Below are 56,948 nucleotides of genomic sequence, written 5' to 3'. Positions count from 1 at the left end.
GTGACCGGCAGCATCGCCACCGGCGGCGCATTGGCGCTGGAGACGACCCGCGGCGACATCGTGCTGGGCGGCGCGACGCTGACCGTGGGCGGCGGGCTGGCGCTGACGGCGGGCAGCGGCGTCTCCGCCGGCGGCGATATCACCATCACCGGCGGCAGCATCGGCGTCACCGGCGCCGCGGTGCTGACCGCGACGCGGGACGGCACCCCGGCCAATCCCGGCGACATCACCCTGAACGGCACAGCCATCACCGCCGGCGCGGCGCTGACCCTGGCGGCCGGCGGCGGCATCGGTGCCGGCAGCAGCACCCTGGCGGCGACCGGCGCCTTCGCCGCGACGGCGGCCACCGGCGGCATCGGCTTCACCGGCACCACCGCCGGCGGCGGCACGGCGACCCTGGCGGCGGCGACGGGGCTGACGGTGACCGGCGGCGGGCTGGCCGCGCAGGGCGGGGCGCTGCTGGCCGGCACCGCCACCGGCGATCTCGCGCTCGACGGCGCCGGCGTGACGGCGGCCGGCAGCCTGGGGCTGACGGCAAGCACCGGCCGTATCACGCAGCGGCGCGGCAGCACGACGGGCGGCGGCGACGTCACCCTGTCCGGCGGCAGCGGCATCGCCGTCACCAGCGATGGCGGCGCCGCGCCCATCCTCCGCTCCACCGGCGGTGCCCTGGCGGCGACCAGCGCCAGCGGCGACATCGGCCTGGCCGGCGCGACCCTTTCCGCCGCGACCGGCCTGGGGCTGACGGCCGGCGCCGGGGCGATCACCATCGCCACCTCCACCCTGGCCGCCGGCACCGGCGCGGCGCTCGCGGCCGGCACCGGCATCGCCGCCAGCGGCAGCAGCCTCGCCACCGGCAGCGGCGCGATGAGCCTCACTGCGACCGGCGGCGGCATCACCCTGGCCGGCACCACCCTGGCCGCCGCCACCAGCCAGGCGCTGCAGGCCGGCGGTGGCATCACCCTGACCGATAGCCTGCTCACCGCCGGCGGATCGCAGGCTCTGACCGCGGGCGGCATGCTCGCCGCCACCGGCTCCGGCCTCACCGCGGCGGGCAACCAGGCCTTCGCCGCCGGCACCGGCCTGACGCTCACCGGCACCACCGCCAGCACCCAGGGCAGCCTCGCCGCCACCACCAGCCTCGGCGCCGCGGCGCTGACCGATGCCACCCTGGCGGCGGCCGGCACCCTGTCCCTGACGGCGGCGGCGGGGGCGGTGACGCAGACCCGCGGCAGCATCACCGGCGGCGGCGAGACGCGCCTGCGCGGCGCCACCGGCATCACCGTCACCGATGCCGGCAGCGGCACCGCGCCCATCCTCCGCAGCAGCGGCGGCAGCCTCGGCCTTCTCACGGAGGCCGGCAACGTGGTGCTGGCCAATGCCCGGCTCACGGCGGCCAGCGGTCTCGGGATCGCCGCCGGCGGCGGCATCGGCGCGACCGGCAGCAGCCTCGCCACCGCCGGCGGGACGCTCGGCCTCGCCGCCGCGACGGGCGACCTCATCCTGCTGCGCAGCAGCCTGGCGAGCAGCGCCGGCGACCTCGACCTGACCGCCGGCAGCGCCGGCAACCTGACCACGACGGGCCTCGCCGCCGCATCCCCCGGCGGCCGGGTCCGCGTCGTCTCTGGCGGCCCGCTGACGCTCCGTGCCTTGAGCGTCAGCGCCGACGTGGCGGATTTCGAGGCGGGCCGGCTCTTCCCCGCCGATCCCGCCGCCTATGGCCAGACCCGCGGCAGCGGCCTGCTGCTGAACGACGGCATCACCGCCAGCATCGGCACCAAGCTGCTCTTCGCCGGGCCGGGCGGGATCACCGACCTCGGCCTGACGCTGGTGCTGCCGCGCGCCAGCGCCCTGCCGGCGGTGATCTACGATACGCGGCTGAACCCGGCCGCCAATCCGCTGGGCCAGGTGCGGCCGGATATCGCCGGCCTGCCGGCCAACCAGCAGGCGACGCAGGTCCGCAGCGCCCCCGGCGCGCTCTCGCCCGGCGCCTTCGGCCTGCCGGACCAGGCCACCGCGGCCGGCGCCGCGGCGATCAATATCAACGCCGGCCGATCCGCCGTCTTCCTGTTGGTCGATGGCGGCGCGGTCCAGGGCAATATCGTCGCCGGCCGGCTCGGCGTGCATGGCGCCGGCGGGGGCATGTCGCTCTTCGGCACGCTCGACGGGTCGACCGGCGCCCAGGCCGCCCGCTTCGCCGACATCACCCGGCCGATCGCGGCGAACGCGCTGCAGCGCTACCGGATCAACGGCTGCGTCATCAGCTCGGTGAACTGCGTGGTGCCGCCCTCGATCCAGATCATCCCGCCGCGGCCCAGCGACCGGGCGCCCTTCAGGATCGAGAACAACCGGATCAATACCTCCGAGGTGCTGATCCCGAATATCGCCGAGGAGGACGACGACGAATGATGGCCCGCCCCATGCCCCGTCTTCTCCTGGCCGCCCTGCTGCTCGCCGCCGCCGGCTGCACCCGCCCGCCCGAGAGCGCCTATGTCTCCGCCGCCAGCAGCACCGGCCCGGGCGACCCGGCCGGCAAGGATGCCAAGGGGGAGGATTGCCTCGCCCAGCCCGGCGCCGCCCTGCCGGCCGACCTGCCGGTGGCCCGGACCCGGGACGTCTATTGCGGTGGATGGTCGCAGCCGGCCGCCCGCGTCCTGCAATTGCGCGGCGCCACCTCCGCCGCCCAGCTCGATGCCCTGGCCCAGGGCGGGCTCTGGCGCACCTGGCTCGACCAGCGCGTCACCTGCGCGGCGCCGCAGGCGACCACGCTGGCCGGCGGCGTCCAGGCCCGGCTGCTGGCCTGCACCCGCAAGAACGGCGGCTGGCCGCATGTCGCGATGGTCGCCGCCGGGCCGGACGGGCCGGTCGTCGCCGATGGCGTCGCCACCGCGACGCCGGTCATGGAACGCCTCGCCGCCGGCCTCGCCGCCGGCGCCGGCGCCGGCCAGGCCCGCTCCGCCGCGCTCGAGATCGCGGTCCGCCGCATGGCCGCCGAGGCCTTCAGCGCCAATGACGTCGGCCGCTACGAGGAGCTGATGAACGTCGGCCGCGAGCTGAACCAGGCGGAGAATTTCGCCGCCGCCGAGGATGCCTACCGCGCCGCGCTCGCCCTGCAGGAACGCGTGCTCGGCCGCGGCAACCCGGATACCGCCGCGGCGCTGGTGCATCTCGCGCTCAACCTCTCGAACCAGGGCCGCGCCCAGGAAGCCGAGGCGCTGTTCATCCGGGCCGAGCCGCTGGCCGCCCGCGCCGCGGATCCGGTCGCCGGTGCCCGGCTGGCGCATTACCGTGGCCTCGCCGCCTTCCGCGACGGGCGGGAGGCGGATGGCAATGCCCTGCTGCGCGATGCCGAGGCGCGCTACGCGGCGCTGGTGCCGCGCAGCATGCTCGAGGGCAACGAGGGCGGCACGGCGCTGGTCAACGACCCCGCCACCGTCTCCGCCATGCTCGGCCTGTCGGAGGTCCGCCGCTACCTCGCCCGTGCCCTGGCCCGGGGCGAGGGCCGCGGGGAGGCGCCGGCGATGATCGCCGAAAGCCGCCGGCTGCTGCGCCAGACCGGGCTCGAATCCGGCCTGCTGGTCGCCCGGTCCCTCCGCACCGAGGCCGGCGCCTCGGTCTCGCTCGGCCGCGACGATGCCGCGGCGCGCCAGCTCGAGGCCGCGGCCCGCCGCTTCGCCATCGCCGCCCCGGGGGAACGGCCCGAGGCCGTCACCCTCTTCCTCAACGGCGCCCGGCGGCTGGCCAATGGCCGCCGCGCCGATGCGCTGGTCGCCTTCCGCGCCGGCGCCGCCATCCTCCGCGCCCGGCAGATCGCGCTGCCGATCAACCTCGTGCTGCCCTACCTCGATGCGCTGGAGGCCGAGGCCCAGGCCAATGCCGGCACGGCGCCGGCGCTGCGCAAGGAGGCCTTCGCCGCCGCTCAGCTCGCCCAGCGCAGCAACACCGTCCGCTTCGTGCAGCAGGCCAGCGCCCGCATCGGCGCCGCCGCCGGCGATGCCAAGGTCGCCGAGGCGGTGCGCCGGCTGCAGGATGCCGACCAGGCGCTGCGGGCGCTGTTCGCCGAGCGCGATGCCGGGCCGGTGCCCGGCCTCGATGCCCGCATCGCCGCCGCCCAGCAGGCGCGGGCGGAGGCCGAGAGCACCGTCGCCGCCGCCGCCCCGGGCTATCGCCAGCTCCTGCTCAGCGCCGTCGATGCCGATGCGGTCGCCGCCGCGCTGGGGCCGCAGGAGGCGCTGGTGACCATGCTGCTCGGCCGTGACCATGGCTGGGTGCTGATGGTCCGCGGCGGCCTGGTCCATGCCGCCCGCACCGAGCTGGGCGAGGTCGAGGCGGCGCGGCTGGTGAATGCGCTGCGCGCCGGCGTGGTGGATGCCGGCGGCCGGCCCGGCCCCTTCAACCCGGCGCCCGCCCAGGCGCTCTATGCCGCGCTGCTGGCGCCGCTCGCCGGGCCGCTGGAGGGTGCCGCGACGCTGGTCGTCGTCCCCGACGGACCGCTGCTCGGCATCCCCTTCGGCCTGCTGCTGACCGGCCCGGCCGATGCCGAGGCGCTGGGCGCCGCGCCCTGGCTGATCCGCCGCCATGCGGTCGTGCATGTGCCCTCGCCGCAGACCTTCGTCACCCTGCGCGGCGCCGGCCTCGGCTCCCGGGCGCCGCTGGCCTATGCCGGCTTCGGCGATTTCGTCCCGCCCAGCCCGGCGCAGCTGCTGCGCAGCTTCCCCGTGGACCGCTGCGCCGCCGATGCCCGCCTGGCGGCCGGGCTGGTGCGGCTGCCCGGCACCCGGATCGAGGTGCAGGAAGCCCAGCGCCTGACCGGCGCCCGGCCGCAGGACGTCCGGCTCGGCGCCGACTTCACCGCCGCCGGGATGCGGGGCGCCGATCTCGGCCAGCGCCGCATCCTCCACCTTGCCACCCATGCGCTGCTGCCGGGCGAGCTCTCCTGCCTGCAGGAGCCCTCGATCGTCGTCTCCGCCCAGGCCGGGGCGGCGGATGCGACGTCGTCCTTCGTCAAGGCCAGCGACCTGCTGGGCTACAAGCTGGATGCCGACCTCGTCATCCTCTCGGCCTGCAATACCGGCGGCCCGGGCGGGGCCGGCGGCGGCGAGGCGCTGTCCGGCCTGGCCCGCGCCTTCTTCTATGCCGGGGCGCGCGGGCTGATGGTGACGCATTGGGCGGTGGACGACAGCGCCGCGGCGCTGACGGTCGCGGACTCGCTCCGCCGGCAGCAGGGCGGCGCCTCCTCCGCCGCCGCGCTGCGCGGGGCCCAGCTGCTGCTGCTGGACGAGGCGGGCAAGCGCCTGCCCGATGCCTTCGCGCATCCCTTCTACTGGGCCCCCTTCGCGCTGATCGGCGATGGCCGGCGTGCTGCGCCGGCCACCACCGCGGCGCTATCGACCCCAGTGGTGCAAAGCGAAGGGGCGCAATCCGCCTCCAGGCTGTAGGATGCGGCGGATGCCTCCGGCCGCTGCCGGCCCGGGGCGCGGCTGGGGAGTTCCGGGGTTGCTGCGCGGATGATTCCGAACGAGATCGCCGGGAAATACGAACTCCGGGGCACCCTGGGCAGCGGCGCCATGGGCACCGTCTATGATTGCCTGGACCGCAACATCGAACGCCGCGTCGCCATCAAGGTGGTGAAGCTGCCCCCCGCCGGCGACCCGGAAGGGGAGGAGGCGCATGGCCGCTTCCGGCGGGAGGCCCAGGCCGCCGGCCGGCTCTCCCACCCCAACATCGTCGGCGTCTACGACTACGGCGAGAATGCCGAGACCGCCTGGATCGTCATGGAGCTGGTCGAGGGCGGCTCCCTGAAGGACCGGCTGGACCGCAAGGAACGCTTCCCCGTCGCCGAGATCGTCCGGATCATGGACCAGGTCTGCGCCGCGCTGGCCTATTCGCACGGCCGCGGCGTGGTCCACCGCGACATCAAGCCGGGCAACATCATGCTCGGCACGGATGGCCCCGGGGGAAGCATCGTGAAGATGGCCGACTTCGGCATCGCCCGGCTCGAGAATTCCTCGATGACCCAGGTCGGCACCGTCATGGGCACGCCGAGCTACATGGCGCCCGAGCAGCTCCGCGGCGAGACGGTGGATGCCCGTGCCGATATCTGGGCCGCAGGGGTGATGCTGTATCAGCTCCTCACCGGCGAGAAGCCCTTCGAGGGCGGCTTCTCCGCGGTGATGCACAAGGCGCTGCATACCGAACCCTCGCCGCCCTCGCAGCTCTCGGTCACCGCGCCGCGCGCCTTCGATGCGGTCATCGCCAAGGCGCTGGCGAAGCGGCCGGAGGATCGCTACGCGACCGCCGGGGCCTTCGCCGAGGCGATCCGCGCCGCCGCCACCGCCCCCGCGGCGGAACCCGGCGGCTTCGCCGGCGCCGGCAGGCTGCCCGGCCTCGATAGCGACGCGACCATGGTCGGCGGCATCGCACCCGCCCTGCCGCCGCGCCCGGCGGCCCCGCCCGCCCCACCCGCCAAGGGCGGCGCCCCGGTCGGGCTGATCGCCGGCGGTGTCGGCGCCCTGGCGGTGGCCGGCCTCGCGGCCTTCCTGCTGCTCGGCGGCGACGACAAGCCCGGCGAGCCGCAGCGGCTGGAGCAATTGCGCCAAGCCGCCGAGCGGGAGGCGACCGAGCGCCAGCGCGCCGCCGAGGCCGAGCCGGCCGGCACCAGCCAGCAGGAGGCCGAGCAGCGTGCGCAGGCGGAGGCCGCCCGCGCCGCCGGGGCGGAGCAGGCTCGGCTCGCCGCAGAGCAGCGTGCCCGCGACGAGGCGGCCCGGGCCGAGGCCGCCGGCCGCCAGCCGCAGACCGATGCGACCCGCCAGCAGGCCGAGCAGCGGGCGCGGGAGGAAGCCGCCCGGCTGGAGGCCGCCCGCGCCGAGGCCGACCGCACCCGCCGCCAGGCGGAGCAGGCCCGCGCCGAGGCCGACCAGCGCGCCCGCGACCAGGCCGCCGCCCAGCAGGCACAGGCCGCCGCCGCCGCCCAGGCCGAGCTGGAGCACCGCACCCGGGAGGAGGAGGCCCGCCGCGCCGAGGCCGCCCGCCAGCAGCAGGCCGCCGAGGAGTCCCGCCGCCGCGCCGAGCAGCTCCGCGCCGATCTCGCCGCGACCGGCGCCGCCCTGGCCGCCATGCCCTGCAGCCTGATCGCCTGGAGCGCGACCGCCACCACCCTGACCGCCTCCGGCGTCGTCCGCCGCGCCGACGAGCCGGCGCTGCGCCAGCAGCTCGCGGCGCGCGGCCTGCCGCCGGAGGCGCTGCGCCTCACCCTGCGGAATTTCGACGGGCCCTATTGCCCGGCGCTCGAGCTGGTGCGGCCGCTGGTCGCCGCGCCGGAGGCGGCGCCGCTGGCGGGCATCCTCGGCACCCTGCCGCTGGCCAAGGGAGAGCTGCTGCGGATGGACGTCACCGCGCCGCCCTGGCCGACCCAGCTCAGCGTCAGCTACCTCATGCAGTCGGGGGAGGTGGCGCATCTCGTCCCCTCCCGCGCCGAGGCGGCGAATGCGCAGATCCGCCTGGGCGAGCCGGCCGGCGGCTTCACCGGCTGGGAGGTGGACGAGCCCTTCGGCACCGACCTCGTGCTGGTCTTCGCCGCGGACCGGCCGATCTTCGCCCAGCGCCGCCCGGTGGTGGAGAAATCCGACGACTGGCTGAAGGCCCTGGCCATCGCGATGCGGGCGGCCCAGGGCCAGGGGGCGCGGATCGCGGTCCGCGCCCTGGTGGTGGAGACGGTGCCCAGGCGCTAGGCCAGAGGCTCAGGGCCAAGGCTCAGGGCCCAGGGTCAGGGCGGGGGCAGCCCGTCCCGCAGCAAGCCGCGCAGCCGCTCCACCGCCGGCTCCGTCATCCCGACCATGGCCGGGGCGAAGAAGCGCGGATCCGGCGTGAACAGCAGATAGGCCATGGTCTCGTTGGCCATCAGGTCGTCGTTGGTCGCGTCATAGCCCTCCCGCGCCAGGAAGGCGCGGAAGGCGGCGCGCTCGGCCTCGGCGAAGCGGTCCTGCCAGATGGCATGCACATGCGCGGCGAAGCCGGGGATGGTGAAGTAATGCCCATGGCCGATCTCGTGCCGCAGCACCGTCGCCCGCATCGCCCGGTCCATCTGCGGCCCCGGCCCGGCGATGGAGACCAGCGCCAGCGGCCCCGGCCCGGCCTCGGCCACCGCCAGGGCCAGCTGGTCGCGGACCCAGAGCTCGGCCTCGTTCAGCCCGACCCGGTCGCGCTCCGCCAGGGCGAAGAAGCGGGCGAGGTCGCCGGCGCGGTAGTCGTGCCCGAGGAACCAAGTGGCCGGGGTATCGCCGCTGCGGGCGATCACCGCCGCCAGCTCCGCCGCCGCCAGCAGCCGGTCCCGCGGCAGGCCCGCCTTCTCGATCAGCGCCGCCGCCCGGTTGAGCGCGGCGCCCTGCTGATCGAGGTCGGGGAAGACCAGCACGAAGACCCGCGGATTCTCCGCCAGCCGGCGCAGCAGCGGCAGGTCCGGCAGCAGCGCCGCCAGCTCCGCCTCCGCCACCAGGGCGACGGCGGGGCGGGGCGGCGGCATCACCACCGCCGGAGAGGGGGCCGGGGATTGGGCCGGCGGCGTGCTGCCCGAGAGAACCCAGGCCCAGCCGCCGATCCCGGCAAGGGTCACCGCCAGCGCGGCGGCGGCCCAAGGGCGAGCCCAGGGACTGGGGCGCCGTGGCGGGGGCTGGGCGGCGGGCGGCGCGATCCGCAGCGTATCGTCGTCCGCCAGACCCATGGCGCCACCCCCATGGTTCGGTTCAGTTGCCGATATTGACCACCTGCACCCGCCGGTTCCGGGCCTCGGAGACCTGCGGCGGCGTCGGCACCAGCAGCTGGGAGGAGCCGAAGCCGACCGCGACCAGCTTGGCCGGCTCCACCCCATAGACCCGGGCCAGGTGCTCCCGCACCGCGGCGGCGCGGCGCTCGGACAGCGCCTGGTTCACCGCGGCATCGCCGACGGAATCGGTATGGCCCTCGATCCGGAAGCGATAGGGCGCCAGCTCCGGGGAGGCCAGGGCGCGGCCGAGCGGCGCCAGGGCGCGCTCGGCCTCCGGTGTGAGCATGGCGGAGCCGCTGGCGAAGGTGACGGTGATGGAGACCGAGGGCGCATCCGCCGTGGTCTCCCGCGCCTGCGGCGCCGGGCGGGGTGCCGGCGGGCGGTTGGCGGCGTTCTGCGCCGGGCTCGGCGCGGCGGCGGGCGGCGGCGGCGTCGGCATGGCCGCCGGGGCGGCCGGGCTGCTCCAGACCGGCGCGGGGGCGGCGGGGGCGGCCGGGGCCGGCGCTTCCCCCGGGATCCGCAGGCCGCGGGTGCCCGAGCTGGCCGAGGGCTTCAGCCGGTCGATCAGGGATTGCGCGGCCATGTCGCTCTGTGCCCGCGCCGCCTGCGGCAGTGCGCCCAGGAGGATGAGGCCCGCGGCGCCGGCGAGCAGGGTGAGGCGAAGCATCGAGCAGCCTCCTTGGGGGGGATGGTTCATCAGCGGAAGGGACCGGACCTGGGGCAGGGAAGGGAAGGGGACGGGATCAGCCACCGAGGTTCACGACCTGGACCCGGCGGTTGCGCGCTTCCGCGGTATCGTCCGGCGTCGGCACCAGAAGCTGGCTCTCGCCGAGGCCGACCGCCTCGAGCCGGTCGGCGCCGACCCCGTAGCGGCCGGTCAGGTAGTCCCGCACCGTCATGGCGCGGCGTTCCGACAGGCTCCGGTTCAGCTCGGCGCTGCCGACGGTATCGGTATGGCCCTCGATGCGGAACCGATAGGGCGTGAGCTGCTGGGAGCTCAGGGCCTGGCCCAGCGCATCCAGGCTGCGGGCCGCCGCCGGCGTCAGCTCGGCCGAGCCGGTGGCGAAGCGGACGCTGATCGAGGCGGCGCTGACCCCGGCCGGGGCGGTGGTGGCGGCCAGGCGCGATGGCGGCGCGGCCGGCGGGCCGGCCGGCGTGGCGCCGGGCTGTTCGCTCGGCATGCGGATGCCGCGGGTCTGCGGCTGCAGCTGCTGGATCAGGTCGCGCGTGGACGGACTTTCGGCCTGGCTCCGCTGCGCCATCGCTGCGGCAGGCTCCAGCACGAGCAAAGTTCCGGCGACCAGCATGGACCAGGACCGCGTCAGCATCAGGCAACCTCCACGCAACGGCGGTATCTTAGCGCATCCAAACCATGTCGCACATGGCACTCAATGCAATGCACGTAAGGGTTGCTGTCCGAAGGGCGCGGATTTCCGCCATTCCCTAACGGTTCGTGGCGATCACCGTATTGTGACAAGGGATGCATCGAATTGGGCCTCCCCGCCGTCCCGTCGGCGCGGCTTCGGCGCCGTCAGCCAGCTGGACCAGCCAAGCCTGCCCCGGCCCAGCGCCAGCGGCGGAATCGATGCCGCGGCAAGCACCGGATTGATGGCGAAGCCGGTATCCAGCCCAGCGAAGAGCCGTGCCAGGGCGAGGATGCGGCCATGCCGCGGGGTGCCGGGCAGCAGCGCCTCGAAGCCCGGCAGGTCCACCGGGCCCAGCCGGATGGTGAAGCGCGCCTGGCTGTCCCAGGTCTCCGCCCCGGCGACGGCGCCCTGGCCCAGCACCGCATGCTGCCCGGTGGCGCCGCGGCCGCGGCCGCCGCCGGCCAGCCGCGTCTGCTCGGTCTTCGGCAGCCGCAGCCAGCCGCCGGCGAATTCCTCGATCCGCACCGCGACCCCGGTCTCCTCCTCCAGCATCGCCTGGAGCCGGGCGGCGGAGCGGCTGCGGGAGGCGAGGTTGCCGGCGTGGAACAGCAGCGTCTCCAGCGGCACCCCCAGCCGCCCGGCCTGGTGCGGCGTCGCCAGCCCGGTCACCGCCGCCAGCGCATGCTCGGCCGGCGCCGGCGCCCGGGTGGGCCGGTACTTCTCCCCCGCCTTCACGAACAGCCCGGTGAAGCGGGAGGCATTGAGGTCGAGGAAGCGGTGCAGCGCCTCGGAGCGCTTGCGCTGCTCGGTCCCGACCAGGGCGGTGTAGTGCCGCGGCAGCACGCCGCCGGCGCCGACCAGGCCGAAGGTGGGGGTCGCCAGATGCAGGCTGCCGGGGCGCAGCGCGCCGACCTCGCCCAGCGGATAGCCGAGCCGCAGCACGCTGCGGTAGTGCAGCGCCATCACCTCGCCGCCCGGCGCCAGCAGATGCGCCGCCTGGTCCAGGGTGAAGCGCGTCGCCTCCCGCAGCAGCCGGTCGCGCGGCGCCGCATCCACCGGCCGGATCGGCGGCGGCAGGCTCATGACCCCGCCCTCACAGCAGCGTCCGGGTGCCGCTGCGGGCCGGCCACTGCGCCACCAACCCGCCGCGGCCGCGCAGCGCGACGGCGGTGCGGACGAAGGCATTGACCGAGACCTGCAGCGACAGGAAGCGCTCCAGCACGGCCGCCATCAGGTAGAGCCCACCGCCCTGCCAGCGCTGGGCATCGAAGGTCAGCGTCACGTCCAGGCCGCGCACCAGCGCCCCGGGCCGGCCGCCCGGCAGCCGGGCGACACCCGGCTTCGCATCCACCGCCAGCAGCGCCGAGAGGGCGGAGCGGCTTTCCGCGCTGTCCCGCAGGTCGTGCAGCCGCAGCATCTCGCGCAGCGCCAGCGCGCCCGCCTCGCCGCCCGAGACCGAGAGGTGGTTCAGCGCCAGATGCGAGATCAGCTTCCAGGCGCCGCGTTCCCGCAGGCTCGGCCGCAGGGTCGGGGTCGGCGGCGAGATCGCCTCGGCATGGGCGACGGGCGACCCGCCGGCGGCGATCCGCAGCAAGGGCTGGCCGCCGCCGAAGGGCAGCATGGAGGGCAGGTCGCGGTTGCAGCAGAGCGCCTCCACCGTCAGCACGCCATCCGCCGGGCGGGCCGGGTCGAAGGCGGCATCGCGGAGCGTCAGCAGCGTCTCGGTCCCGCCGAGGGCGGGCGGCGCGGCGCGGCGGCCGGCGATGAAATGCGCCTCCGCCGTCTCACCCTCGGCATCCGCCCGGCCCAGCCGGTGGAAGGGCAGCACGAAGCGCCGCGTGCCATCGGCCCGGCTTTCCCGCACCTGCTCCACCGCATAGACCTCGAGCGCGGTCGGCCGCCGCGCATCCGGCACCACCAGCCATTCGGACTGGGTGCCATCGAGGGCGATCGGCTCGCAGCGCTGCGGAAAGAGGTTCACCGCCGGGGTGCAGCCGAGCGCGAAATTATCGGCGCCGAGGGTCCGCTCCAGCTCCGGCATGGAGCGGCTGAGGTAGATGAAGACCTCCATCCGCTCGCCGCGCTGCACCAGGCTGCGGCTGTCGAGGCCATCGAGGTCGAGGTAGAGGAATTTCTCCGGGAAGGCGAAGAACTCGGTCAGCAGCCGATGCCCGGCGAAGGCCCGGCGCGGCCAGGGCAGTGCCGCCTCCTCCGCCTCGAAGCCGCCCGGCTGCAGCGCGCCGGCGCCGAGGATCACCGGCTTCGGATCCGCCGGCCCATCGGCAAGCGCGATCGACAGCGTCGCGGTGCAGAGCAGCTCATGCAGCTGCGCCGCCGCCGGGCCGATGCCGCGGAGGTGCAGCCGCAGCCGGTCGAGCCCCAGCCCGGCGATCGGCAGGTCCGGCGCCGTGGTCCGCAGCGTCAGCCGCAGGCAGGCGACCGCCCCGGCGGCGCGCGGATTGGCCGGCGCGGTCAGCGGCAGCCCGCCGAGCCGCGCCTGCTCGATCACCAACGGCCAGAGCGTCACGTCGTGGCAGGTACGGAAGCGGACCGGCTCGCCGCGCACCGGCTCGGTCTCCACCGGCAGGCCGCGCGGGACCTTCACCACCGCCTGGCTGGCCGCCGGCGCCGCCAGCCGCAGCGTCGTCATCGAGGGCACCGGCGCCAGCAGATGCGGCGAGAGCATCTCCAGCAGCGCGTCGCTGATCTCCGGCAGCTCGTCGTCCAGCCGGTGCTGCACCCGGGCGGCGAGGAAGGCGACGCCCTCCAGCAGCCGGGCGACGAAGGGGTCGTCCACCGTCTCCGCCGAGAGCCGCAGCCGTCCCGCGACCTTGGGGAAGGCCTCGGCGAATTCGCCGGCATCCTTGCGGATCGCCGCCAGTTCCCGGTTGAAATAGGGCAGCAGGGCCTCGGACACCTCAGCTCTCCCGCACGGCGACGTCGAGGGTGACGGGGCGCAGATGCGTCTCGAAGGTGATCTGCTCGGGCAGCGGGTCGCTGCGCAGCACCGCCTCGACGCGCAGCCGCAGGGTGCGGTCCATCAGCTCGCCCTTGTCCTTGGGCGGCTTGGCGAGGCTGACCCGCACGTTCATCAGCCGCGGCTCGAAGCGGCGGACCGCGGCCTCCACCTCGGCGGCCAGCGCCTCGCGCCGCTCGTCCTCGGTGAAGCTGCCCGCGGTCGGGTCGGGGATGCCATAGCCCAGGGGGGAGGTCGGCAGCGCCGCCAGCCCGGCCGGCAGCGGCACCCGGCGCCGCCGCGCATTCAGCAGGGTCTCGAGGTCCCGCCGCACCGCCTGGCGCAGCGTCTCGACGGCGTATTGCACCGTGACGGGCGGGTCCACCGGGGCGGCCGGATCGGCATCCAGCAGCCGGTCCAGCAACGGCAGGCGGATGCGCCCGCTGTTGCGTCCGGTATCGCTCATGCGAAGCTGAGGCTGCCCGCGGCGGCCAGCGGCAGGGCTTCCTCGCCGGCCAGCAGCAGCCGCTGGCCGAGGCCGCGCACCGGGCCCTCGCCGGCATCCGGCCAATCCGTCTCCCGCCCCAGCTTGAGGGAGGCGGGGGTCTTCGGATCGGTCCAGAGATAGACGGCGGGGATGAAGACCAGGCCTTCGGTGCCGTCCTTCAGGGTGAGGTTGGTGCGGCGCCAGAAAAGGTCGCGCGGCCGCCGGGCGGCCTCGAAGCTCAGGCTCTGCAGCCGCTCGACCGGCACCCACATGTAGTCGCCGCCCGCAGTCAGCACCTCGAAATGCGGGCTGAAGAGGTCGTCGGCATCGCGCAGGTCGTCGAACTCCAGCACGGTGCCGTCCGGCGCGCGGGCCTGGCCGGGGGCGCGGGGCCGCAGCTCCTCGGCCTCCGCCGCCGCCGCCGCGGCGCCGGCGGCATCGCCGAGCCGCAGCAGGGTTACCGCCCGCATCGCCGCGGTCTGCGCCGGCGTCGCCTCGTCGCCCTGGAATTTCGGCACGCGGCCTTCGCCGAAGACCTGCCGCCGCACCACCTCGGCCCGCAGCAGCCGGCGGAATTCCAGCACGGCGGGGGAAGGCTCGTCCTCGATGACGCTGTCGAGCGTCCGGTCGGCCCGCTCGACCTCCCCGGCAAAGAGCAGCATCTCCGTCAGCAGCCAGCGGGCGCCGGCATCGCGCGGCGCCGCTTTCACGCCCGCGGTCGCCGCGGCGATGGCGGCGGTCAGGTCCCCCGCCTGGAATGCGTCACCGATGTTGCTCATGCTGCGGCCCTCGGCGCGGAGAGATCGGTGACCAGCCGGAAGGCAGCGCCCACCTCGTCCAGCTGGAAATGCGGTTGCATCAGGATGGTGCAGCCGAAGACGCCGGGCTGCCCCGGCTTCTCCCGCACCTCGACCTTGGCGGCGCGCAGCGGCTGGCGGGCGCCGCTCTCGCCGACCGCCCCGCTATTCGCGCTGGTGTACTGCATCAGCCAGGTCTGGAGCTTGCGCTCGACATCCTGCGGCGTCTTGAAGCTGCCGACCATGTCGCGGCCCAGCATCTTCACGCAATGGGCGAAGCGGCTGACGCAGAGCACGGCGTTGAACTGGGCGGAAAGCCGCTGGTTGGCATTGGCGCCCTCGCCGGTCATGCGCGGCGGGCGATGCAGGCTGGGGGCGGCGGCGAAGGCGGCCTCGGCCAGGCCTTCCAGCCCGATCATCGGCATCAGCCCGGCTTCCACCACCTGGCGTTCCTGGTCGTCGGTCAGCGAGACCTCGATCGGCGGCCGCCCCGGCGCGCCGGGCGGGTCGCTGGCGAAGCGTTCATGCGGCAGCCCGTCCACCACCCCGCCGGCCGCGGCATGGCCGACCATGGCGCCGCGGATATCGGCCGGCCAGCCATAGGTGGTGAAGGCGCGGAGGGTGACGGCGGCCAGCGGATAGACCGCGCTCATCCAGGCCCGCGCCCCGGGCTGGCCATGGTCCGGCCGGTAGCGGAAGCGGTCCGCCCGGGCGCCGTTGTCCGGCCAGGGCGGCCGGGCCAGGGCGCGCGGCAGCAGCACCGCCAGGAAGCGGGTATCCTCGCGTTCCTGCAGGTTGCGCCAGCGCCGCCGCTCGGCGCCGCGCATCGGCTCGGTCGGGTCGATCGCCGGCCCCAGCTCCTGCCAGCTGTCGAGGCCGAACAGGGCGGGATGCGCGGCGACGACGGTGGGCGAGAAGGCGGCGGCGGCGATGCCGGCCAGCGCATCCAGCCCGGCTACGTCATCGGTGCTGCTGCCGGGGCCGGGGAAGGGCCGCAACTCCCAATCGCCGCAGAGCAGACCATAGGGCTCGCCGCCGGGGGTGCCGAATTCCTCCTCGTAGATCTTCTTGAACAGCTGGCTCTGGTCGAATTCGATGGCCCGCTCGAAGTCGCGGCAGGCCTCGGCCCAGCGCAGGCTCAGCAGCTTCACCTTGCAGCGGTTGCCGGCGGGCAGCCGCCCGGCCAGCCAGTGCAGCCCCCGCCAGGAGCCTTCGAGCCGCCGCAGCCGGTCCTGTCGCAGCACCGCATCCAGTTGCTCGGAAACGATGCGGTCGATGGTGGCGAGGTCGCGGTCCACCGCTTCCTCCAGCCGCTGAACCGCCTCCGCGCGGCCGCGCGCCGTGCCGTCATGCGTCAGCAGCGCCTCGATCGCGGCATCGCCGAACCACATCCGCAGCGCGGTATTGCCGCGTTCCACCAGGAAGCTGGCGAGCATATCCGCCGCCATCGCCCCGGCGCGGCCAAGGAAGCGGCCGGAGAGCGCCGCCACCCGCAACGGCGGCGGTGCCTCAGGCGCTTCGCCCGAACCAGCGGCCGCCGAGGCCGGCGGCGTTCCGTCCATCACCGGCGCACTCCCTGCGGCATGACGGTCCTCAGGCCGGACCCGTCAGCCCGGACCCATCAGGCCTTCTGCGGAATCCGCGCGACCATCCGCATGGAGGTGGTCAGCTCCTCCATCTGCAGCCAGGGCTGCAGATGCGCGACCGCGTTGTAGGACCCCGGACGGCCCGGGATCTCCACCACCTCGATCTTGGCGCTGCGCAGCGGATAGCGCGCCTTGGTCTCGGCGCCGGCGCTGGAATTGCCGTTCACGTAATTGGCGATCCAGCGGTTCAGCCAGGCCTGGCAATCGGAAGCCTCCATGAAGGAGCCGATCTTGTCGCGCGCCATTACCTTCAGGAAGTGGGCGAAGCGGCTGGTCGCCATCAGGTAGGGCAGGCGGGCGGAGATGGCGGCATTCGCCGTCGCTTCCGGCCGATCGTACTTCTTTGGCTTCTGCGTCGATTGCGCGCCGAAGAAGACCGCGTAGTCGGTGTTGCGGTAGTGGCAGAGCGGCAGGAAGCCGAGCGAGGACAGCTCCGCCTCGCGCCGGTCGGTGATACCGATCTCGGTCGGGCACTTGGCGTCCATGTCGCCGTCGTCCGAGGTGAAGACGTGGTTCGGCAGGTTCTGCACCTTGCCGCCGCCCTCTGCGCCGCGGATGGCGACGCAGAAGCTGGACTGCGCGAAGCTGTCCGTCATCCGCTGCGCCATGACATAGGCGGCGTTCATCCAGCAGTAGTCGTTGTGGTCCATCGACTTGGCATTGCCGGCCTCGTCGAAGGGCGCTTCCTCGTAGCCGAAATCCTCGACCGGGACGGTGCCGGCGCCATAGGGCAGCCGGGCGATGACCCGCGGCATGACCAGGGTGACGAAGCGGCTGTCCTCGGTGTCGCGGTAGGAGCGCCACTTGGTGTATTCCGCCGTCTCGAAGATCTTCGTCAGGTCGCGCGGCTTCGACAGCTCGCGCCAGTCGGTCATGCCGAACATGCCGGCGCCGACGCCGGAGATGAAGGGCGCGAAGGCGCTGGCCGCCACGTTGGAGGCGAGGCGCAGCGTCTCGATGTCGTCCGGGTGGTTGGTCCATTCGTAGTCGCCGACCAGCGCGCCATAGGGCTCGCCGCCCGGGGTGCCGAACTCGTTCTCATACACCTTCTTGAAGAGCTGGCTCTGGTCGAACTCGACCGCCCGCTGCAGGTCGCGCGAGAGGTCGCGCTTGCTGCACTGGAGCATCCGCAGCTTCAGCGAGGAGCCGGTCTCCGAATTCTGCACCAGGTAGTGCAGCCCGCGCCAGGAGCCCTCGAGCTTCAGGAAGCGCTCGTTGTGCATCACCGCGTTGAGCTGGGCGCTGACCTTGGCATCCAGCGCGGCGATCGCCCGCTCGAAGGTCTGGGTCAGGTTGCGGCTATAGGTGACGGTGCCCTTCAGGGCTTCCTCGGTCAGCGCCTTGATCAGGTCCTGGGCGCGGTCGCGCTCGGTCTGCTTGGTGGCGCCCAGCACCTGGTCGAGCAGGCCGAGGCCGGCGTCTTCCGTCGTCGTCGTGGCGGCCGAGGCCGCCGACTGCGTCCCGCTCATCGCTCAGCCCCCTTGCTTGTCGAGGCCGAGCTGCGACGACAGCGCCGCCAGCTTGTCCTTGTCCTGCAACACCTCCTCGAGCAGCCCCTCGAGCTCCTCCGAGCGGTCCACCTTGCTCATCAGGTCGCGCAGCTTGGCGCGGGTATCGAGCATCGCCTTCAGCGCCGGGACCTGCTCGGCCACCTTGGCCGGCTCGAAATCCTCGATCGAGCGGAACTTCAGGTTCACCGCCATCTGGCTGCCGTCGCCGGCCAGGGTATTGTCGACCCGGATGTTCAGGCCGGGCTGGATGCGGGCCATCACGTCGTTGAAATTGTCGCGATCGATCTGCACGAATTTCCGTTCGGCGAGCGGCTTCAGCGGCTCGGTCGGGTCGCCAGCGAAATCACCCATGACGCCGACGACGAAGGGCAGCTCCCGCTCGATCGCAGCGCCCTCGGTCTCCACCTCATAAGTGATGTGCACACGAGGCTTCCGGACCCGAGCAAGCTTCTGGTGAACGCTGCCGCTCATCCCTGTTCTCCCAACACGCGCGTGTAACGGTTGCCGCCGCCGGGATACGATACGCGCCCGAGCGAAAACCCGTCAATGAAAGCCTGTCGTCGCCCCTGCCAGGGCAGGCCGGCCATGGCGGCCGGGCGCTCTCAGCTGCCGGTGATGCGGATCCCCAGCATGGTCAGCATCGCCTGGCGGGCGCCGTTGTCCGGCAGCACCTCGGCCAGCAGGTCCGGCAGCGGCATGCGCGCCCGGCGCACCGCGTCGTCCAGCGTATAGGGCAGGGGCGAATGCGGCTCGGTCTTGCGGAAGTAGTCGGCCAGCTCTTCCAGCTGGCGGATCGCATCCTCGCGCGTCCGCAAGGCCCGCGGCGCCGCCACCGCGCCCGCCACAGCCGGTCCGTCCTCCGCCACCGCCAGCACCTCCTCCGCCTCGGCCGGCGCCAGCGCCGCCGCATCCTCGTGCACCGGGCCGATCAGCCGGGTGGCGATCTCCTGCATCCAGTCCAGCGCCTCGGCCACCCGCCGGGTATTGGGCGCGAGGTCGCCGAAGCGGGTGTCCATCTGCGCCCCGAGCGCGTCCCAGACGCGGCGCGCCCGCATCGCCAGCTGGGCATTGCGCCGCAGGAAGGCGGCATCGATGCGCGCCTCGTTCTCGAGCGCCTTCATCTCGGGCACGCCGGCGTCGTAGCGCGCCTTGCGCCGCTTCTTGTTGTCGCCCTCGTTCGGGATCGCCTCGGTATCCTCGGCGATCTTCCAGAGATGCAGCCCGACGTTGCGGCCGTCCGACCGGCGGAACAGCGCCAGCCGCCGCAGCGGCTGCATCAGCGTGCCGTCGACGCCGTCGCCGGAGAGGCCGCCGAGCGGCGCGGCGCGGATATCCATCCCGTCCTCGTCCGGCTGCGGGAAGCCGGGGTCCCAGTACTTCTCCAGCAGCCCGCACAGCAGCTCGGCGCCGCCGACCAGCCCGGCCAGCCCGTCCAGCCGCACCAGCGCTTCCAGCAGCCAGGCGGCGATCTCGAAATCCTTGGTCTTCTCGCCGAGGCATTGCAGCCCGAGCCGCTTCACCTCGCGCCAGCCCTGCGGCACCGCCGGATCGGCCTCGCCCGAGGTCTCCAGCGCCCGTTCCTCGGCCCGCGCCTCGGCCCGCGCATCGCGCAGCTTCTGGTAGGGCGAGGTCGGCGAGTAGTCGGTTCGCAGATCCACGCCGACGCCGCCATCCCCGTCGAGCGGCGCGAGCAATGTCTCAAGATCCAGCAATGATTCCGACATGCCGCCCCGTTCGCTCCCAGCCCTGCCGCATCCGGCCCGGATGCTATCATGCTGGACACCTCTCGCCCAACCCGTTTACCGTCCGAACCGGTTTCAAGCCAAGACTCAGGCGATTAACGGGAGCTTAACGGCGCATGGTGGCCATCGACCTGAAGTCCCTTGTCGGGAGGATGGGCTCGCTCTGTCGCCGGCAGCTCGAAGCGGCCGCCGGGCTGACCTTGTCGCGCTCCCACTACAACGTCGAGATCGAGCACCTGCTCCTCAAGCTGGTGGAGACGCAGGGCTCGGACGTGAATGTCCTGCTGCGCAAGCAGGGCATCGACAGCGGCCGGGTGATCGCCGAGATCACCCGCGCGCTCGACAAGCTCCGCACCGGCAATGCCCGCGCGCCTTCGCTCTCCCCGGACATCGTCACCTGGCTGCGCGAGGCCTGGCTGCTCGCCTCGCTCGAGGGCGGCACCGGCAAGATCCGCTCGGGCCATATGCTCGCGGCGCTGCTGGCCGATGAGACGCTGTCGCGCTCGGTGAAGGATGCGGCGCCGAGCCTGCTGTCGCTGCCGGCCGATGCGCTGCGCCGCGGCGGGCTCGATGCCCTGACCGAGGGCAGCACCGAGGCCGAGGAAGCCGGCGCGCCGCTGCCGGGCGATGCCGCGGCCGGCGTCGCCGCCGCGCCCGGGGAGGCGCCGCGCGGCGGCGGCCCGCTCGACCAGTTCTGCACCGACCTGACGGCCCAGGCCAAGGCCGGCAAGATCGACCCGATCCTCGGCCGCGACGGCGAGATCCGCCAGGTCATCGATATCCTGACGCGGCGCCGGCAGAACAACCCGATCCTCACCGGCGAGCCCGGCGTCGGCAAGACGGCGGTGGCGGAAGGCTTGGCGCTGCGCATCGCCGCCGGCGACGTGCCGGAAGCGCTGCGTAAGGTGAAGCTGATGTCGCTCGACCTCGGCCTGCTGCAGGCCGGCGCCGGCGTGAAGGGCGAGTTCGAGAATCGTCTCAAAGGTGTCATCGATGCGGTGAAGGCCTCGCCCACGCCGATCGTCATGTTCATCGACGAGGCGCATACGCTGATCGGCGCCGGCGGCGCGGCCGGGCAGAACGACGCCGCCAACCTGCTGAAGCCGGCGCTCGCCCGCGGCGAGCTGCGCTGCCTCGCCGCCACCACCTGGGCCGAATACAAGAAGTACTTCGAGAAGGACGCGGCGCTGACCCGGCGCTTCCAGGTCGTGGCCGTCGGCGAGCCCTCCGTCGCGCTGGCCCAGGCGATGCTGCGCGGCCTGGTCGGCACGCTCGAGAAGCACCACGGCGTCCGCATCCTGGACGAGGCGGTGGAACAGGCCTGCATCCTCTCCGCCCGCTACATCCCGGCGCGGCAATTGCCGGACAAGGGCGTCTCGCTGCTCGATACCGCCTGCGCCCGCGTCTCGATGAGCCAGGCGGCGATCCCGGCGCCGCTCGAGGATCGCCAGCGCCGGCTCGACCTCATCGCCACCGAGCTCGGCGCCATCGCGCGCGAGACCGCGGCCGGCGCCGACCACCTCTCGCGCCGCACTGCGCTCGAGGACGAGCGCACGGCGCTGCAGACCGAGCTCGCCGCGCTTGAGTCCCGCTGGGCGGAGGAGAAGGGCCTCGTCGCCCGCATCCGCGAGCTGCGCGAGACGATCGAGGCCTCGCTGCTGCCGGATGCGGCCGCGGTGGATGCGGGCACGCTGCAGGCCGAGCTCACCGGCACCACCACCGCGCTGCGCAGCCTGCAGGGCGAGGAGCCGCTGGTGCATCCCGTGGTCGATGGCCAGGCCGTCGCCGAGGTGGTCGCCACCTGGACCGGCATCCCGGTCGGCCGCATGGTATCCGACGAGATCAAGACCATCCTCAACCTCAAGGACAAGTTGGAGGAACGCGTCGTCGGCCAGCCGCATGCGCTGGAGGCGATCGCCCAGGCGATCCGCACCAACCGCGCCGGGCTGACCGACCCGCGCAAGCCGGTCGGCGTCTTCATGATGGTCGGCACCAGCGGCGTCGGGAAGACCGAGACGGCGCTCGCCGTCGCCGATCTGCTCTATGGCGGCGAGCAGAACCTGACGACCATCAACATGAGCGAGTTCAAGGAGGAGCATAAGGTCTCGCTCCTCATGGGCTCGCCGCCCGGCTATGTCGGCTATGGCGAAGGCGGCGTGCTGACCGAGGCGGTGCGGCGGCGTCCCTACAGCGTCGTGCTGCTGGACGAGATGGAGAAGGCCCATCCCGGCGTGCAGGACGTGTTCTATCAGGTCTTCGACAAGGGCAACATGAAGGACGGGGAAGGGCGGGACATCGACTTCCGCAACACCGTCATCATCATGACCTCGAATGCCGGCACCGATACCATCGCGAAATTGTGTGCCGACCCGGACCTCATGCCGGAGCCGGAAGCGCTGACCGAAGCGCTGCGGCCGGACCTGCTGAAGGTCTTCAAACCGGCCTTTCTCGGCCGCTGCAACATCGTCACCTATTATCCGCTGGCCGACGACATCATGACCTTGATTGTCGGATTGCAGCTGAATCGGATCGCCCGGCGCGTGAAATCGGCCTACGGCGTGCAGTTCCTGGTTGATGACAGCGTTCCGGCGGCAATCGTCGCCCGCTGCAAGGAAGTCGAAAGCGGTGCCCGGAATATCGAGAACATCCTCAACCGCACGATGCTGCCCGAACTCTCGGCGCAGATCCTGGCCCGGCTGGCCGAAGGCGGCGAGGTCGGGCAGGTGCAGGTTGGCATGGGCGAAGGTGGCACGTTCCGCTACAATATCGGCTAGGGGACGGCATCGGGTCGTCACCGGGATGCCGGGCAGGCAGAGGGAGTAAGGCAATGGCAATTCTCGTGAAATATCCTGACGTGAAGGGCGAGTCCAAGCTCGAGGGCTTCGACGAGTACTTCGAGGTCAGCAGCTTCCAGTTCGGCGTCGGCCGTGGCATCGGCTCGGCCCGCGGCACCTCCACGCGGGAAAGCGGCATCGCCTCGGTCAGCGAAGTCGTCGTCACCAAGCAGAGCGACGGCACCACCATCAAGCTGTTCGAGGAAGCCCTGCACGGCGAGCTCGACAACGTCGTCGACATCAAGTTCACCCGCACCGCCAAGGACAAGCCGACGGTCTATTTCAGCGTCGAGCTGACCGGCTGCGGCGTCTCCGGCTTCTCCATGTCCTCGGGCGGCGACCGGCCGACCGAATCCCTCACCCTGAACTTCGACAAGGTGAAGCTCGGCTACAGCCCGGTCGGCGACGACCTGACCGGCGACAACACCTACTACACCTGGGACCTTTCCAAGGGCACCGGTTCGTAAGCTTCCCGCCTCACCGGCAAGGGGCCGGGGCGGCGCGCAGGCGTCCCCCGGCGTCCCGGCCGCCCCAGCATCCCAAGGCAGGCCCGCATGGCGATCTTCATGCTCTACGAAGGCATCACCGGCGAGCATGCCGTCGCGGAGCAATCCGGCTTCATCAAGCTGGACTCCACCGGCTGGGGCATGGTGCGCGGCAATTCCTCGGTACCGCCCGCCCTGCGCTCCCGCAACGAGCCCTCCATCACAGAGGTCACCTGCACCAAGGCGACCGATGGCAGCAGCATCGCCCTGCTGATCGAGGGGCTGACCGGCCGCTTCGACCGCACCGTCACCATCAACTTCATGCGCCAGGGCACCGGCACGGTGCTCACCTACCTCAGCTACAAGCTGTTTGATTGCGGCATCAGCAGCTTCCACCAGAACGGCCCCGGGGATGGCGCGCCGATGGAAAGCTTCTCGCTGAATTTCACCGCCATCGAGGTGACCCACACGGTCTTCCAGGACGACTTCACCGGCGTCCCCTCGAACGTCTTCTACAGCATCCCGGACGCGCAGTAGCGCCGCGGCATCACCCCGCCGCGCGCACCAGCATCACCCCGCCACGCGCACCAGCACGACGCTCACGTTGTCCCGCGCGCCGCGCGCCACCGCGGCCTCCACCACCACCGCCGCGCCGGCGCCCTGCCGCAGCATCTCCCCCAACTCCGCCTCCGGCAGCGCCTTGAACAGCCCGTCGCTGCAGAGCAGCAGCGCATCGCCCGGCACGATCCGGCCGCTGACCTTGTCCAGCACCAGCTCGCCGGATGCGCCCACCGCGCGCAGGATGACATTGGCCTGCGGATGCGCCTCCGCCTCCGCCTCCGTCAGCGTGCCCTGGTCCACCATCTCCTGCACCAGGGAATGGTCCCTGGTCACCCGCTGCAGGATGCCGCCGCGCAGCAGATAGGCCCGGCTGTCACCGGCCCAGAGGCAGGCGAAATGCCCGTGCCGCGCCATCAGCATCACCACCGTCGTGGCGATGATGCGCTCGGGCCCCAGCGCCGCCGCCTGTGCCTGCAGATCGGCATGCACGCTGGTCAGCCGCAGCCGCGCCTGGGCCAGGATCTCGGCCGCCGATAGCCCGGGCGGAATCGCCTCCAGCGCCGCCGCCACCGCCTGGCTGGCGACATCCCCGGCGCCATGCCCGCCGGCGCCATCCGCCACGGCCCAGAGCCCGAGGTCGGGCCGATGCACCAGGCTGTCCTCGTTCCGCTTTCGCACCGCGCCGGGGTGGGTGGCGGCATCGGAGGCAAGGCCGGGCTCGATCGAGGGGGTCATGCCGGGGCATCCAGCAGCAGGGCGAATTCGGCAGGCGCCGGCAGCGCGGCCAGCGGCCAGACCAGGCCGGGCAGCGCCCGGGACCCGGCCGTCCACCAGCCCGGCGCCGGCGCCTCGCCGGGGTCGCCCGGCGGCGGCACGGGCAGCAGCCCGGCCAGGGCATCGGCATCCAGCCCGCTGTCCTGGGCGGCGCGCAGGGCGCCTTCCATGGCGGCGAACCAGGCGGCGGGCCAGAGCCCTTCCACCGCGCCCGGCAGGGTCGCGGCGACGGTCAGGGCGAAGCGCCGGCCGACGGCATCGGCCGAAGGCGCCAGGACGCCGGCCACCGGGTCCGGACCGCAGGCGCCCGCGGGCAGGGCGAAGCGCCAAGCCGGTGCCGCGTCCCAGGCGGCCTCCCAGGCCTCGCCCAGGCTCGCCTGCGCCGCGGCGATCCCGGCCTGCAGCCAGCCGTCCCAGGGCTCGCAGAAGCTCAGCGGCAGGCCCCGGCGGATGAAGTCGCCATGCGCCGGGAGCTTGCCGTAGAGCCCGACCAGTGGGCCAGGAGTTAGGGGGCCAGGAGTTAGGGGGCCAGCGCCGGGCATCGGAACTCCTGCAGCTCGCGCAGCCCGAAGGGATGGATGGTGCTGCCGGTCCGCAGCTCGAAGACCATGGACCGGTCGCCCTGGGTGACGGTGGCCCGCAGCCGGTCGCCCTGGCCGGTGGATTGCAGGGTCGCCTGCCGCCCGGTCACCAGCTTGAAGGCGGACCAGCCGCCGTCGAAGGCCAGCGGCCCGGCCGAGGACGCCGGCTCAAAGTTGAGCGTCAGGTTGCCCCGGGTCGGCCAGGCCAGCGGGATGGGGCGCCCCGGCCCGCCCCGCGCCAGCTCGTGCCGGGTCCCCTCGACCTCGAGGATGGCGCCCTGGGCATTCGGGTCGAAGCCCTGCGGCACCAACTCGAAGCGCAGGCCGCCCATCATCGCGCCGCCGGGGAAGAAGGCGTCGCGGATGGCCTGGGCCCGCTCGAACTGCAGCACGTCGCCCTGCGCCACCGGCGGCGCGAGGCCCGCCGTCGCCACCAGCCGCCAGGGCCGCTGGGTCGTATCGACATAGGGCTTCACCCATTGGGCGAAGAACAGGTCCAGCGCCCCGCCCGGGCCGAACAGCCGGGCGAAGTCATCGACCGGCATGTCCGGCACGGCGTCGCGGCGGAAGGGGAAGGGGATGCCGCGCGGGTCGGCGAAGACCCGGCAGATCGGCCCCAGCGCCTGGCCGCCCGCTGCGGCGATCGCCGCCTTGGCGCCGCCGCTGCGCTGCGCCGCGGTGGATTGCCCGAGGGCGGTCAGCCAGCGGGCCAGCGGCTGCGGCTGCCGCGCCGCCTCCGCCAGCAACCGCTGCCCGGGGTCGAGCCCGGCGGTCGGCGCCGGCACCACCGTCCCGGGCGGGGAGGAGGCCAGCCGCGCCACCTGCACGTACAACTCGTTGACGATGGCCAGCACCGCATCCAGCGGCGTACCGGCGGCGGTCCGCAGCGCCCGGAAGCGCTCCTCCACCAGCTGCGCCACCGGCTCGGCTCCGGTCGGCGCGGCGGCGGCGCCTTGCGCGGCCTGCACCCGCTGCGCCTCGGCGCCACGGCCCGGGGCGGTCCACCCATCGGGCGGCGTGCCGACCGAAAGCTGCCGCGCCACCCCCCGCAGCAGGTCGCGGATCGGCGAGGTCGGGGCGCCGAGCACGTTCAGCCCCTCGGCGGCATCGCCCAGGTTGCGGAAGGGCGGCAGCACCAGGTCGTCCAGCAGGGTCTGCCAGGCACGCGCGTAATCCTCGGCATAGAGGCCGAGCACCGCCGCCTCCAGCCGCACCGGGTCCTCGGCCCCGGCGGCCTGCGCCTCCGGCCCCAGCACCCAGGATTCGGCCGCGGCGCCGCGCACCGCATCGCCCAGCGCCGGCAGCAGCGTCCGGTACAGCCCGTCGATGGTAAACAGCCCCGGCACGCCCTCGGTCAGCGGCTTGCCGGAGGCGCGGGTGAAGTAGCGCTGCCCCGCCGGCCCGGCGGCATCGGCCGGTGACCAGGCCCGCAGCGGCTGGCCCAGCGGCCGCAGCCGCGAATAGACCCGCTCCGCCATCGGCAGGCGGGAGAAGACGCGGCGGGCACCATCGACCAGCGCGCCATCCAGCGGATAGGTGGCGAAATCCGCCCGCGCCAGCAGGGCATCCAGATGCCCCAGCAGCGCATCCCGCTGCGGCGCACCGGTGGCGCCGGGGAAGGCGCGCTGCCAATCCGCCAGCAGCCATTCCCGCACCAGCGGCGCATCCAGCGGCCCCTGCTTGCCGAGCATCAGGTAGACCCGCGTCGCCTCGTACAGGTAGTCGGGCCGCTGGAAATTGGTGCGGATCTGCGCTTCCAGCCCGGCCAGCAGCCGCGGCAGCAGCACCCGGTCCAGCACCCGGCGATAGGCCGCCTCGGCCCCGGTCGCCAGCTCGGCCTCCTGGGAAAGCCCCAGCCCGCCACCCTCGGTCCGCGCCGCCGCCGGCAGCGGCCGCGCCGCATCGAGGTAGGGCAGCACCCCGCCGAGCGAGGCATCCAGCACCGGGTCGAAGCGCACCGGCCGGCCGGCACCCTCGGCCCTGGCCAGCGCCTCCTCCAGCGCGGAGGCCCGGCGCTGCTCGCCCTGATAGGCGACGAAGCCCCAGGCCATCCCGCCCAGCGTCACCACCAGCGCCAGCGACCAGGCGCCGATGGCGACCAGCCGCCGCCGCCGCTCCGCCCCGCGGTCGCGCGCCGCCAGCCGGGCCTCGTTGAAGACCACGTCGCGCAGCAGCCGGCCGAGGAAGAAGCTCCGTCCCTTCTGCCCCATCACCCCGGCCGGGCGGCGCGGATCGAGCCCGAAGGCCCGGCTCAGCGCGCCGGTCAGCCGGTCGATCGGCGTGCCTTCCTGCGTGCCGGAGGCGAGATAGACGCCCCGCAGCATCGGCGCCGGGTCCAGCCGCGTGCCGCCGAAGGCCGCCGTCACGAAGGCGCCGACCGGTTCGGCCAGGGAGGCGACCTGCCCGGGGAAGCCCATGATCGCGGCGCGCTGGGAGGGCCCGCGCTCGGCCTGCAGCCGCTCCAGCAGCCGGTCCTGCAGCCGCCCGAGCAGCAGGGTGAATTCCCCGGCGAACTTCCCCGCCACGCCCTCCGGCCCGGCCTCGACCGGGAAGGTCATGCCCCAGACCTGGCTGCGGGCCTCGCGGTCGAGGTCGTCGAAGAATTCGGTGAAGCCAGCGAGCAGATCGGCCTTGCTGATCAGCAGATAGACCGGCAGCCGCTGGCCCAGCTTCTCCTCCAGCTCCTTGATGCGGCGGCGGACGGCGCGGGCATGGTCGGCGCGGCCCTGCGCATCCAGCCGGCTCAGCATGTCGACGCCGAAGCAGACCAGCACGCCGTTCAGCGGCTGCCGCGGCCGGTTGCGCCGGAGCATGGCGAGGAAGCGGTCCCAGCCCGCCTTGTCGGCTGTCGCGTCGCTGTCCTGCGTGGTGTAGCGCCCGGCGGTGTCGATCAGCACCGCGCGGTCGGTCAGCCACCAGTCGCAGTTGCGGGTGCCGCCGACGCCGGCGACCTTCCCGCCATCCGCCAGGGGAAATTCCAGCCCCGATTGCGCGATGGCCGTGGTCTTGCCGCTGCCCGGCGGGCCGATGAAGACGTACCAGGGCTGCTCGTACAGGTAGCCGCCCTTGCCCCCCGTCGCCTGCTTGAGCTGGGAGAGCGCCGTCGTCAGCTTCTCCCGCAGCGCCGCCTCCTCCTCGGCGCTGGCCTGCGCCGCGGGATCGGGTGCTGCGGCTTCCGCCATCAGCGCGCCGTCCCGCTTCGCCCGCCGCAGCCCGGCGACGACGACGACGACGAGGAAGACCACCACCGGCAGGACGGCGAGCCCGAGGCGCGGGATCAGCGTTTCGAAAGGATAGACGCCGCCGGCGCCGATCAGCGGCCCATAGGTCCAGAACAGCACCGCCAGGGCGAGGGCCGCGACCAGCCCGGCCATGCCGGGGACCGAGCGCAGCACGGTGATCAGGGCCGACATCAGCGCGTGGCCCCCATGGTGGCGATGACGACCTCGATGCGGCGGTTCTCCTCCCGCCCCTCCGCCGTCGTATTCGCGGTGACGGGCTCGCTCTCGCCGCGGCCCTCGAAGCTGAAGCGGCCGGGGTTGCCGCCGGTCGCCCGGGCGATCACCTCCTGCGCCGCCTGGGCGCGGGCCGCCGACAGGTGGAAGTTGGACGGGAAGCGCGCCGTCCGGATCGGCTGGTTGTCGCTATGGCCGAGGATCTGCACCGCGCCCGGCTCATCCCGCAGCGCCTCGCCGATGCGGGTCAGCAGCGGGATGAAGCGCGCATCGAGGCTGGCGCTGCCGGAGGCGAAGATGCCGCGGTTGCGGATGCGGACGATGACCCGGTTCGGGTCCGACAGCACCGTCACCAGCCCCTGCTGGATCTCGGGCGCCAGGAATTGCCTGAGCCGCATGGTCAGGTCGGGCCGGCTCGGCGCCACGGCCGGGGGTGGCGGCGGGGCCGGCGGCACCGGCGGGGCCGAGCGCTGGATGGTCGGCAGCGCCCCCGGCGGCAGCGCCGCCAGCCGGGCGAACAGATCCTCCGACCGGCCGGACAGGCTGCTCGCCAGCCCGGCATAGCCGATGCCCAGCACCGCGACGCAGAGCGCCGCGGCGACCCAGGCCGGCACGCTGCGCCCGCTGCGGCGATGCGGCGCATCGACGCCGCGCCAATGCGGCGACAGCTCCCGCTCATAGGCGCCGCGCAGCTGCACCAGCAGCTGGTAGAGTCCCTCGCGGATCCGGTCCAGCTCCGCCGCGCCGCGCGGCGACAGCCGGTAGCGCCCCTGCAGGCCGAGCGCGAGGCAGAGGTAGGAGACTTCCAGCGCTTGGCGGTAGCGCCCCGGGTCCTTCTGCATGCCGGACAGCATGTCGAAGAAGCGGTCGCCCGCCTTGACCTCCTGGTGGAAGGTCGAGACCAGCGAATGCGCGCCCCAGCCGCTGGCCTGGCCCCAGGGCGTCGCCATGGCGACATCGTCGATGGCGGCACAAAGCCCGTAATGTGCGGCGCGGATCTCGTCCGGCGTCACCTCGGCGGCGCGCGCCTCGGCCTCGAAGCCGCGCAGGGCGCGGATGGCGCGCTCGCGCAGCTCCTCCGGGTTCGGCACCTGCACGGCCGCGACGAGGCGCGCGAGCAGGTCGAGCAGCGGCGCCGCGGCAGCGGCCAGCGGCCCCATCCCGACCTTGGGCAGCGCCTCCGCCTCGCCGGCCATGCGCGGCGCCGGGCCGAAGCCCGGTGCCTGAGGGGCGAAACCAGGTTGCACGAAGCTGGGCGGCGGCACCGCGGGGGCCGCCGCCGGCATCGGCGTGGCGGCGCGGGAAGGCCCGCGCACCACCGTGCGGTCGCTGTCGTCCGGCTCGGAGAAGGGATTGTCGCTCATGCGAGGATGGCCCACAGCTCCATGCGGAGATTCGGGAATTCACCGGAGACGTGGATCGCGAAGCCGCCCGAGGTCTGCATCTGCTGCCAATGCGGGCTGCCGCGATCCAGCTCGAAATAGGTCGCCCCGGCGTGGAAGGGGATCTGCCGCGGCGCGACCGGCAGGGGCCGCACCGCGATGCCCGGCAGCGCCACGTTCACCAGCTCCCGGATCTGCTCGACCGCGCCGATCTTGACCTGGTTCGGGAACAGCCGGCGCAGATGCTCGGATGGCATGTCGGCCTGCACGGACAGCACGAAGGACCCGGCGCGCAGCCAGTTGCGGTCGGTGATCGGGCCGATCCGCACCCCATGCCGCGCATCGCGCAGCGGGATGGACACCGCATTCTGGTCGATGTCGGCCGAGAGCGCCCGGCGCAGGTCGGCGATCACCGGGGCGAAGCTGCGCTGCAGATCCTCGTGCCGGTAGCCGGGATAGGTGCTGCCGCGCCGGCTCGGGTCGGTGAAGGTCGCCAGCTCGCCGGCGACCTGCACCAGCGTCGCGTAGAAGGCTTCCGGGTGGACGTTGCCGGCATCCGCCCAATGCGCCAGCAGCGGCTGCCAGCGGTTCAGCGCCTGCAGCAGCAGGAATTGGGAGACATCGGCGACGCCCCGCGTCCCCGGCTGCGCCAGCCGCCCGGCCAGCGCCTCCGCCCGCTGCCCGATCATGCCGACCAGCTCGGCGACCAGGTTCGCCAGCGGCGGCGCGGCGGAGATGCGGAGGCAGGTCGGGATGTAGCGCTCGTCCACCACCACGCGGCGGTCGGCCTGGACCTCCACGATGCGGGCGATGCCGATGCAGGTGAAGCCGGCGCGCTCCTCGGTCTCCAGCATGAAGCGCAGCCGCGGCCGGCCGACCTGCAGCTCGGCCGGCAGGGTGCTGTCGGAATGGGTGTCGAAGGCCTCGAAGCTGCGGAGGCCGTAGCGCGCGCCGCCGCTGTCGGGGCCCTCGACGAAGGCGACCTCCGGGCTGCCGGGCTGGCGGATCGGCGCCGCCAGATAGACCACGGCATTGCGGGTGCCCTCGGTCAGGTCGAGCGGCATGGGCTGGTCCGCCTGGCCGGGAATGGCGAAGGGCGTGCCGTCCTCCAGCACGCCGGCGGCGGCGGCGAGGGCGAATTTCCCCGCCCCCAGCAGGTCCCGGTCGAGCGACAGCTCGGTCACGCCCCAGGGGTGCGGCCGCAGCGGCGCCGTGCGTGCCTGGAGCAGATGCTCGAGGTAGCGGTCCTGCTGCTGGAAGTGCTGGGCCCGGAGGAACATGCCCTCCTGCCAGACCACCTTGTCGTACCAGCTCATTTATTCCCCCAACGGCGCGACCGGCCGTGTGCTTGCCGCCCGTTACCCCTTGCGGGACGCTTCCTCGTAGGCACGCGCGAAGGCCTTGCCGAAGGCGCTGTCGAAATCATCCTCGAACTGGTCGAGCAGCTGGCCATGCAGCGCGCGATAGGCCTCCCACAGCCGCTTCTCCCGCGCGCCGAGGAAGCCGCCGCCCTTGTCCGCCGCCTCGACGCCGGCGGGCGCCAGCTTCTCGAGCAGCGCCCGCGCCGCCGCCTGGGTCGCCGCCAGCGACGCCACCTGATGCGCGTTGAGATCGGCGACGGTCTCGGCGACGGCGGCGAGGCCCGACCTGCCGCCGAGCAGCGCGGCCATCGCCGCGTCGTCGGTCGCCGCGAATTTCAGCGGGTTGTTGCCGGCGGCGCGCAGCATGGTCTGCTCGATGCGGAATTCCCGCTTCACGTCGGCCCGGGCGATCAGCAGCGCGCGGATGCCGGCGACGGCGGCGCGCAGGCTGGCCCCGGCGGCGACCAGCGCCGTGGCGGGGTCGACCCCGGCGAGCGCGGTGGCCGGCAGCCCGGCACCCTGCAGCAGCAGCGCCAGCGCCGCCTCCGCCGGGGGTGCGGCGGCCGCGGCCGGGTCCGGGGCGGGTGGCGGCGCCACGGCCGGCGGCGGCACGGCGACGGGGATGGCGTAGCTCGGCACCCCTTCCTCGGCGAAAGGATCACGGATCTCGGCCTGCGGGGCGGGCGCCGGCGCCCGGTCCGGCTCGAGGAAGGCCGCCGGCGGGGCCGGCGGCGGTGCCGCGATTACCGGCGGCGGCGGCGGCGCGACGACGACCGGCGGCGGCTCCACCGGCGCCGGCGGCCTGGCCCCGGGCGGCGACAGGTCGAAGTCCAGGTCCCAGTCGTCCGGCAGCGGCGCCGCCGTCCGCACCGGCCGCGGCGGGGAGAAGGCATCGGACGCCGCCGGCCGATGGTCCGGCATCGGCGGCTCGTCGCCGAAGGGGTCGAAGTCATCCGGCAGCGCCACCCCGCCGCCCGGCAGCGGCGGCGTGGCGAAGCCGGGGGAGGGGCCCTGGCCGGGCGGCGGCGCGAAGGGATCGGCGAAGGGATCCGGCACCGCCCGCCCCATGCCGGCCGCCGGTGCGCCGCCCCAGGCCGGGGCCTGCTGCACACCGAAGCCGACGCCGAAGCCTGCGCCGGCGGCACCGATCCGCACCTCGATCTCGTAGCTGCCGAGCCGCAGCCGGTCGCCATCCGCCAGCGGCGAGACCAGATCGCGGCCGATCGGCGCCGATGCATGATTCAGGAAGGTGCCGTTGGTCGAGAGGTCGCGCACCTGCCAGAAGCCGCCGCGATACTCCAGCGCGCAATGCTTCTTCGACAGCACCCGCTCCGGGTCCTGCAGCTGCCATTCGCAGTCGAGGCCGCGCCCGAGCGTCAGGTCGCCGCCCGCGGATGTCCGGCTTTCCGGCACCGCCGCATCCGGGCAGCGCAGCACGTTGAGCGTCAGTTCCATCCGCTCAGCCCACCATCACCGTCGGGTTGCCCATGATGACGCTGCCGCCATGCGCCGTCATGCTGCCGATATGCGCCGCCGGCATGCCGCTGATCAGCACGGTGAAGGCACCGGTGACGATGACGTCGGGCGGCCCGACGCAGGTGCACATGTCGCCGACCCGCGCCGCCGGCAGCCCGCCGATCAGCACCGTCGGCGCCCCCGGCGGCAGCACCGGGCCGCCGACATGCGGGACGATCCCGGTCACCATCGGGCAGACATGCATGCTGGTGACGGTCGCCGCGGGAAAGGGCATCAGCGCGCCTCGGGCTTGCGGGTCATGCCGTCGTTTCCGGCGCCACGCGGCCGGCGCCGCCGAACCCGATGTCCCGCCCGCTGGCGAGGAAGCGGCCGAGCCGCGTCGCATGGGTATTCACCTCCGCCCGCACGGCGGCCAGCACCACCGCGCCGGAGACGGCGACGCCGGTCAGGTGCTCGGGCGGCGGCACCACCGGCTGGCCTTCCGGCCCCATGCTGCCGCCGGACCAGAAGGCGCCGACCGCGGCCCAGGCCTCGGTGCTGCGGAATTTGGCGGCCTCGGCGGCGGTCATGGCGGCGCGGCGATGCGCTTCCTCCGGCCGCCGCACCCAGGTCTCGGCGGCGGTCAGCGCCGCCAGGTCGTCCGCCGTCTGCGCGGTATCGGGCGGCGCGCCGCGGGCGCACATGCAGGCCCACCACACGGCTTCCCGCTTCGGCAGCGCATGCGCCACCACGCGGCAGGCCTCGATCAGCTTGCCGGCGGCCTCCAGCCTGGCGATCGCCTCCTCGGCGGTCGCCGCGCCCGCGACCAGTCCGGCGCAATCGTCGTCCAGCTCCAGCCGCGGCAGCAGCGGCGGCAGCGCGACGGCCAGCTTGGAGCGTAGGCCGGGCTGCGACTGGCTCATCTCAACCGCCGATCATGGTGATGGCACCACCGAACTTGGCCAGGCCCTGGCCGGTATGCTGCTTGATGGCGCCCTTGTTCTCGTGCAGCAGCTTGGCATCGGTGGTGATCTTCAGGCCGGAGATGGTCACGCCCTCGGGCATCACCTCCACCGAGGAGGTGGGGCCACCCTTCAGCACCACGCCCTGCATGCCCTCGATCGTCACCTTGCCCACCGCCGCCTTGATCGAGATGTTGCCGAGGCTGACCTCGATCGTCATGTTGCCCATGCTGACGGTCAGCTTGTCGTTGCCCATCTTCACGGTGGTTTCCCGATTCCCCTGGGAGACCTCCAGCGTATCATTGCCCATGCCGATGGTGGTGAGGCGATTGCCCTGCGTCACCTTCAGGGTCTCGTCGCCCTTGATGGTCGTGGTGCGCTTGCCGTCGGACAGGTCCGGGCTCTCGCCCGTCACCTCGCGGACCTCGTTGCCCTTGACCTTGCTGGACAGCAGGTTCTTCACCAGGACGACCATGTCCTTCTCGGCCTGGAGATAGAGCTGCTCCTCGCCCTTCTTGTCGTCGAAGCCCATGATATTGGCATTGGTCCGGGCGCCGCCCTTGGTGGAGCGGCTGCGGATGCCGGTGCGGGTGATATGCGCCGGCAGCTCCCAGGGCGGCATCGCGCCGTCGTTGTGCAGGCTGCCCAGCACCACCGGCTTGTCGAGGTCGCCGTCGAGGAAGCCGACCAGCACCTCGTCGCCGATCCGCGGCAGGAACCAGGCACCGCCCCACTTGCCCGCCCAGGGCTGCGCGACGCGCACGTAGCAGGAGGAATTCTGGTCCCGCTTGCCGGCCCGGTCCCAGAGGAAATGCACCTTCACCCGGCCGTACCGGTCGCAATGCTGCTCCTCGCCGGACGGGCCGGTGATGAGGGCGCTCTGCAGCGCCGGCATCGCCGGGCGCGGCCGCGGCGCCGCATTGCGCCAGCTGCGCTCGGCCGGGATGGCGACGAAGCTGTTCGCGTAGCTGGAGGCGCCGTCGCCGGCCAGCTGCGCCTCGTCGAGGGCCTCGTGCCGCACCGCGGTCAGCAGCCAGGTGGCGACGCTGCCCTCCAGCCCTTCCTTCACCTTCAGGCGGCCGCCGGCGAACAGCGCGGCGATCTGGGTATCGCCCTGGCCGGTATCGGCCAGCACCTCGTCCTGCTCCATGCCCCGCTCGGCCGGCCTGGCATCGGGCTGCATGGTCTGCCCCGCCCCCCAGCGGAAGACCTCCCAATCGGAGGGATTGGCCGTCGTCGTCAGCTTGGTCGGCGCCGTCGCCTGCAGCAGCGCCTGCGGCTTCAGCATGTCGAAGTCATGCGCCACATGGGTGCCGGGCTGCAGGCTGCCGTAGACCTTCCAGTTCACCACGGCATCGGCGCTGTTGCGGTCCGGCCGCACCACCGCGGGGTCGCCGGGCACCAGCGGGAAGTCGGCGTTCTCGCCGGTCACCGCCAGGGTATGGTCGGCGCTGGTATGCTCGAAGTAGTAGCCGCCGCCGATCTCATCCAGCAGCCGGCTGGCGAATTCGAAGTCGGATTCGTGGAACTGCACGCAATAGGGCCGCGGCGTGGCGGGCAGGGTGCCGAAGCGCACCGGCGCCACCGCGCTTTCCTGGAACAGCTTGGTCAGGATGTCCTGCGTCGACTGGTCCTGGAAGATGCGGCAATCCACCGTCCGCGTCAGGTTCCAGAGCAGCGGCACCGCCTCCAGCCGATAGGTCGTCAGCTCCCGCTCCGCCCCGCCGACGCGGGCGAAGCCGCGCACCATGCCGTTGAAATGCCGCTCCGGCTGGTCCGGCAGGGCGACCGTGCAGGTGATGGACTTGCCGAGCAGGTCCTTCGGCATCAGGTCGGTGCGGGCGGACAGCACCTCGGCCTCGAGGCTGAAGGGCCGGCCGATCGCCTCGGTCACCACCAGCCGGCGCAGGACCAGGGTATCCTCGCCCAGCGGCGAGGTGATCCGCAGGAGCCGTCCAGACTGCTTGATCTCCGGCGACCCTGCCATTCTCTCCCCTCCGGCCCGTTCCGCCATCATACAGTCCCGCCACCCTCGGTGGAATAGTGGCGGCGATGGTGGCCGGCCGTTCGGTCGCGACGACGTGACCGCGGGGCCGGTGGTCAGAAGGCGGCGTGCAGCCGCAGCGCGAGGACCGGCACCGGGCCGCGATCCGCGTTGTAGGCCGGGTTGACCAGCAGCTGGCCATTGGCGGTCAGGTTCAGCCCATAGGACAGCTTCAGGTCGTAATAGGCCTCGAAGGCCACTTCCGGCGCCGCGCTCAGCCGGCCGTCGCCGGTCAGGAAGCCGATGCCCCCCGCCGCCAGGAAGCGCTTGTGCGCCGCGGAGATGCCGCCGAGGTTGAAGGCGGCGCCCACCGTATCCCCCGCCCGGCCCCAGCCGCGCCCGGCCAGCGCCAGCCCCGCCGAGGCGGACCAGTCCATCTCGGTGAACATCCAGTTCTGCGCCCGGCCGTCGTTCCAGCCGAAGCGGGCGAAGCCGCCGAGGCTGTCGGTCACCTCCTGCTCCAGGTTGAAGCCGAGCATGCCCTTGGTGCGGTAGCCGCGCAGCGCCTCGGTTTCTGACTGGCCTTCCTCCACCGCCGAGGTCAGCCGGTTCCAGGTAACGGAGCGGGTGCGGGACAGCCCGCCGAAGACCCGCAGCACCCCCGGCCGGCCGCCCAGGCTCCAGGCCTGTTCCACCTGCGCCAGCCACTGCCAGGCCCGGCCGAGGCTGGTATCGAGCGAGAGCCCGTTGACGTTGCGCGCCACCATGAAGGCACCGGTACGGACGGCGTTCCGGCCGTTCTCCCATTCCAGCACGACGCCATTGGTGAAGCCGCGGGCATCGGCGGCGAAGTCCACCGCCCCGGCGCCGACCAGCGCCCAGTTCAGGAACTGGCTGCGGGCATCATGCGCATAGCGGTTGTCGTCGAAGAAATCCCAGGTCGAGACCTTGCCGGCGGTGATGGTGATGCGCTCGCGCGCCAGCGGCCCGGCGAAGCGCATCGGATCCGGGTCGGTGCCGATCGCCGCATCCGCCGAGAGGTCGATGGTCTGCCGCACGAAGAGCCGCGACATGAAGGCATAGGGATCCTGGGTGCCGACCCGGAAGGCCTCGTTGTTCGGGAAGGCGGCGGCACCCCGCGCATTGCTCAGCCCGAAGCCGCGCGTCACGGAGGGCACCGCGATCACCTCCGCATTGCTCCAGAGCCGGCGGCCGAGCACGAGGTCGAGCGATTCGGTATTGGCGAAGGACTGCTTGGGCGAAAGGCTGCTCTCGCCCTGGTAGGGGGAGCGGAAGCGGGCATTGCCCTGCAGCACGCCGGTGAACTGGCCGCGCAGCAGCCAGCCCTCGGCCTCGCGCCGGGCCAGCCAGTCCTCGGCACCCTCGATCGTCGCATCCAGGTTGGGCTGGTAGATCGGCCCGGCGGTGCCGCGCTGGGCCGCGGCCGGGCCATGGGCCAGGATGCCCAGGGCCAGGGTAGCCAGGGCCACCATGCCGGCCAGGGCCGGCCCCGGCAGCCCGCTTCGCCGCCTCGCTCCGCGCCCCATGCCCGATCTCTCCATTCGCGCCGGCCTGTTACGCGGAACCGGGGCCGCGCCGCAACCGGCCGCCGGCGCCTGTCGCCGAAGCGTCACGCCGAAGCGTTGCGCCGGGGGGGCTTAACGCAGGGTTTGACCCGGCCCCCGGCCTCCCCGAAGCTGGTCCCCTACCGGGAGAACCCAATCATGAGCGAACGCCCCTTCACCCGCGCCGACCTCGACCTGCTGCGCCGCTGGGACACGCCGACCATCTGCAACGCGCTCGAGATCGTGGCCCCGGCCCGGCGCGGCCGCGGCTTCACCCTGCAGCCCTTCACCGCCGCCGATCCGTCCCTGCCTCCGATCTGCGGCCTGGCCCGCACCGGGCAGATCCGCGCCGCCGCCCCCTCCGGCCGCACCCGGGAACAGGACAAGGAAGCGCGCATCGGCTGGTACGAATACGTCGCCGACGCCGACCTGCCGACCATCGTCGTCATCGAGGACCTGGACGAGAACCCCGGCTTCGGCGCCTTCTGGGGCGAGGTGAACAGCAACGTCCACAAGGGCCTCGGCGCCCAGGGCTGCGTCACCTCCGGCTCCTTCCGCGACCTCGACATGCTGGCGCCGGGCTTCCAGATCATCGGCGGCATGATCAACCCGAGCCATGCGCATGTGCACATGGTCGATTTCGGCCGCGACGTGATCGTCCACGGCATGCCCTGCATGCATGACGACGTGGTCCATGCCGACCGGCACGGCGCCGTCGTCATCCCCGCCGAGGCGGTCCGCCAGCTCCCCATCGCGATCGAGCTGATCACCCGCAAGGAAGCCGTCATCCTCGACATGTGCAAGCGCGACGACTTCGACATCCACAAGCTGAAGGAAGCCCTGGCGAAGTCCGAGGATATTCACTGAAGCAGCTGGCACTGAAGCAGCTGGCACTGAAGCGGCTGGCCTGCCTGGTCCCGCTCCTGGCCTGCCCCGCCGCGGCGGAACCGGGGTGGGAGGCCGCGGCGGTGCTGGTGGCGCCGGCGCTGCGCGCCTGCCTCGCCGGCGACAAGACCGGCTTCGTCGATGACGTCGGCCCGGCCAGCAATGGCCGGCTGACCGTCCGGGTGCGGCGCGGCGCGGCGACCGAACGCTGCGTGGCGCGCGAGACGGGGGAGGTGGCGATGCGCCTGCCCTGGGCCGGGGCGCCGCCGCCCGAGCCCGCCGCCACCGCCTATTTCCTCGAACGCCGCTGCGTCGATGCGCGCCGGCTGGCGGCCCCTGACGGCACCATCCTCGGCTGGCTGGCCTATCCGGCCTGTTGACGGCGGCGGGCGGCCGGACCGCTCAGGCGACCGCACCGCTCAGGCGACCGCCGGCTCCAGCCCGTAATCCGCCCAGCGCACCCGGTCGCGGCCCGCCGCCTTGGCCGCGTACATCAGCGTATCCGCCGCCGCCAGCGCCGCCTCGGCCGAGGCCGGGGCGCTGTCGAAGCGCAGCGCGCCGATCGAGGCGGTGACGGCATAGCCCTCCCGCGCCATCCGCTCGGCCAGCGCCTGGCGCAGCCGCTCGCCCAGCGGCTGCGCCTCCGCGGCATCGGCCAGCAGCATGCAGAATTCGTCGCCGCCCAGCCGCGCCACCACGTCGCCCTGCCGCAGGCTGCCGCGCAGCACCTCCGCCACCAGCTTCAGCACCGCATCGCCAGCGGCATGGCCGAGCCGGTCGTTCACCTGCTTGAAGCCGTCGAGGTCGATGAACAGCAGGGTGAAGGCGCGCTGCTGCGCCAGCACCGCATCCAGCGCCGCCATCATGGCGGAGCGGTTGGGCAGCCCGGTCAGCCCATCGGTCAGCGCCATGTCGCGCATCCGGTGCATCGCCCGGCGCAGCTCCAGCGCGGTCGAGACGGAGCGCGCCAGCCCGCCGAGGATCTCCAGCTCCTCCTCGGTCGTCGGCCGCGGCGCGTGGTCGATGACGCAGAGCGTGCCGAGGGCGAAGCCCTCCGGATTGACCAGCGGCACCCCGGTATAGGACCGCACGAAGGGATGCCCCTGCAGCAGCGGATTGTCGGCGAAGCGCGCATCGAGCGCCGCATCCGGCACCACCAGCGGCTGGTCCGGGTTGAGGATGGCATGGGCGCAGAAGGCGGTGTCGCGCGAGGTCTCCGTCGCCTCCAGCCCGTAGCGCGCCTTGAACCACTGCCGGTCCGCGTCGATCAGCGAGACCAGCGCGATCGGCCGCTTGGTCAGCCGGGCGGCGAGCCGGGCGATGTCGTCGAAGGCGGCCTCGCAGGCGCTGTCCAGCACCTCGTAGGAATAGAGCGCGTTCAGCCGGGCGGCTTCGTTCGCGGGCAACGGTGCGGCGGGCATGATGTGGTCCGGGCTCCAGCCTTGGGGGTCCTGCGCGTGCGACGCCCGCCGCCCGATCCGCGACGGACGGTCCCGCCCCAGGCCTGCATATTCATCAGGCTGCATGCGGATGCAAACATAAACCTTGGGTTGTGCAATCGATTCAGATCACGACCGACCATGGCCGGGATGGACAAGCGCCGCCGGCGGCGGCGGAATGAGGCCGCGACGGGCGAGGGATGCGGATGCCGGACAGGGACATGGAACCAGGGATGACGGGTGCGGTGCTGACGGTGGTGCGCCCCGAATGGGTCGACCACTACGGCCACATGAACATGGGCTTCTACCTGGTGGTCTTCGACATGGCGACCGACCAGCTCTGGCCCAGCCTCGGCCTCGGCCCGGCGCTGCATGCCCAGGGCTTCGGCACCTTCGCCGCCGAGACCTGGGTGAACTACGTGCGGGAGGTGCGGGAGGGCATGCCGCTGACCGCCACCAACGAGGTCATCGCCTATGACGCGAAGCGGCTGATCTGCGTCCACCGCCTCTACCACGCGACCGAGGGCTGGCTCGCCGCCGAGAACGAGGTGCTCTACCTCTGCATGGATCTGTCCATCCGCAAGGTCGGGCTCTGGCCGCAGGCGACGCTGGACCGCTTCGCCGCGGTCTGCACCGGCACCCCGCCGCTGCGCCTGGCCCTGAAGCGGAAGGCCTGATCCCGGCCCACCGCGCCCCTTGGCCAAGCGGGCCGGGGTTACGGCAGCCTCCGCGGATCGAGGCGCGGAAGCGAGCAGGTGCCAGGCCCGACGGCAGTGCAGCCCGGGCGACAGGCCCGGGCTGCATCGCGTCAGGCCCTGGCCGGGCTGGCGCCGATCAGAGGAACCAGTGGCCGGTCGCCTCGAAATTCGCGGTGACGACGGCCGCCAGCGCATTCCAGTCGACCACCCCGTCATGGCCGGCATCGGCCACCGCGACGCTGGCGCCGGCCGAGGCATCGACCGAAATCCCCGCCACATCGGCCGATACCGCCGCCACCGCGACCGGCGCCGACGTGGTGCTGCCGAGCGGGGTGAAGTCGATATGCGACACGGTGATCGAGGTATTCGCGTTGGTATTCATCACGCCGATGGTGTCGTTCATCCCGCCATGGTCGTGATCGGTCGGGATATGCTCGTTGAAGGAGCCCATCTCGTTGCCGTCGACCTTGAAGGTGATCTTCCCCGGCTCCCAGATCATCTGATAGTCGTGGAACTGTCCGCTGCTGACGCCGTTGAAGATCACGGTCTGGAAAGCGTCGCTGCCGTTGTTGTTCCAATGGACGGTGGCATATTGCCGGCCCGAGCCATCCGGCGTGATCTCCAGCATGTCGATCTCCTGGCCGGGCCATTGGTTGTCGCCGGGCCAGAGAACGATGCCGGGGCCGGGCTGGGAGCCATCGACCTTGGCGGTGACGGTATAGGTGCCGTAGCCATGTCCCGCGTCGGGGCCGGTGGCCCATTCCATCATCGAGGCGGAACCGGTGAGGGTGACCGCGCCATTGACGGGCGCGGGGACGTTCCAGGAATTGCTCAGGGAACCCAGGTTGCTGTCGAAAGTATTGGTAACCGCGGTATTGGACATAATGAAACCCTGTGGTGAGCCGGTCGCGCACGACACGACACGCGGCCCGCGGAGGCGAGCTGCGCATAGGTTGCTGCGGCGTGGTGGGCTGTAGTCAGCCCTCAGGCGCTTGACGCACGGCACCTGTCCGGCGGCCGGGCGAGCCGGTCGCGCCATCACCATGGCAGGCGGCAAGCAATGCTCGCCGCGCGCCGGTCATTGGCAAATGAAAGTCGGTAATTGGTCTTGGGCAGTGTCGGGATCGCAGACCCGGCACTGGGCCGGTGGCGCTTGCACTACAGAGTTAAAATCGCCCGAACAAGAGTTGAAATTGCATTTCAAATCAAAGCCTGAATGACAGCATCCGATCTGGCGCCCGGCAAGATCAACCCAGCATTGCTGCCGGTCGGCCAAATCATGAATTAATCTTAACTGTAATGCAGGGGGCTTATAAAGGCCAGGGCATGGATGGCGCAGTACTGCATCCAGGCTAGACCGGCCCGATCCGCTGCCGCAGCCCCACCACATCCTCCCGCCGCGGATGCGCCGTGCCGGGCCGCATCACCGCCGCCGCGCCCGCCGCCATGCCCCAGGCGAAGGCCTCCCGCGGGGCCTCGCCTCGCGCCAGCGCCAGCACCATGGCGGCGAGGAAACTGTCGCCCGCGCCCACCGCGCCGAGCGCGGGCACGTCGAGGGCCGGCAGCCGCAGCACCCCGCCCGGTTCGGCCAGCAGCGCCCCCTCGTGGCCGAGCGTCACCGCCACCAGCCCGACCCTGCCAGCCCGCACCAGCGCCATCGCCGCCGCCTCCGGCTCGGCCTCGCCGGTCAGCGCCGCGAATTCTCCCCGGCTCGGCTTGATCAGCGCCAGCCCGGCGCCGAGCGCCGCCTGCAGCGGCGCGCCCGAGGTATCGAGCACGAAGCGCTGGCCGCGCCGCGCCGCGATCGCCGCCGCCCGGGCATAGACATCCGAAGGCACGCCGGGCGGCAGGCTGCCGCTGGCGACGACCCAGTCCGCCTCCACTGTCTCCAGCACCGCCAGCGCCGCCTGCCACTCCGCCTCGGCCAGCGCCGGGCCTTCCGGCACGAAGCGGTATTCCTGCCGGGTGGAAAGGTCGTGCACCGTATGGCTCATCCGCGTGCGGCCCTGGATCGGGATGGCCTGATGCGGCACCCCGCCCTCGGCCAGCAGCTCCAGCAGCAGATGCCCGCTGACCCCGCCGGCGGCGACCACCGCCAGCGTCTCCCCGCCCAGCTCGTGCAGCACGCGGGAGACGTTCACCCCGCCGCCGCCGGGATCGAAGCTCTCGTTGGTCGTGCGGATCTTGCGCACCGGCTGCACCGCGGGGGCATCCGCCGCGATGTCCACGGTGGGATTCAGGGTCAGGGTCAGGATCTTTGGGGTCATTTCAATCCGCTGCTCGAGGTCTTGGTCCAGCAACGCGGCGGAGGCGGCCGAAGTGCCGCCCGCCGCGTCAGTCGATCTGCAGGTTCATCTTCTTCAGCACCGGCCCCCAGCGCCGCGCCTCCGCTGCCAGGAATGTGGCGAGCTCCTCCGGCCCGGTGCCCATGGCGAATTGCCCCTCCGTCAGCAGCCGGTCCTTCAGGCTCGCCTCCTGCAGCGCCTGGCCGGCCGCCTGGGACAGCCGCTCCAGCACCGGCCGCGGCGTCTTGGCCGGCGCGACCAGGCCGAAGTAGGTCTGGGCGACGGCATCGGGCACCGTCTCGGCGAAGGTCGGGATCTCCGGCATGAAGGGCATCCGCCGGTCGCCGGTCCAGCCGATGATCCGCCCCTGGCCGTTGCGATGCGTCCCGATCGCCGAGGCCCCGCCCACCACCAGCAGGTCCAGCGTCCCCGCCAGGAAGTCGTTCAGCTGCTGCGCATCGCCGCGATAGGTCACGTCCTGCATGCGGATGCCGAGCGCATCCGCCACCATCACCGCCGCGATGTTGTTGAAGCTGGAAGGACCATTGGTGCCGTAGTTCAGCTTGCCCGGCTGCGACTTCGCCAAAGCCACGAATTCCGGGATGGTCTTCGGCAGCCGGTTCTGCAGCACGAAGGCGAAGGGCAGGATGCTCAGCAGCGAGATCGGCGCGAAATCCTCGACCTTGTAGGAGAGGTTGCGCATCAGCAGCGGGTTGAGCGTCAGCGTCGTGCCGGAATTCACCAGCAGGGTCAGCCCATCCGGCGCGGCGCGGGCGACGTATTCGGCGCCCACCACCGTCGCCCCGCCCGGCCGGTTCTCCACCTGCACCGGCTGGCCCAGCGACCGCGCCATGCCTTCCGCCAGCAGCCGCCCCATCAGGTCGGTGGAGCCGCCGGGCGGGAAGGGGACCACCAGGGAGATCGGCCGCGCCTGGGCGTAGGCCGGCGCCGCCAGCAGCCCTCCGCCCATCGCCAGCAAGGGCCGCCGGCCGATCCGCAGCTTGGTCATCGTCTCTCTCCCCGGTTTTGCCGGCAGCCTGCCACGCTTCGCACCGGCCGGGAAACCACCGCTTGACGCCGCCGCGCGCCCCGCCTGCTATGCGCGCCGGAGGAGCCCCGAATGTCCGACCATATCCAGGTCTCGAATGCCGATGGCATCTGCACCATCACCATCGCCCGGCCCGAGAAGAAGAACAGCCTGACCCGCGCGATGTATGCCGTGCTCGCCGGCGCCATCGAGGCCAGCGCCGCCGATCCCGCCATCCGCTGCCTGCTGCTGACCGGGGAGGGCGAGGTCTTCTGCGCCGGCAACGACATCGGCGAGTTCCAGAACCGCGCGCCCGAGGACCCGAACGCCCCGCCGCCGAGCAAGCGCTTCTACTATGGCCTGGCGAATTACGAGAAGCCGATCGTCGCCGCCGTCCCCGGCCTCGCCATCGGCATCGGCTGCACCATGCTGCTGCATGCCGACATCGTCTATGCCGCCCCCGAGGCGCGCTTCCGGCTGCCCTTCGTCGACCTCGGCCTGGTGCCGGAGCTCGGCTCCTCCATGCTGGTGCCCTGGATGGTCGGCCGGCAGAAGGCCGCCGAGCTCATGCTGCTCGGCGACTTCTTCGATGCCACGGCCGCGCAGGAGATGGGCTTCGTCAACCGCATCCTGCCGCGCGGCGAACTCCTCGACACCGCGCGCGCGACGGCCGCCCGCCTCGCCGCCAAGCCGCCGGAGGCGCTGCGCCTGACCAAGCGCCTGCTGCGGCAGCACCACCCGGCGCTGCTGGAACGCATGGAGGAGGAGCGCGGCCTGCTCGCCGCCCGGCTGCGGACCGACGAGACCCAGGCCATCATGGCCAACGTGCTGAAGCCGAAGCGCTGAAGGAAATCCGCATGTCCCTGATCGACTCCCTGAAGGGCCGGCTCTCGCTGCCGCTCATCGGCTCGCCGCTCTTCATCATCTCGGTGCCCGACCTCGTCGTCGCGCAATGCACCGCCGGCGTCATCGGCGCCATGCCCTCGCTCAATGCCCGCCCCGGCGAGCTCTTCGAGGAATGGGTGATCGAGATCAAGGAACGCCTCGCCGCGCATGACGCGCGCCATCCGGAGCGGCCCGCGGCGCCCTTCGCCATCAACCTCATCGTCCACAAGTCCAACGACCGGCTGGACCACGACCTCGCCGTCTGCGTGCGCCAGCAGGTGCCGCTGATCATCAGCAGCCTCGGCGCGCGGGAGGAGGTGAATACCGCCGTCCACGGCTACGGCGGCCATGTGCTCCACGACGTCATCAACCAGCGCTTCGCCCACAAGGCGATCGAGAAGGGCGCCGATGGCCTGGTGCTGGTCTGCGCCGGCGCCGGCGGCCATGCCGGGGCGCTCTCGCCCTTCGGCTTCGTGCAGGAAACCCGCGCCTGGTTCGACGGCCCCATCGCGCTCTCGGGCGCCATCGCCAATGGCCGCAGCGTGCTGGCGGCGGAAGCGCTCGGCGCCGACTTCGCCTATGCCGGCAGCGCCTTCATCGCGACGCAGGAGGCCCGCGCCCAGCCGGAGCAGCAGCAGATGATCCTCGACTGCGGCGCCGAGGACATCGTCTATACCAACCTCATCACCGGCGTGCACGGCAACTACATGAAGCCGAGCCTGGCCCGTGCCGGCCTCGACCCAGAGAACCTGCCGACCTCCGACCCCTCCGCGATGAGCTTCGGCACCGACCGCAGCAAGCGCCGCTGGAAGGACATCTGGGGCGCCGGCCAGGGCATCGGCGCGGTCGGCGACATCCCCCCGGCCGGCGATCTCATCGCCCGCTGGCGGCGGGAGTACCACGCCGCCCGGGCCCGCCTCGGCGCCGGCTGCCCGCTGGTCAATCCCGCCTGGGAAGCCGTGCTGGACGCCGCCGCCGAGTAGCCGCAAGCCTATTCGGCGGCCAGCTTCACCGGCTTCTCGTCGTCGGAATTCACCGGGGAGGGCGGCATCCCGCCCTTCGGCTTCGGGTCGGCGACGTATTCGATCTGCTGGCCGTTGTAGATCGTGCCCTGGTTCCACGGGCCGCGGTGGTCGTCGCCCTGCGACAGGTTGAAGACCACGTTCACCGTGTCGTCCGGCTGCACCGTGCCGAACATCGGGTCGTCCAGCTTGCCCATCTGGTTGAGCGCGGCCATGAACATATTGGCGTGGGTGATCTCCCGCGTCAGCAGGTGCACCAGGACCTTCTTCGTCCCCTCGTCGTCGCAGCGCTTGATCAGCGCCTCGTAGGTCTGCCGCGCCCCGGCCTCGGCCGAGATATTGGCGCGCAGGTCGCGCACCACGTTGCCGCCTTCCTGGACATAGGTCGCGGTCCAGGCGCTGCCCTGGCTATCGACCAGATGCGGGCCGATGCCCTTCATCTGGAACAGCGGCGCGTCGTAGACCGGCGTCTGGTCCAGCTTCGAGGTATGCTGGACGATAAGCTTGCCGACCATCTCGAGGTGGCTGAACTCCTCCATGGCGATATCCTGCAGCATGTCGCGGATCGCCGGGTCGGTGATGTGGAAGGACTGCACCCAGTACTGCAGGGCGGCCGTCAGCTCGCCGGTGGCGCCGCCGAATTGCTCCAGCAGGTACTGGCCGAACCGGGCATCGGGGGTGCCGACATTCACCGGCATGATGGTCTCTTTGCGGTGCAGGAACATGGATCTCGCTTCCCTTGATTGACGCTCCCCGGGACAACGGTCCATAGCCGCATTCGTTAGATGGACCCGCGACGGCAACGACATGCGGCCGCGGGTCCCGTCTCAATCCATCGCCGCATGTGCCGGGTCGGGCGCGGCGGCCTGGGGCGGCCGCTTCATCAGCGGCAGCAGCACCAGCATCGACAGCGCGAGCACCATCAGCAGCCAGAAGTCGTCGGCATAGGCGATGATGCTGGCCTGGCGGGTGATCTCCTGGTTCAGCAGCGCCGCGCCCTGGGTCGTCGCCGGGTTCCACCACTGGTGCACTGCCGGCAGGTCGAAGGCGCGGTTCAGCGGGGAGACATGCATCGCAAGATCCGCATGCACCACCTGGGTATTCCGCGTCAGCATCGCCGCCATGGCGGAGATCCCGATCGCGCTGCCGAGGTTCCGCATCAGGCTGATGAGCGAGGTCCCGTCCGTCCGCAGCTTCGGGTCGAGCGTGGCGAAGGCCACCAGGTTCAGCGGGATGAAGACGAAGCCGAGCCCCATGCCCTGCACGATGGTCGTCGTCACCAGCGTGAACATGGAGACATCGGGCGTCCAGCGCGTCATCTCCCACAGGGTCCAGGACAGCATCAGCACGCCGATGCCCATGACCTTGCGCGGGTCGAAGCGGCTGGCCAGCCGCCCGGCCAGGAACATCGCCGCCATGGTGCCGAGGCCGCGCGGCGCCATCGCCAGGCCGGCGGTAAACACCGGGTAGTCGCCCAGGGTCTGCAGATAGGGTGCCAGCAGCGCCGAGGTCGCCAGCAGGATGGCGCCGACCGCGAACATGATGCCGAGCCCGGCGACGAAGTTGCGGTTGGCGAAGATCGGCGGCGGGATGAAGGGCCGCTCGGCGGTCGTCATGTGCACGAGGAACAGGTAGATGCCGAGCCCGGCCAGCACCGCCTCGACGATGATCTCGGTCGAGCCGAACCAGTTCAGCAGCTCGCCGCGGTCGAGCATGATCTGCAGCGCGCCGATGCCCAGGGCCAGCACGCCGAAGCCGAACCAGTCGAAGCCATGCCCGGGCGCATTCTCCTCCTTCGGCAGGAAGAGCCAGAGCCCGATGAAGGCGAGGATGCCGAAGGGCAGGTTGACGTAGAAGACCCAGCGCCAGTTCCAGCTCTCGGTCAGCCAGCCGCCGAGCGTCGGGCCGAGGATCGGCCCCACCATCACCCCCATGCCCCAGATCGCCATGGCCGAGCCACGCTGCGCCGGCGGGTAGATGTCCAGCATGGTGGATTGGCTCAGCGGCACCAGCGCCGCGCCGAAGGCGCCCTGCAGCAGGCGGAAGGCCACCATCTGCGGCAGCGACTGCGCCGCGCCGCAGAGCACCGAGGCCAGGGTGAAGCCGCCGACCGAGCCGAGGAAGACCGCCCGCCGGCCGAAGCGCCCGGCGAGGAAGCCGACCGGTGCCGTCAGGATGGCGGCCGCGGTGATGTAGCTGGTCAGCACCCAGGTGATCTGGTCGGCGGTCGCCGCCAGCCCGCCCTGCATGTAGGGCAGCGCCACATTGGCGATGGTCCCGTCCAGCGCCTGCATCAGCGTCGCCACCATGGCGCAGACGGTGATGATGCCGCGGTTCGGGACCTTCGCATCGCCATCGGTGACGGCCATCAGAAGATGTCCGACAGGTGCCGCACATGCCCCGTGTCGATGGAGACGACGGCGCTCATCCCCGCCCGCAGCCGCGGCCCGCCTTCCGGCTGCACCACGGCGATCCGCACCGGGATGCGCTGCACCACCTTCACCCAGTTGCCCGAGGCATTCTGCGCCGGCAGCACGCTGAAGGTGGAGCCGGAGGCGGGGCTGATGCTCTCGACCTTCGCCTGCCAGGTCACGCCGGGATAGGTATCGACCGTGATGGTCGCGGCATCGCCCGGCTTCACATAGGTCAGGTCGGTCTCCTTCGGCAGCGCATCCACCCAGACCTTCTCGCCCGAGACCAGCGCGAAGGCCGGCGTCGCCGCGCCGAGGTACTGGCCCGGCTGCAGGGTGGAGACCTGGGTCACGATGCCGGCGAAGGGCGCCCGCAGCGTCGCGTGGTCGAGCTGGCGCTGTGCCTCGGCGAGCTTGGCCGCGGCCTCGAGGTAGTCGGGGTGCTGCTCGACCGGCGCATCGGCGGTGCCGCCGAGCTTGGCGAGCTGCACCTTGGCCTGGGCCCGCAGAGATTCCAGCGTCTGCTGCGCCTGCTGCAGGCCGAAGCGGCCCTGGTCGTAGGTGGAGCGCGAGACCGCGCCGCTGGCCACGATCTGGGCGCTGCGGTCGAAGGTGGCCTGGGCGAGCTGCACCGCCGCCTCCTGCGCCGAGGCATCGCGCAGCAGCCGCTGGTAGTCGGCCTGCATCGCGGCGATGCTCAGCCCGGTCTGCTGCAGCTGCGCCTTCGCCTGGTCCAGCGCATGGCGGAAGGGCGCCTCGTCGAGCTGCACCAGCACCTGGCCGGCGGCGACGCCGTCGCCCTCATGCACCGCGATGCGCTGGACGATGCCGCCGACATCGGTCGCCAGCAGCAGCCGGTCGGCCTGCACATAGGCATCGTCGGTGCCGGCATAGCGGCCGCCGTTCAGCCAGAACAGGCCGGAGCCGATGATGACGGCGGCGACGCCGCCGGCCATCAGCGCCGGCCGCAGCCAGCGGCGGCGGCGTGCCGGCGCCGGGGGGGGCGGGGCAGGGGCCGGCGTGGCGGAAGCCGCCTCGGGTTCGGCAAGGCGCATCTGTCCATCGGGCATCGGTCGGGCTCTCTCAGGCAGCGGCGCCGGCGGCCTCGGCCCCGGCGAGCAGGTTGGATTTCATCGCCAGCAGCGCTGCCATGGCGGTCTCGCGCTGGTCGGGCGGCAGGCCACGGGTCGCCGCGGCCTCGAAGGCACGGCGCGCGGCATCGATCTCGGCCAGGACCGGCGCCGCCTCGGGCTGCAGGTGCAGGCGCCAGCAGCGGCGGTCGGCCGGATCGGCCCGGCGCTCGACCAGCCCGCGCGCCGCCAGCCGGTCCACCAGCCGCCCCACCGTGATGGGCTCGACCTCCAGCAGCTCGGCCAGCTCGCGCTGGGTCAGCCCGTCGTGCCGGCGCAGCTTGGCGAGGATCATCCATTGCGCCCGGGTCATGCCATGCGCCCGGGCGCGCCGGTCCGCCAGGGTGCGGACCAGCCGGGCCACATCGGTCAGCAGGATGATGAAATCGTCGGGGGGCGGGGAACTGGGCATCGGGGGGTCACTCACGCGGCTTAAGATAAGCCGCGTTATCATAACCATAATACCCAAGGCCAGTTGCGATGCGCCGGCTGCAACCCGCCCCTGCGTCCGGCGCGGGCTGGCGCGCGATCGTCCGAGGCGGGGTCACCGAAAGACGTCAATCGCGCGAAAAAACGGGGAGCTGGCCCGCGATCCGGGCTTCCCTCAGCGGATCGCGGGCTAGTACTCGAACTCGTAGGACAGCCCGATCCGGTCCCCCGCCGGCCCGGTCGCCGTCTGGCCTTCCAGCTTGATGTTCGGCGTGATCTCCACCTGCACGCCGACGCCGGTCTGGCCGCCATTGGTGCCCTGCCGGACCCCGAGGAAGACCCCCGGCGCCACGTAGCGCCCGGCCTCGACCGAGGCGGCGTTGCTGCCCGCGGCGCTGCTGACCCCGAGCCGGTCGAGGCCCAGCGCATTCCGCACCCGGTCCAGCGGGCTGGCCCCGCCGCCCACGCCGGTGAGCTGCGCCAGCGCCGCGCCGAGCTGGGCGATCTCGAAGGGGCTGAGGTTGCCGGTGGCGCGGTCGAACAGCAGCCGCGCCAGCACCTCGTCCTGCGGCAGCTCGGGGGAGGAGGTGAAGGCGACCTTCGGCGCCGTCGGCGTGCCGGTGATGGCGACGGTGATGGTCGTGCTGCGCGCCGTCGCCTGGGCCGAGAGGTCGAGCTGCGGCACCAGCGTGCCGGAGACGAAGCTGATGCTGCCGCGCTGGAAGGTCAGCTTCCGCGCCAGGATATCCAGCGTCCCGCCTACCAGGGTCAGCGCGCCGGAGGGCACCGGCGCCGCCGTGGTGCCGCCCACCTGCACGTCGCCGCCCATCTCCACGTCGATGCCCCGGCCGCGGATGAAGACCCGCTTCGCCGTGACCTTCACGTCGAGGGTCAGCGGCGGCCCCGGCGGCGGCGGATTGGCCACCACCGGCGGCGGCCGCACCGTGCCCGGCGGCGTCCGCCCGCGTTCCCGCACATTGGTCAGGGTCGGCACGCTGGCCGGGATGGTGGTCGGCACCTGGATCTCCGCCTGCTCGATCCGCACCTCGCCGGCGATCGCCGCGCCGCCGGTCAGCGGCCCGCGCACCGTCAGGTCGGCGCCGATGGTCGCCGTCCCCAGCTCCGAGGCGACGGGCCTCGCGTTGCGCGCCCGGATGGCGAGGTCGGCCGGGAAGCCGGTCGCCCCGGCATCCACGCTGCCGGTCACGCCGATGGTGCCGCCGCCGGTGGTCTTGCCCTCCAGCCGCTCGATCACCAGCCGGGTGCCGTCGCCGGTCAGCACGCCGCCGATATCCGACAGCCGCACCCCGGTGCTGGCATTGCGGTACTCGCCGCCGGTCAGCGTGGCGCGCCCGCCGAAGCGCGGGGCGCCGATGGTGCCATCCGCCCGCAGGGCGAGGGCCAGCCGCCCGGTCGCCCGGTCCGCCCCGGCGGCGAGGAAGGGGCCGGCCAGCGGCGCCAGGTTCAGGCTGCCGTCCAGGGTCGCCGCCAGCGCGCCATTGGGCCCGAAGCCGCCCGGCGCGAAGGCGCTCGGCAGCCGCGCCGTGGCGACGATGCTGCCGGCCGGGCCGGCGCCGATCTCGGCCCGCGCCTGGGTGGCGTCGCCGACCATGCTGGCTTCCGCCTTCAGGGTCAGCAGCGGCAGCCCGCGCGCCCAGTCGGCGCCGAGCCCGATGCCGGTGCCGTTCAGCGTGCCGCGGATCTCCGGCTTGGCCACCGGCCCGGTCGCCCGCACCTCGCCGCTCAGCATGCCGCGCGGGGCCAGGTCCGGGGCGAAGCGCTGCGCCAGGGTCAGCGGCAGGGCGGCGATGGTCAGCCCCATGTCGGCCCGCTCAGGCCCCCAGCGGCCCGCCGCTTGCACCCGCCCGCCATTGCCGATGGCCAGTGCCAGCCCGGCGACCTCCACCCCGCCGTCGCCGCCGAGCTGCACCCGCGCCGGGCCGGTCAGGCGGATGGTCTCCTCCATCGCCTTGGCCTCCAGCGCCGCGAGGTCGAGCCGCCAGCCGCCATTCGCCGCCGTCACCCGGCCGCGGCCCGACAGGTCGCCCGCCGTCGCCTTGCCGCGCAGGGTCCAGTCCAGCGCCTGCGGCGTGCCGGCGACCGTCGCCGCCAGGTTGCCCTCCTGGCCGGCATAGCCCAGCCGCGGCGCATCCAGCTTGACCTCGAAGCCCTGCACCCCATCCCGCGGCGCCAAGGCCGCGTCCACGACCAGCCGCCCGGCCAGGCCCACGACCCCGGCGAGCCGCCCAAGCGGCGCGAGATCGGTCGCCTCGAGCCGCGCACTGCCGTCGAAGAGCTGCGCCGCCGGGTCCAGCCGCCCGGATGCGGTCAGCCGCGCCGGGCCGAGCCGCGCTTCCGCCGCCTCGATCTGCACCGCCTGGCCATCCGGCCGGCCGCGGAAGTCAAGGCTCACCGGCATCCCGTCGAGCGTCGCCACCAGGTTGGCGGTGCCGCGCGGCGCCGAGGCCGGCGTCGCCACCTGCGCCTGCAGCCGCAGCCCCTCCAGCACCCGCCCCGCCGCGGCGATCCGCCCGGATTGCGCCGAGACGGTCAGGTCCGGGTCGGCCAGCTTCCCCGCCGCATGCACCCGCGCCTCCAGCGCCCCTTCTGAGCCGGCACCCAGCACCTCCAGCCGCGGCAGCGAAGCTTCGAGGTCCAGCGCGATCGGCTCGGCCAGCGTGCCCTTCGCCGCCAGCCGCCCCTCGGCCCCGGTCACCACCGCATCCAGGCTCGGGCCGGGCAGGGCGGCCTTCAGCGCCAGGGTCGGCGCCGGGCCGAGCACCGCATCCGCCTGGGCCACGCCGGTCGCCAGCCCCTGCGGCTGGGCGGTCATGTCGATGGCCGGCGCGGCGATGGTGCCGGTCACCCGCGCTTCGGCGGCGACCCCGGTCCAGGCCAGCCCGGCCGGCAGCAGCGCGCCGAATTTCCGGGATTCGACCAGCGCCAGCACCAGCCGCAGGTCCAGCGCCTCGGTGCCGAGATCGACCCCGCCCGTCGCCGTCACCGTCCCGGCCGGCAGGGTCAGCGACAGGTCCTGCAGCGCCAGCCGCCGGTTCGCCGGCAGATCCGTATCCAGCGCGAAGCCCAATGGCATCGCCAGCGGCCGGAGGTCGGCCGGCAGCAGCGGCGCCGCCCGCGCCTCGCCCCGCAGGGTCGCGCCGAAGCCGCCATCCGGCGTCGCCCGCACCATCCCCGCCGCCTGCAGCCCGACCGCCTCGCCGATCCCGGCCCGCAGGTCCAGCGCCGCGCCCGAGGCCGGGCCGTCCAGGGTCATCGCCAGGTGCAGCGGCGCATTGCCCCAGCCGCCGTTCTCGCCCTGGGCGGGCGGCGGGATGAAGCCGGCCACCAGCCCGCCCGGCGCCTCGTCGAAGGTCAGCCGCGCCGAGAGCCGGTCCGCCGCCGGGGTCAGCGCCAGGTTCAGCGCCGCCCGCGCCTCCGCATCCAGCCGCCGCAGGTCCAGCGCCGCCAGCAGCCCGCCCGATTCCAGCTTCGCATCGCCGGTCAGCGAGAAGACCGCCGACTGCCCCAGGACCGGCGCGCCGAGCTCGATCCGGCCGATCGCCAAGCGGTCCAGCGCCACGGCCACCGGCAGGCTGGGCAGGCTCGGCAGCACCGTCTCGCCCGGCGGCGTCGGCGGCGCCTCGGGCCCGGCCGCCGGCAGCCGCGCGACGGCGACCCGCGCCGCCTCCAGCCGCTCCACTCGGAAGGTGCCGCTGGTCAGCGCCATCAGGTCGAGGTCGATCCGCCCATCCTCGAGCACGACCCACTCGCCCTCGGCATCGGCATAGCCGAGCCGCTTGAAGCCCAGATGCCCCGGCAGCGGCCCGCGCAGCCCGGTGATGCTCAGGCCCGGCACGAAGCCCGCCGCCTGGCGTTCCAGGAATTCCCGCCCGCCCTCGGTATTCACCCAGGCCAGCGCCCCGGCGACCACCAGGACCGGCAACAGGATCAGCAGCGCCAGGGCGCCCAGCACCCATTTCAGGATCCGCATGCTCAGAACGCCTGGCCGATGCCGACGTAGAGCCCGTAGCCCGAGGACCCCGGCTGCCGCACCACCGGCAGCGCCACATCCGCCCGCACCGGGCCGATGGCGGTGTAGTAGCGCAGGCCCAGGCCGGCACCGACCCGGAGGTTGGAGGTATCCGGCACCGAGGCATTGCTGACCGCGCCGGCATCGACGAAGGCCACGGCGCCGAAGTCGCCATAGACCCGCTGCCGCCACTCGACGCTGCCCTCGACCACGCTGGCGCCGCCATTGGGCTTGTTGCGCTCGTCCCGCGGCCCGATCGACTGGTAGTCGAAGCCGCGCACCGAGCCGCCGCCGCCGGCATAGTAGCGCAGGTGCCGCGGCACGTCGGCCCGCCCGGCGCCGAGCAGGGAGCCGAAGCTGCCGCGCACCGCCAGGATGCTGCGGCGGTCGCCCCGCACGTCCCAGTAGGTGCTGCCGGTCAGCCGCAGCGGCACGAAGGGCGCATTGTCGCGGAGGCTGTAGGAGGGCTGGATGGTGCCCTCGCCGCGCCAGCCCTTGGACGGGTCCAGCAGGCTGTCGGTGCCGTCGTAGCGCGCCCCGAACAGCACGCCGACGATCTGGTAGGGCGAGAGCTTGCCGTCCGGCGGGCCGATGCTGCCGAATTCGGCGGTCGGCCCAGCCCGGACCGTGAGCTGCTCGGTCACCCGGCGTTCCAGGAAGACCGAGGCGGTCGCGGCATCCCGGTCATAGGCCTCCAGCCGCTCCCGCAGGGCGCCGATGCTGGCCACCAGGGTCAGGTCGCGGCCGAAGATGCCGGGGCTGCGGTAGGTGGCGCCGGTGCGGTAGGTCATCTGGTCCAGCGCGCCGCCGGTGCCGATGCGGGCGACCTCGCCCTCGATCCGCAGCCGCTCGGCGCCGCCGAAGAGGTTGCGGTGCTCCCAGTAGACCTTCACCGTCGGGCCGTAATTCGTCTCGTAGGCGGCGGTGACGCCGACCGCATGGCGAGCCCGTTCGGCGACCGTGAAGGTGGTGGGCAGCCGGCCCTCGGCATCCAGCCGCTCCGCCGCCCGCGCCCGGACCGAGCCGAAGGGGCCGAGCGCCATCATTTGCTGCCGCGCCTTCTCCAGCGTGGCCGGGCTATAGGGTTCGCCGGCGATCCGCCCGGCCTGGCGGCGCAGGAAGTCCGGGTCCACCTGGGTCGCACCCTCGACCACCGGCGGGGCGAAGGTGGCTTCCGGCCCCGGCGCCAGCCGCCAGGAGATCTCCATGGTCTTGGCGCCGTGGTCGACCGTCGTCTCCCGCCCGGCCTGCACCGCCAGCGGATGGCCGGCCTCCAGCAGCCGGTCGAGCAGGATCCGCTCCGCCGCCAGCACCGGCTCCGCCCGGGCCACGTCGCCGGGGGCGATGCCGAAGGGCTTGGCTACCGCCGCATCCACCGCCGGCTGCTCGGCCGGTGTGGTCCCGCGCACGGCGATGCTGGAGACGCGATAGGGCTGGCCCGGCTCCACCGTGATCCGCACCGGCACCGGTTCGGCGTTCGGCCCCCCGTTGGGTCCGGTACGGGGCGTTCCCTCGAGCTTGGCCGGCAGCGCCGGGTCGCCCAGCGGCAGCCCGTCCACCACGATCCGCGCGACGCCGGCCCAATAGCCCTCCGAGCGCAGCGCCTGCTGCAGCCGCTCCCGGTCGCCCTCGGCCCGGCCCAGCACGCCGCCGGGGCTGGTCGGCGCGCTGTCCTGCAGCGCCCTGAGCTGGGAGACCGCGCCGAGCGCCGCATCCAGGCGGGAATCGCCGCTCGGGACGATCTCCACCTTGTAGGGCAGGGTCGCTTCATCCGGTGGCGGCGGTTCCTGGGCGCGAAGGGCGCCCACCACGAGAAGCGGGGCGAGGAGGACCAGCAGGGGGCGAAGGGAAGGATGCACGAAGATGAAGCGGTTTCCTGAGCGAAGGGTTTCCTTTGGTCCATCCGTTGCGTGAGCGGGACCTCGGGGGCCAGGTGCGACGGGCCGATGCCTGTCTCTGCCATGAATGCCGGCGGCATCGAAGCGCGCTCTGCATCGTCCGCCTCGCTTTGTCGTGAGCCTTTGGCGAAGAAACCACGGGGCCGTGGCTTCACCTGGCGCCAAAGCAGCCTAGACTAGGAACATGGACCAAGCCCTTGCCGAGACCCTCACCGGGTGGCGCCGCCACCTGCACGCCAACCCGGGCCTGACCCTGCATGAGGGCCAGACCGCCGCCTTCGTCGCGGAGAAGCTCCGCGCCATGGGGGTCGAGGTCACCGAGGGCGTCGGCGGCCATGGCGTGGTCGGCACCATCCGCCGCGCTAAGGGAGGTGCTTCCAACCGCTCCGTCGGGCTGCGCGGCGACATGGATGCGCTGCCGATCCAGGAGCTGAACGCCCTGCTGCCGCACCGCTCCACCATCCCCGGCGTGATGCATGCCTGCGGCCACGACGGCCATACCACCGCGCTGCTCGGCGCCGCCGCGCTGCTGGTGGCCGACGAGAGCTGGACCGGCACCGTGCAGCTGGTCTTCCAGCCGGCCGAGGAGGGCGGCGGCGGTGCCCGCTCCATGATCGCCGACGGGCTGTTCCAGCGCTTCCCGATGGAGCGGATCTTCGGCTGGCACAACTGGCCCGGCCTCGCCGCCGGCACCATCGCCGTGCACGAGAGCGCCGTCATGGCCGCCGGCGCCCGCTTCGAGATCATCTTCGAGGGCCATGCCGGCCATGCCGCCCTGCCGCACCTGACCCGGGACCCGATGATCGGCGCCGGCCACTGCATCGTCGCGTTGCAGTCCATCGTCGGCCGCAACATCGACCCGATGCAGGCGGCCGTCGTCAGCGTGACCGTCGCCGAGGCCGGCGAGGCGCAGAACCAGGTCGCCGCCCGCGCCACCCTGAAGGGCACCGCCCGCTGGCTGACCGACGAGACCGGCGAGGCGATTGAGACCGCCATGCGCCGCATCGCCGCCGGCATCGCCGCGACCTTTGGGCTGGAGGCCGAGGTGGTCTTCAAGGTCGGCGTCGCCCCCACGGTGAACCACCCGGCCGAGCGCGAGGCCGCGGCGGTCGCCGCCGCCGCCGTGACCCAGGTCCGGCGGGACATGCTGCCGGCCATGACCGGCGAGGATTTCTCCTTCTTCCTGAAGGAGGTCCCGGGCGCCTTCGTCTGGATCGGCAATGGCCCGGGGGATGGCGGCTGCGAACTGCACAACCCGGCCTATGACTTCAACGACGCCATCCTGCCGGTGGCCAGCGGCTTCCTGGCCGAGGTGGCGAAGCGGGCGCTGGCCGGGGACTAGCCCGGCGGGGCGGGTGAGGCTTGCGGATCGGTGTGGAAAAGGATAATATTCCTTTATCGGCGCCGTCCCTATGGCCGATCCGTCGCCCGGCGAATGTTTTCGGCGGCAGAATGGAACAATAACAATGGGTTACTGTAAAATTCTGGTTCGGAATTGAGCCGAATTTTATGGAATTGAGGGGAATTTTACGGAATTTAGGCGAATTGAGCAGCTTTGAGCCGAATTGATCGGCGCGATCCGGGCTATCCAGGGCCATGCCCTGGCGCCCGATGACCGCAGCGGACCTGCCCGACGTCCTCGCTCTCGCCGATCGGCTGCACCCCGGCTATCCGGAATCCCCCGCCGTCTTCGCCGACCGGCTGGCCCTCGCGCCGGGCTTCTGCCGGATGCTGCCGGGCCTCGGCTATGCCATCGCCCATCCCTGGGCCGGGCAGGCCCCGCCACCGCTCGACACGGTGCTGGGCATCCTGCCGGCCGCGCCGGATCGCCTGCACCTGCACGACATCGCCCTGCATCCGGAGGCCCGCGGCACCGGCCAGGCCGCGGCGGTGGTCGCGGCGCTGCTGGCCGATGCCACGGCCCTGGGCCTCGGCCGCGCCGGCCTGCTCGCCCTGCCGGGCAAGGCGGACTACTGGGCCCGCCTCGGCTTCCGCCCCGCCGCGTGGCCGCCCGGCCCGGCGCTGGCCAGCTACGGTCCGGGCGCCCTGCCGATGGAGCGTGCCCTCAGCCGAAGCGCGCCCTGAGCCAGGCGGCCGCTTCCGCCACCGACCGGTCCGCCGCCGCCACCCGGCCGACCGCCCG

Annotated in this window: 45 protein-coding genes (2 of these 45 cut by a window edge); 13 read left to right on the top strand and 32 right to left on the bottom strand. The window is 72.9% G+C overall.

Going from position 1 to position 56,948, the window contains the following annotated elements:
• The 3 genes from AC0IW9_RS04100 to AC0IW9_RS04090 all read left to right on the top strand — a co-directional run.
• On the top strand, nucleotides 1-2,409 hold the 3' end of the coding sequence (locus AC0IW9_RS04100) for a two-partner secretion domain-containing protein (protein ID WP_471646933.1). It extends 10,056 nt beyond the left edge of the window; 2,409 of the gene's 12,465 nt are visible here — the last part of the coding sequence; its start codon lies off the left edge, out of view; the stop codon is at nucleotides 2,407-2,409.
• A gap of 11 nt (nucleotides 2,410-2,420) precedes the next feature.
• The gene (locus AC0IW9_RS04095) at nucleotides 2,421-5,438 is read left to right on the top strand and encodes a CHAT domain-containing protein (RefSeq protein WP_471646932.1); all 3,018 of its coding nucleotides are present in this window, start codon (nucleotides 2,421-2,423) and stop codon (nucleotides 5,436-5,438) included.
• Nucleotides 5,439-5,507: 69 nt separating this feature from the next.
• Nucleotides 5,508-7,730 (top strand): serine/threonine protein kinase, encoded by a 2,223-nt coding sequence (locus tag AC0IW9_RS04090; protein ID WP_471646931.1) that lies wholly within the window; start codon nucleotides 5,508-5,510, stop codon nucleotides 7,728-7,730.
• Between the two features lie 35 nt (nucleotides 7,731-7,765).
• Here AC0IW9_RS04090 and AC0IW9_RS04085 read toward each other — a convergent pair whose 3' ends face one another.
• The 11 genes from AC0IW9_RS04085 to tssA form a co-directional block, all read right to left on the bottom strand.
• The gene (locus tag AC0IW9_RS04085; RefSeq protein ID WP_471646930.1) at nucleotides 7,766-8,719 is read right to left on the bottom strand and encodes a hypothetical protein; all 954 of its coding nucleotides are present in this window, start codon (nucleotides 8,717-8,719) and stop codon (nucleotides 7,766-7,768) included.
• Nucleotides 8,720-8,741: 22 nt separating this feature from the next.
• Nucleotides 8,742-9,428 carry an OmpA family protein gene (locus AC0IW9_RS04080; protein WP_471646929.1) on the bottom strand — a complete coding sequence of 229 codons (687 nt, stop codon included), beginning with the start codon at nucleotides 9,426-9,428 and terminating at the stop codon, nucleotides 8,742-8,744.
• Nucleotides 9,429-9,504: 76 nt separating this feature from the next.
• Nucleotides 9,505-10,089 (bottom strand): OmpA family protein, encoded by a 585-nt coding sequence (locus tag AC0IW9_RS04075; RefSeq protein WP_471646928.1) that lies wholly within the window; start codon nucleotides 10,087-10,089, stop codon nucleotides 9,505-9,507.
• Nucleotides 10,090-10,221: 132 nt separating this feature from the next.
• Entirely contained in the window at nucleotides 10,222-11,211 is a 990-nt protein-coding gene (tssG, locus tag AC0IW9_RS04070) for a type VI secretion system baseplate subunit TssG (protein WP_471646927.1), read from the bottom strand.
• A gap of 10 nt (nucleotides 11,212-11,221) precedes the next feature.
• Nucleotides 11,222-13,045 carry a type VI secretion system baseplate subunit TssF gene (tssF, locus tag AC0IW9_RS04065; RefSeq protein ID WP_471646926.1) on the bottom strand — a complete coding sequence of 608 codons (1,824 nt, stop codon included), beginning with the start codon at nucleotides 13,043-13,045 and terminating at the stop codon, nucleotides 11,222-11,224.
• Nucleotide 13,046: 1 nt separating this feature from the next.
• Entirely contained in the window at nucleotides 13,047-13,550 is a 504-nt protein-coding gene (gene tssE, locus AC0IW9_RS04060) for a type VI secretion system baseplate subunit TssE (protein WP_471646925.1), read from the bottom strand.
• Nucleotides 13,547-14,350, bottom strand: a complete 804-nt coding sequence (locus AC0IW9_RS04055; RefSeq protein ID WP_471646924.1) for a type VI secretion system accessory protein TagJ — start codon at nucleotides 14,348-14,350, stop codon at nucleotides 13,547-13,549. Before AC0IW9_RS04055 ends, tssE begins: the two co-directional genes overlap by 4 nt.
• Nucleotides 14,347-15,930, bottom strand: coding sequence for a type VI secretion system contractile sheath large subunit (gene tssC / locus AC0IW9_RS04050; protein WP_471646923.1), 1,584 nt, complete (start codon nucleotides 15,928-15,930; stop codon nucleotides 14,347-14,349). Before tssC (AC0IW9_RS04050) ends, AC0IW9_RS04055 begins: the two co-directional genes overlap by 4 nt.
• 59 nt (nucleotides 15,931-15,989) lie before the next feature.
• Complete coding sequence (gene tssC, locus AC0IW9_RS04045) at nucleotides 15,990-17,483, bottom strand: type VI secretion system contractile sheath large subunit (RefSeq protein WP_471646922.1); 1,494 nt, start codon at nucleotides 17,481-17,483, stop codon at nucleotides 15,990-15,992.
• Between the two features lie 3 nt (nucleotides 17,484-17,486).
• Nucleotides 17,487-17,996: a type VI secretion system contractile sheath small subunit gene (gene tssB / locus AC0IW9_RS04040; protein ID WP_471646921.1), complete on the bottom strand. Its 510-nt coding sequence runs from the start codon at nucleotides 17,994-17,996 to the stop codon at nucleotides 17,487-17,489.
• A gap of 131 nt (nucleotides 17,997-18,127) precedes the next feature.
• The gene (gene tssA, locus AC0IW9_RS04035; RefSeq protein ID WP_471646920.1) at nucleotides 18,128-19,249 is read right to left on the bottom strand and encodes a type VI secretion system protein TssA; all 1,122 of its coding nucleotides are present in this window, start codon (nucleotides 19,247-19,249) and stop codon (nucleotides 18,128-18,130) included.
• A 134-nt stretch (nucleotides 19,250-19,383) separates the two neighbouring features.
• On the opposite strand from tssA, the gene tssH reads away from it, so the two are divergent.
• The 3 genes from tssH to AC0IW9_RS04020 all read left to right on the top strand — a co-directional run bounded on the left by tssH (nucleotide 19,384) and on the right by AC0IW9_RS04020 (nucleotide 23,123).
• On the top strand, nucleotides 19,384-22,041 hold the full coding sequence (tssH, locus tag AC0IW9_RS04030; protein WP_471646919.1) for a type VI secretion system ATPase TssH: 2,658 nt from the start codon (nucleotides 19,384-19,386) through the stop codon (nucleotides 22,039-22,041).
• A gap of 53 nt (nucleotides 22,042-22,094) precedes the next feature.
• A complete protein-coding gene (locus AC0IW9_RS04025; protein WP_471646918.1) occupies nucleotides 22,095-22,568 on the top strand; it encodes an Hcp family type VI secretion system effector in 474 nt (157 codons plus the stop codon).
• Between the two features lie 87 nt (nucleotides 22,569-22,655).
• Nucleotides 22,656-23,123: an Hcp family type VI secretion system effector gene (locus AC0IW9_RS04020; RefSeq protein WP_471646917.1), complete on the top strand. Its 468-nt coding sequence runs from the start codon at nucleotides 22,656-22,658 to the stop codon at nucleotides 23,121-23,123.
• 33 nt (nucleotides 23,124-23,156) lie between these two features.
• Here the strand turns inward: AC0IW9_RS04020 and AC0IW9_RS04015 are convergent, their stop codons facing one another.
• From AC0IW9_RS04015 to AC0IW9_RS03970, 10 genes are all read right to left on the bottom strand, one after another.
• Nucleotides 23,157-23,882 (bottom strand): PP2C family protein-serine/threonine phosphatase, encoded by a 726-nt coding sequence (locus AC0IW9_RS04015; protein ID WP_471646916.1) that lies wholly within the window; start codon nucleotides 23,880-23,882, stop codon nucleotides 23,157-23,159.
• A complete protein-coding gene (tagF, locus tag AC0IW9_RS04010; protein ID WP_471646915.1) occupies nucleotides 23,879-24,463 on the bottom strand; it encodes a type VI secretion system-associated protein TagF in 585 nt (194 codons plus the stop codon). Before tagF ends, AC0IW9_RS04015 begins: the two co-directional genes overlap by 4 nt.
• The gene (tssM, locus tag AC0IW9_RS04005) at nucleotides 24,442-27,915 is read right to left on the bottom strand and encodes a type VI secretion system membrane subunit TssM (RefSeq protein WP_471646914.1); all 3,474 of its coding nucleotides are present in this window, start codon (nucleotides 27,913-27,915) and stop codon (nucleotides 24,442-24,444) included. Before tssM ends, tagF begins: the two co-directional genes overlap by 22 nt.
• Entirely contained in the window at nucleotides 27,915-29,321 is a 1,407-nt protein-coding gene (gene tssL, locus AC0IW9_RS04000) for a type VI secretion system protein TssL, long form (RefSeq protein ID WP_471646913.1), read from the bottom strand. Before tssL ends, tssM begins: the two co-directional genes overlap by 1 nt.
• On the bottom strand, nucleotides 29,318-30,655 hold the full coding sequence (gene tssK / locus AC0IW9_RS03995; RefSeq protein WP_471646912.1) for a type VI secretion system baseplate subunit TssK: 1,338 nt from the start codon (nucleotides 30,653-30,655) through the stop codon (nucleotides 29,318-29,320). Before tssK ends, tssL begins: the two co-directional genes overlap by 4 nt.
• A 42-nt stretch (nucleotides 30,656-30,697) precedes the next feature.
• Nucleotides 30,698-32,155, bottom strand: a complete 1,458-nt coding sequence (tagH, locus tag AC0IW9_RS03990) for a type VI secretion system-associated FHA domain protein TagH (protein ID WP_471646911.1) — start codon at nucleotides 32,153-32,155, stop codon at nucleotides 30,698-30,700.
• 4 nt (nucleotides 32,156-32,159) lie between these two features.
• On the bottom strand, nucleotides 32,160-32,450 hold the full coding sequence (locus tag AC0IW9_RS03985; RefSeq protein ID WP_471646910.1) for a PAAR domain-containing protein: 291 nt from the start codon (nucleotides 32,448-32,450) through the stop codon (nucleotides 32,160-32,162).
• Nucleotides 32,451-32,472: 22 nt separating this feature from the next.
• Entirely contained in the window at nucleotides 32,473-33,078 is a 606-nt protein-coding gene (locus AC0IW9_RS03980) for a DUF6931 family protein (protein ID WP_471646909.1), read from the bottom strand.
• A 1-nt stretch (nucleotide 33,079) separates the two neighbouring features.
• Nucleotides 33,080-35,104, bottom strand: a complete 2,025-nt coding sequence (locus tag AC0IW9_RS03975) for a type VI secretion system Vgr family protein (RefSeq protein ID WP_471646908.1) — start codon at nucleotides 35,102-35,104, stop codon at nucleotides 33,080-33,082.
• Between the two features lie 113 nt (nucleotides 35,105-35,217).
• A complete protein-coding gene (locus tag AC0IW9_RS03970) occupies nucleotides 35,218-36,648 on the bottom strand; it encodes a carbohydrate porin (protein ID WP_471646907.1) in 1,431 nt (476 codons plus the stop codon).
• A gap of 177 nt (nucleotides 36,649-36,825) precedes the next feature.
• Here AC0IW9_RS03970 and AC0IW9_RS03965 point away from each other — a divergent pair, with 177 nt between their 5' ends.
• Both AC0IW9_RS03965 and AC0IW9_RS03960 read left to right on the top strand, forming a co-directional pair.
• Nucleotides 36,826-37,533: an RraA family protein gene (locus AC0IW9_RS03965; protein ID WP_471646906.1), complete on the top strand. Its 708-nt coding sequence runs from the start codon at nucleotides 36,826-36,828 to the stop codon at nucleotides 37,531-37,533.
• Between the two features lie 101 nt (nucleotides 37,534-37,634).
• Nucleotides 37,635-37,931, top strand: a complete 297-nt coding sequence (locus tag AC0IW9_RS03960; protein ID WP_471646905.1) for a hypothetical protein — start codon at nucleotides 37,635-37,637, stop codon at nucleotides 37,929-37,931.
• 39 nt (nucleotides 37,932-37,970) lie between these two features.
• On the opposite strand, the gene AC0IW9_RS03955 is transcribed toward AC0IW9_RS03960, so the two are convergent.
• On the bottom strand, nucleotides 37,971-38,972 hold the full coding sequence (locus AC0IW9_RS03955) for a sensor domain-containing diguanylate cyclase (protein WP_471646904.1): 1,002 nt from the start codon (nucleotides 38,970-38,972) through the stop codon (nucleotides 37,971-37,973).
• A 239-nt stretch (nucleotides 38,973-39,211) separates the two neighbouring features.
• Between AC0IW9_RS03955 and AC0IW9_RS03950 the strand changes: the two genes are divergently transcribed.
• Nucleotides 39,212-39,667 (top strand): acyl-CoA thioesterase, encoded by a 456-nt coding sequence (locus tag AC0IW9_RS03950; protein ID WP_471646903.1) that lies wholly within the window; start codon nucleotides 39,212-39,214, stop codon nucleotides 39,665-39,667.
• Between the two features lie 157 nt (nucleotides 39,668-39,824).
• On the opposite strand, the gene AC0IW9_RS03945 is transcribed toward AC0IW9_RS03950, so the two are convergent.
• From AC0IW9_RS03945 to AC0IW9_RS03935, 3 genes are all read right to left on the bottom strand, one after another.
• Nucleotides 39,825-40,571: a family 16 glycosylhydrolase gene (locus AC0IW9_RS03945; protein ID WP_471646902.1), complete on the bottom strand. Its 747-nt coding sequence runs from the start codon at nucleotides 40,569-40,571 to the stop codon at nucleotides 39,825-39,827.
• A gap of 469 nt (nucleotides 40,572-41,040) precedes the next feature.
• On the bottom strand, nucleotides 41,041-41,955 hold the full coding sequence (locus AC0IW9_RS03940) for a 1-phosphofructokinase family hexose kinase (RefSeq protein WP_471646901.1): 915 nt from the start codon (nucleotides 41,953-41,955) through the stop codon (nucleotides 41,041-41,043).
• Nucleotides 41,956-42,022: 67 nt separating this feature from the next.
• Nucleotides 42,023-42,982 (bottom strand): Bug family tripartite tricarboxylate transporter substrate binding protein, encoded by a 960-nt coding sequence (locus AC0IW9_RS03935; protein WP_471646900.1) that lies wholly within the window; start codon nucleotides 42,980-42,982, stop codon nucleotides 42,023-42,025.
• 111 nt (nucleotides 42,983-43,093) lie between these two features.
• On the opposite strand from AC0IW9_RS03935, the gene AC0IW9_RS03930 reads away from it, so the two are divergent.
• Complete coding sequence (locus AC0IW9_RS03930; protein ID WP_471646899.1) at nucleotides 43,094-43,846, top strand: enoyl-CoA hydratase; 753 nt, start codon at nucleotides 43,094-43,096, stop codon at nucleotides 43,844-43,846.
• Nucleotides 43,847-43,857: 11 nt separating this feature from the next.
• The gene (locus AC0IW9_RS03925) at nucleotides 43,858-44,868 is read left to right on the top strand and encodes an NAD(P)H-dependent flavin oxidoreductase (RefSeq protein ID WP_471646898.1); all 1,011 of its coding nucleotides are present in this window, start codon (nucleotides 43,858-43,860) and stop codon (nucleotides 44,866-44,868) included.
• Between the two features lie 8 nt (nucleotides 44,869-44,876).
• Here AC0IW9_RS03925 and AC0IW9_RS03920 read toward each other — a convergent pair whose 3' ends face one another.
• The 6 genes from AC0IW9_RS03920 to AC0IW9_RS03895 form a co-directional block, all read right to left on the bottom strand.
• Entirely contained in the window at nucleotides 44,877-45,632 is a 756-nt protein-coding gene (locus AC0IW9_RS03920) for a manganese catalase family protein (protein ID WP_471646897.1), read from the bottom strand.
• Nucleotides 45,633-45,734: 102 nt separating this feature from the next.
• Entirely contained in the window at nucleotides 45,735-47,276 is a 1,542-nt protein-coding gene (locus AC0IW9_RS03915; protein WP_471646896.1) for a DHA2 family efflux MFS transporter permease subunit, read from the bottom strand.
• Nucleotides 47,276-48,373 carry an HlyD family secretion protein gene (locus AC0IW9_RS03910; protein WP_471646895.1) on the bottom strand — a complete coding sequence of 366 codons (1,098 nt, stop codon included), beginning with the start codon at nucleotides 48,371-48,373 and terminating at the stop codon, nucleotides 47,276-47,278. Before AC0IW9_RS03910 ends, AC0IW9_RS03915 begins: the two co-directional genes overlap by 1 nt.
• A 28-nt stretch (nucleotides 48,374-48,401) precedes the next feature.
• Nucleotides 48,402-48,860, bottom strand: coding sequence for a MarR family winged helix-turn-helix transcriptional regulator (locus AC0IW9_RS03905; protein WP_471646894.1), 459 nt, complete (start codon nucleotides 48,858-48,860; stop codon nucleotides 48,402-48,404).
• 207 nt (nucleotides 48,861-49,067) lie between these two features.
• Nucleotides 49,068-52,868 (bottom strand): translocation/assembly module TamB domain-containing protein, encoded by a 3,801-nt coding sequence (locus AC0IW9_RS03900; protein WP_471646893.1) that lies wholly within the window; start codon nucleotides 52,866-52,868, stop codon nucleotides 49,068-49,070.
• Between the two features lie 2 nt (nucleotides 52,869-52,870).
• Nucleotides 52,871-54,766, bottom strand: a complete 1,896-nt coding sequence (locus AC0IW9_RS03895; protein WP_471646892.1) for an autotransporter assembly complex protein TamA — start codon at nucleotides 54,764-54,766, stop codon at nucleotides 52,871-52,873.
• 223 nt (nucleotides 54,767-54,989) lie between these two features.
• Here AC0IW9_RS03895 and AC0IW9_RS03890 point away from each other — a divergent pair, with 223 nt between their 5' ends.
• Nucleotides 54,990-56,147, top strand: a complete 1,158-nt coding sequence (locus AC0IW9_RS03890) for an amidohydrolase (RefSeq protein WP_471646891.1) — start codon at nucleotides 54,990-54,992, stop codon at nucleotides 56,145-56,147.
• Between the two features lie 254 nt (nucleotides 56,148-56,401).
• Nucleotides 56,402-56,890, top strand: coding sequence for a GNAT family N-acetyltransferase (locus AC0IW9_RS03885; protein ID WP_471646890.1), 489 nt, complete (start codon nucleotides 56,402-56,404; stop codon nucleotides 56,888-56,890).
• Here the strand turns inward: AC0IW9_RS03885 and AC0IW9_RS03880 are convergent.
• Nucleotides 56,871-56,948, bottom strand: partial view of an alpha/beta hydrolase gene (locus AC0IW9_RS03880; protein WP_471646889.1) — the final stretch only. Its footprint extends 882 nt past the window's final position; the window shows 78 of its 960 coding nt (coding positions 883-960); the start codon falls outside the window, past its right edge — the gene reads right to left on this strand; it ends in the stop codon at nucleotides 56,871-56,873. The genes AC0IW9_RS03885 and AC0IW9_RS03880 overlap by 20 nt on opposite strands.

It is taken from the genome of Belnapia sp. AC561, from assembly GCF_979252845.1.
This window is presented reverse-complemented; position numbering and strand designations above follow the sequence as displayed.

Bases quoted from the DNA above. Each gene is read 5' to 3' on its own strand.
- tssC (WP_471646922.1), bottom strand. From the start codon at position 17,483: ATGAGCGGGACGCAGTCGGCGGCCTCGGCCGCCACGACGACGACGGAA.
- AC0IW9_RS03900 (WP_471646893.1), bottom strand. From the start codon at position 52,868: ATGCGGATCCTGAAATGGGTGCTGGGCGCCCTGGCGCTGCTGATCCTG.
- AC0IW9_RS03950 (WP_471646903.1), top strand. From the start codon at position 39,212: ATGGAACCAGGGATGACGGGTGCGGTGCTGACGGTGGTGCGCCCCGAA.
- tssE (WP_471646925.1), bottom strand. From the start codon at position 13,550: ATGAGCGATACCGGACGCAACAGCGGGCGCATCCGCCTGCCGTTGCTG.
- AC0IW9_RS03925 (WP_471646898.1), top strand. From the start codon at position 43,858: ATGTCCCTGATCGACTCCCTGAAGGGCCGGCTCTCGCTGCCGCTCATC.
- AC0IW9_RS04080 (WP_471646929.1), bottom strand. From the start codon at position 9,428: ATGCTTCGCCTCACCCTGCTCGCCGGCGCCGCGGGCCTCATCCTCCTG.
- AC0IW9_RS03935 (WP_471646900.1), bottom strand. From the start codon at position 42,982: ATGACCAAGCTGCGGATCGGCCGGCGGCCCTTGCTGGCGATGGGCGGA.
- AC0IW9_RS03930 (WP_471646899.1), top strand. From the start codon at position 43,094: ATGTCCGACCATATCCAGGTCTCGAATGCCGATGGCATCTGCACCATC.
- tssG (WP_471646927.1), bottom strand. From the start codon at position 11,211: ATGAGCCTGCCGCCGCCGATCCGGCCGGTGGATGCGGCGCCGCGCGAC.
- tssB (WP_471646921.1), bottom strand. From the start codon at position 17,996: ATGAGCGGCAGCGTTCACCAGAAGCTTGCTCGGGTCCGGAAGCCTCGT.
- tssM (WP_471646914.1), bottom strand. From the start codon at position 27,915: ATGTCGGCCCTGATCACCGTGCTGCGCTCGGTCCCCGGCATGGCCGGG.
- tssC (WP_471646923.1), bottom strand. From the start codon at position 15,930: ATGGACGGAACGCCGCCGGCCTCGGCGGCCGCTGGTTCGGGCGAAGCG.
- tssK (WP_471646912.1), bottom strand. From the start codon at position 30,655: ATGAGCTGGTACGACAAGGTGGTCTGGCAGGAGGGCATGTTCCTCCGG.
- AC0IW9_RS03945 (WP_471646902.1), bottom strand. From the start codon at position 40,571: ATGTCCAATACCGCGGTTACCAATACTTTCGACAGCAACCTGGGTTCC.
- AC0IW9_RS03965 (WP_471646906.1), top strand. From the start codon at position 36,826: ATGAGCGAACGCCCCTTCACCCGCGCCGACCTCGACCTGCTGCGCCGC.
- AC0IW9_RS04055 (WP_471646924.1), bottom strand. From the start codon at position 14,350: ATGAGCAACATCGGTGACGCATTCCAGGCGGGGGACCTGACCGCCGCC.
- AC0IW9_RS03975 (WP_471646908.1), bottom strand. From the start codon at position 35,104: ATGGCAGGGTCGCCGGAGATCAAGCAGTCTGGACGGCTCCTGCGGATC.
- tssA (WP_471646920.1), bottom strand. From the start codon at position 19,249: ATGTCGGAATCATTGCTGGATCTTGAGACATTGCTCGCGCCGCTCGAC.
- AC0IW9_RS03920 (WP_471646897.1), bottom strand. From the start codon at position 45,632: ATGTTCCTGCACCGCAAAGAGACCATCATGCCGGTGAATGTCGGCACC.
- tssH (WP_471646919.1), top strand. From the start codon at position 19,384: ATGGTGGCCATCGACCTGAAGTCCCTTGTCGGGAGGATGGGCTCGCTC.
- AC0IW9_RS03940 (WP_471646901.1), bottom strand. From the start codon at position 41,955: ATGACCCCAAAGATCCTGACCCTGACCCTGAATCCCACCGTGGACATC.
- AC0IW9_RS03885 (WP_471646890.1), top strand. From the start codon at position 56,402: ATGCCCTGGCGCCCGATGACCGCAGCGGACCTGCCCGACGTCCTCGCT.
- AC0IW9_RS04075 (WP_471646928.1), bottom strand. From the start codon at position 10,089: ATGCTGACGCGGTCCTGGTCCATGCTGGTCGCCGGAACTTTGCTCGTG.
- AC0IW9_RS04020 (WP_471646917.1), top strand. From the start codon at position 22,656: ATGGCGATCTTCATGCTCTACGAAGGCATCACCGGCGAGCATGCCGTC.
- AC0IW9_RS04085 (WP_471646930.1), bottom strand. From the start codon at position 8,719: ATGGGTCTGGCGGACGACGATACGCTGCGGATCGCGCCGCCCGCCGCC.
- AC0IW9_RS03955 (WP_471646904.1), bottom strand. From the start codon at position 38,972: ATGCCCGCCGCACCGTTGCCCGCGAACGAAGCCGCCCGGCTGAACGCG.
- AC0IW9_RS04025 (WP_471646918.1), top strand. From the start codon at position 22,095: ATGGCAATTCTCGTGAAATATCCTGACGTGAAGGGCGAGTCCAAGCTC.
- AC0IW9_RS04095 (WP_471646932.1), top strand. From the start codon at position 2,421: ATGCCCCGTCTTCTCCTGGCCGCCCTGCTGCTCGCCGCCGCCGGCTGC.
- AC0IW9_RS04090 (WP_471646931.1), top strand. From the start codon at position 5,508: ATGATTCCGAACGAGATCGCCGGGAAATACGAACTCCGGGGCACCCTG.
- tagF (WP_471646915.1), bottom strand. From the start codon at position 24,463: ATGCCCGGCGCTGGCCCCCTAACTCCTGGCCCCCTAACTCCTGGCCCA.
- AC0IW9_RS03980 (WP_471646909.1), bottom strand. From the start codon at position 33,078: ATGAGCCAGTCGCAGCCCGGCCTACGCTCCAAGCTGGCCGTCGCGCTG.
- tssL (WP_471646913.1), bottom strand. From the start codon at position 29,321: ATGAGCGACAATCCCTTCTCCGAGCCGGACGACAGCGACCGCACGGTG.
- AC0IW9_RS03905 (WP_471646894.1), bottom strand. From the start codon at position 48,860: ATGCCCAGTTCCCCGCCCCCCGACGATTTCATCATCCTGCTGACCGAT.
- tagH (WP_471646911.1), bottom strand. From the start codon at position 32,155: ATGGAACTGACGCTCAACGTGCTGCGCTGCCCGGATGCGGCGGTGCCG.
- AC0IW9_RS03985 (WP_471646910.1), bottom strand. From the start codon at position 32,450: ATGCCCTTTCCCGCGGCGACCGTCACCAGCATGCATGTCTGCCCGATG.
- AC0IW9_RS03970 (WP_471646907.1), bottom strand. From the start codon at position 36,648: ATGGGGCGCGGAGCGAGGCGGCGAAGCGGGCTGCCGGGGCCGGCCCTG.
- AC0IW9_RS03890 (WP_471646891.1), top strand. From the start codon at position 54,990: ATGGACCAAGCCCTTGCCGAGACCCTCACCGGGTGGCGCCGCCACCTG.
- AC0IW9_RS04015 (WP_471646916.1), bottom strand. From the start codon at position 23,882: ATGACCCCCTCGATCGAGCCCGGCCTTGCCTCCGATGCCGCCACCCAC.
- AC0IW9_RS03910 (WP_471646895.1), bottom strand. From the start codon at position 48,373: ATGCGCCTTGCCGAACCCGAGGCGGCTTCCGCCACGCCGGCCCCTGCC.
- AC0IW9_RS03915 (WP_471646896.1), bottom strand. From the start codon at position 47,276: ATGGCCGTCACCGATGGCGATGCGAAGGTCCCGAACCGCGGCATCATC.